Origin of the sequence: Bowmanella yangjiangensis (genome assembly GCF_018531185.1) — a bacterium.
Lineage (GTDB): Bacteria > Pseudomonadota > Gammaproteobacteria > Enterobacterales > Alteromonadaceae > Bowmanella > Bowmanella yangjiangensis.
Map to the genome: position 1 here is coordinate 1 of NZ_JAHDJU010000002.1, position 57,671 is coordinate 57,671.

The following is a 57,671-nucleotide window of genomic DNA, read 5'->3' on the forward strand; positions in this document are numbered from 1 at the left end:
CAAACTCTTCAATTAAATATAAATCATGAATTTCTTGAGCCGACACTCGTTAACGAGTGCCCACACAGATTGTCTCGTTGCTAATTGTTAAAGAACAGTGCCTTATCAGGCGGCTTAAGTGAGGCTTCCTCTCTCAAGCGGGACGCGCATTCTACGCTATCCGTTTTCCGTGTCAAGCAACTTTTTAACTCTTTCGTTGCTTGCCGTTCCTTGAATCCTTCTGCCTTCCTGGCTTGCCGGGCTACCCCGTCGAAGTGGTGCGCATTCTAGAGATTTCAGCGAAGCCGTCAACTGGTTTTTTAAGAAAATTTATCGTTTGACGAGTTATTGAGCATTTAAGGCATTAAACGTCCATTTTTGCTACTATTCTCCTGTTCAAACAGCGGAAAAGAGTGAAATGAGCTTAGGATTTTATAAGAAGGCATATCCCAAACTTGGGCAAAATTGCTACGTTGATGACAGTGCTGTATTAAAAGGTGACATTGAATTAGGCGATGACAGCAGTATTTGGCCATTAGTTGCGGCCCGAGGTGATGTTAATCATATCCGTATTGGTGCTCGCACTAATGTTCAGGATGGTACCGTACTACACGTAACGAGGAAGTCGACGCAGCATCCGGCCGGTTATCCGCTAATAATAGGCGATGATGTCACTGTCGGTCATAAGTGCATGTTGCATGGCTGCACACTGGGAAACCGTATTTTAGTTGGAATGGGTGCAATTATTATGGACGGCGCCATAGTCGGAGATGACATATTTATTGGCGCGGGAAGCTTAGTGCCACCGGGTAAAACCCTGGAATCAGGTTACCTGTATGTCGGCAGCCCAGTGAAACAGGCCCGCAGACTTACCGACAGTGAACTGGCGTTTCTTAAACAGTCCGCCATTAACTATGTAGAATTAAAAGAAGATTATCTGGCTCAGGACTGAGCCAGCATATTCCTTAATGCCTGACGAACCGGCTGGGTGTCGGGCATTACTCCCCGCCATAAATAGAAACTTTGCGCCGCCTGCTCGACCAGCATACCCAGACCATCCAGGGTCATGCTTGCTCCTTGCTGTTGGCACCAAAGATTAAACGCCGAGTCTTCTTTACCGTATACCATGTCATAGCACACCGGCTTATTAACCATATAGGCAGTATCTATATTGGGGGCATCACCGGATAAGCTTGATGATGAGGCATTGATAATAAGATCAAAGGAAGTATCGGGAATATCATTCAGACCACTGCCGGTAACCCTGGCAAACGAAGCGAAGTGTTTAGCCAGGTTTAATGCTTTCTCTGCAGTACGGTTAGCAATATGCAACGAGGTAGGGGTTTGTTCCAGGATAGGTAACACCACGCCTCGGGTTGCGCCACCTGCACCAATGATCAGGATCTTTTTACCTTGCAGTACCAAACCATGAAATAGCAGGTCTTTGACCAATCCGATGCCGTCTGTATTGTCACCAAATAATTTCCCTTCTTTATAAGTAAGGGTATTCACCGCCCCGGCCTGTTCAGCCGCTTCCGACAGTTGGTCAGCCAGCTTATAAGCCTGCTCTTTAAAAGGAACCGTCACATTTGCCCCCTTACCTCCAGAAGTAATGAAGGCCTGGATGGTATCCGCAAAACCATCAAGGGGTGATAAGATCGCCGAATACTCCAATGATTGTCCGGTTTGCTCGGCAAACATCTTATGAATAAAAGGTGACTTGCTATGCGCAATGGGATTACCGAAGACAGCGTATTGATCCATGGTACTTAAGAAAATGACTGATTGGCTGGGGAGCCTAACCCAGAAACAAGCTGACGACAAACCCACCAGCCTCTATCAAATGATTGGAGGGGAACAAGTGACCGCACGCCTGTGCAATTGCTTCTATGACATTATGCAGACGGATCCAAAAGCCGCAGAGTTGTTGGCCATTCACAAAGCGGATCTGACCGAAACCCGCCAGAAATTTTTTGAATTCATGAGTGGTTGGCTAGGCGGACCGCCGCTGTTTGAACAAAAATACGGCCATCCCAGATTAAGAGCCCGGCACCTACACGCTCCGGTGAATGGCCTGATGATCAGCCAATGGTTGTATTGTATTAATCTCGCACTAGAACAATGCGTTGAAGACAAGAGGCTGCGCCAGGTTATCTGGCAAAATCTGGTGCCTTTGGCGCAGCATATGAAAAATCAGGATTAAATCTCGGCCAGCCAGTCCACAGGTTTGAGGTAGTGCTGGTACAACTGCTCTTCCCTGCTTCCAGGTAATGGCGTGTAATCATATTCCCAGCGGGCCAGTGGTGGCATAGACATCAGAATAGACTCTGTGCGGCCGCCGGTTTGCAAGCCAAACAAGGTGCCACGGTCGTACACCAGGTTGAATTCCACATAGCGACCACGACGGTACAACTGGAATTCACGCTCCTGTTCACCAAAAGGCATTTGTTTACGATTTTCAATGATGGGTACATAGGCATCCAGATAGCCATTCCCCACGGCCTGCATAAAGGCAAAGCTCTTTTCAAAGCCCCATTCATTCAAATCATCGAAGAACAAACCACCTACACCACGGGTTTCATTACGATGCTTGAGGAAAAAGTAATCATCGCACCATTGCTTGTACTTAGGGTAAACGTCATCGCCAAAAGGCAGGCACAAGTTACGTGCGACATTGTGCCAATGCTGCACATCTTCTCGGAAAGGATAAAAAGGCGTTAAATCAAAACCGCCACCAAACCACCATACAGGTGCTTCACCGTCTTTCTCTGCCACAAAAAAGCGCACATTGGCATGGGAAGTGGGCACAAAAGGGTTATGCGGATGAATAACCAAAGATACCCCCATAGCCTGGAAACTGCGTCCTGCCAGCTCAGGTCGGGCTGCAGTAGCTGATGGGGGAAGCTGTGTCCCGAAAACATGAGAGAAGTTCACACCACCTTGCTCTATTACTTGCCCTTTACGCATCACCCGGGTGCGGCCGCCGCCACCTTCTTCGCGCTGCCAGTTATCTTCAACAAAATTCCCTTTGCCATCGACCAGCTCAAGTGTCTGGCAAATACTGTTTTGTAAACCCAGTAAAAACTGCTTTACCTGCTCTAAATTTACATTGGACATGATTTGTTCCTAGGCTCTGATAACTTGACCAGTCAGACCGTGGCGGATCTGGGTAGGCTGGGCTTGTTGTCCAACCTGCGCATGAATGATTCTGACTTTTTCACCAAACTCCCGTTCCACCTCTGCCGCCGTTCTGGCGGGCTCATGACCTGCCAAATTTGCGCTGGTTGACACAAGAGGCTTGCCAAGGAAATCACACAAGGCTCGTACCACAGGATGAGCAGTAACCCGCACCGCAATCAACGGAGAACCGCCGGTGATCCAATCTGGTGCTTTATCGGATTTAGGTAGCAACCAAGTGTGCGGTCCTGGCCAGCTGGATACGATCTCTGTGCGACGGTCCATTGGAATGGCTTCGTCCTTGACATAAGGCAATAATTGAGAATAGTTACTGGCAATTAAAATCACGCCTTTTTCGACAGGCCTTTGTTTTAACTCCAGGATTTTCATCACAGCTTGTTCGTTATCCGGGTCGCAACCCAAACCGAAAACCGCTTCGGTTGGATAAGCAAAAATTTCCCCATCATCAAAGGCCGATTTTAATTCTGCATCAAAGTTCAAGACAGGACTTCCCATACTAGGTTTACCAGTTTGCCGGCATATTAATATAAGCTTGCCGAAGTGCAATGCCAGTTAGTCATCCGCTTCCTTATGCTGACAAGCCTTCTGTGGGCAAACCAAGGTATGCCCTTTGCGCATCATAATAGGCCAACCACAAGCAGAGCAGCTTTTCGCCACAGGCGGAAAATTCAGCAGATAGCGACAATCTGGATAACCATCACAGGCAAAAAAACTCTTTCCATACTTATTTGTACGTCTATGCAGTTTCCCGGTTTTACATTGTGGGCAGCTAACCAGGCTTTCCTGCTTTTGCTCGAGTTTTTCAATATGGTGGCATTGTGGAAAGTTGGTGCAACCGATGAACAAACCAAATCGGCCTTTCTTCACCGCCAGAGGAGATTGACATTCAGGGCAATGCGCCCCTTCAATCACTTTTACTTCGTGGCTTTGGTATTCATGCAGCGGTTTACTGAAATGGCAGTGTGGATAACGACTGCAACCGAGGAAAGGTCCACTTTTACCCGAACGAATTTGCAACTTGGCATCACACAAAGGGCAATTGCCATAGGCATGCTCCAGAGCATGTTCGTCGGCGTTAAATAGGGAGTGATCTATCTTTGACATAAACGGATTATGTCATAATCAGAGCTCGCTTAATATCTAAGCGTTGTAGGTAGGCAATAACGCTAGTGCAGAGGCCCTTCAGGCTCCTCGAACAGTAGGTCTTCCATTTGCGCGTAGGCGTTTTCCTTGCCGGGTACATTAAACAGCACCATCAACACTACCCATTTGAGATCTTCCAGGCAAAACTCAGCTGCATCGATCTCCATCACCCGGTCAATCACCATTTCACGGGTACTGGCATCAAGCACTTTGATTTGCTCTAGGAACATCAAAAAGCCTCGACATTCAACGTCCAGTCGCATCTCCTCTTCCTGTGTGAAGATACGAGTAACAGGCATTGCAGACATATGAGCCAGATAGGGATTGGTATCGGACTCTTGCAAAGCTGCCAGCTTCTCCAGCCAGGACAAGGCTTTGTAGATCTCATCATGATGAAAACCGGCACGCACCAGCTCTTCGGTCAACTCGTCTTGGTCGACGCGAATCTCAGTTTCACTATGGATGAAGTTTTCGAACAGATACATGAGGATGTCAAACATACTATTTTCCCCTCAACTTGACGTAACCACCGGGGACGGCAGCTACCAGGCCACGCAGCTCATATTCTAGTAATTGTGCAAGCACTTGTGTCACCGGCAAGCCGCTGCGCTGTGCAATCACATCTATAGATGTGACTTCAAATTCTACACTACCCAACAATATATCCTTTGCCAAGCCATTCTCATTACTTTTTTCCTGTTGAGAACAGGCATAATTTTGCCGTCCTAAAGCAAGATTTTGATATTCTTCGAGAATGTCTTCAACACCTTCCACCAGCTTGGCCCCCTGTTTGATTAAATAATGACACCCCTGAGCAAGAGGATTATAGATGCTGCCCGGAACCGCAAATACATCCCGACCTTGCTCCAATGCACATCTGGCAGTAATCAACGAACCACTGCGAATAGCGGCCTCGACTACCAGGGTTCCCAAACTTAAACCGCTGATTATGCGGTTGCGCCTCGGAAAATGTTCGGCCCTCGCCCCCAATTGCGGCGCAAACTCTGATATCAGGCACCCACCGCCATTGCATATTTGCTCTGACAGACCGACATTTCTGCGCGGATAAGGCTTAGCCAGCCCAGAGCCCAAGACGGCAATAGTTTTACCTTTAGCTTCAAGCGCGCCTTTGTGTGCCCAACCATCAATACCCAAAGCCAATCCGCTGGTAACCACCAGCCCCGCAGCTACCAGTTGGGCAGCAATATCAAATGCAAACTGCTGACCCGTTGGTGTTGGATTACGACTGCCCACTATTGCCAGTTGCGGTTCATCAAGCAGTGAAACATTGCCTTTACAGTAAAGGACTACGGGAGGGCGAAAAAGTTGCTGAAGATGCTTAGGGTACGTATCGCTTCGGTAAGTTAGGATGGAATGTTCAGGCGAGCTTTGCAGCCAGTCAAGCGCATCGTCAATCCAGGCTTTGTCTGGATTTCTGAACGCGGCAACTTGTTTTCCTTTCCAGCCAAGCTGCCGCAACTGTAGGTCTTCAAGCTCAAACAACGCGGATGCGTTGTTTGACGTTAATTGAGTTAGCTGTTCTAGTTCATCAGAACCAAGCCCAGGGACCTGGTCCAATACGAGCCATGCATACAACTCCGCTTCTGTAGACATGCTAATCCTTGCACAGTCATGATGACCTACGGATGAGCGACCAAGGCGCCTCTTTTGATGATGTTAGAGGCTTTGACAATCAACCCGTAGCTTGTATTTTCAAACACCCTGAACACAACCAGCTCCCCTACTTTCAACGGAGGCGCGGTAACAACATTCTCGTTTTCAGCCAGACCAAACAGCCAAGTGTCACTGTCTGCGTAATCCGGAGTATCGCTGGTATCCAATTTCGGGCCGGGAAGATATATCCCCATCACTGAGCCGGCCTGTATGTCGTCTCGCTCACCTAAATCCAGAACGACAATATCAAGTTTACCCATCATATTGTGTTCGCGAAGGTTACCTATAATGTGACCACGCACATCTCCAACCGCCTGCAATTGGAGATCTTGCCCTTGCGGTAATAGCGAGCGGGCACCAATGCGGTCGCCCTGAACCGCCTCAAAATTGGCGTCGTGCAAGTTTACCAGCATCAGACGTTCCTGCTCGGTCGGCAGTAAACTGGCATCAGCTACGTGACGAACCTGCACGCCAATTACGTTGTCATGCATGTCACGAATCATACCTTGTTGACGTAACAACAACATATCTTGCCCAGCATCGCCGAACTCACCGACCACCATGTCACCACTGGCATAGCGAATGCTTCCGTCATAATCACCAAGCAACTTGGGCAGGGCCTGGTATTCTTCTTCTGACATGACTAAGCCGTTTTCAATAAATGGTTGCACCACAGTCCAAGGCAATACCGGGATGGCGGTGGCAGACTTATCAATGCGCTTGCCGCTTGGTGATAACTTAATGGTTGTTTTGGGTTCCTCAGTGCGGTTCATTACCAGCGTTGGCTGGCCATCGGCCCCCCATTCCAGCCTTAGTTCATCACCAGGGTAAATCAGGTGAGGATTCTTAATTTGGCTGTTGTGACGCCAAAGCTCGGGCCACTGCCAGGGCTGGTCCAAATACAGCGAAGAGATATCCCACAAGGTATCCCCTTTCTTCACCACATATATTTCGGGTGCATCTGGCTTAACCGTAATTGCCATGCACCAGGCAGGAAACAAGCACAGCCATACAAACCATCTAGACAACTTAAGTCGCATAACTCCCCCAATGAGCCGACCATCACGCCCCACTGCGACATGCTTACGGACGTTGATTCATACCTAATCAAAACGGAGCGGCTATTATTTTTTACCAGCGATTGGGCTAGAATAACCGTTAAAGCCAAGTATTAAATAGCCATTTATGGCAATTCGTATAAGAATCCATATGCTTGGATCCATTAACTAGTGTAGCTGAAGATATCAATGGCCAAATTAGAAGTTCTACGTTTCCCTGATGAACGTTTGCGCACTGTCGCTAAACCCGTTGCGGAAGTAAATGACGAGATCCGTAAACTCGTTGACGACATGTTTGAAACAATGAAAGCCGAGAATGGCATTGGTTTAGCCGCCACTCAGGTGAATGTTCATATGCGTTTGGTCGTTATGGACGTTTCAGAAGATCAAGACCAGCCATTGGTATTCATCAATCCGGAAATTACCGAAAAGCACGGTACCACCATTAGTGAAGAAGGCTGCTTATCCGTACCTAATAACTACGCGAAAGTCGACCGTGCTGAACGCATCAAAGTGACGGCACTGGATAGAGAAGGTAAAGAGTTCACCCTTGAAGCGGAAGGATTGCTGGCTATTTGTATCCAACATGAACTCGATCATCTTCGTGGCGTACTCTTCGTTGACTACCTATCGCCCCTGAAACGCCAACGAATTCGCAAGAAGCTGGAAAAAGAAGCCCGCCTGTTAGAAAAAGCCTGAGGTTCCGTTGAGCACGTCATTGAAAATCATATTTGCCGGTACGCCTGACTTTGCTGCCCGGCATCTGCAAGCCTTATTGAATTCTTCTCACCAGGTTATCGCCGTCTATACCAAGACAGATCAACCAGCGGGTCGGGGTAAAAAGCTGCAGGCGAGTGCCGTTAAGCAATTAGCCCTGCAACATGAGATCCCGGTATTCCAACCAGAGACCTTAAAAAGTGCCGAAGCACAGCAACAGCTTGCCGAATTAAATGCGGATGTCATGGTAGTGGTCGCTTACGGACTTATTTTACCTCAAGCCGTGCTGGACGCTCCCCGACTGGGTTGCCTGAATGTGCATGGCTCTTTGCTACCCAGATGGCGAGGTGCCGCACCAATTCAACGTTCAATTTGGGCTGGTGACCAACAAACCGGCGTAACCATTATGCAGATGGACAAGGGCCTGGACACTGGCGCCATGCTGCAAAAAGCAGCATTGCCGATTGAGCCTTCTGATACCAGTGCAAGCTTATATGAGAAGCTCGCGGAACTTGGTCCCAAGGCCTTAGTGGAGACTCTGGCGCAGTTGGAGACCCTCACAGCAGAGCCTCAGGATAACAATCTGGCAAACTACGCAGAAAAACTTTCCAAAGAAGAGGCACGATTGAACTGGCAAGCCAATGCTGAACAACTGGAACGCAATATTCGGGCTTTTAACCCCTGGCCTGTTTGTTTCTTCGAATTGGACGGTCAACCGGTTAAGGTGTGGCAAGCCAGCGTAGAACCAAGAGAAGGTGTTCCAGGAGAAATTCTCGAGGTCAGTAAACAAGGCATACTGGTCGCAACAGCAGCACAAAGCTTACGCTTAGAGGTTATCCAATTGGCAGGCAAAAAGGCCATGCCAGTAGCTGACATCCTAAATGCAAGAAAAGATCTGTTTTTACCCGGAAATACACTGAATTGAAAGCCTCAACCCTAAGGGCGGACATCGCTCGCACCCTGTTTCAGGTATTAGAGCAAGGCCATTCGCTTCGAGAATTGATGCCAGCTTTGCAAGCCAAGCACAAAGAGCAAGACCGAGCCTGGTTGCAAGAGATGTTGTATGGCGTACTCCGTCAATTGCCAATACTGCAGTATTGGCTAAGACAACTACTGAATAAACCGCTTAAATCCAATCAGAAGGTTATTGAACACCTGATTTTGCTTGGTTTCTATCAATTGGCCTTCAGCAGAGTATCTCAGCATGCCGCCGTTGCTGAAACCGTGGGGGCTTGCCAGGAGCTCAGGTGTCCAGGGCTTAAAGGCCTGGTGAATGCGTGTCTGCGCAATTTTATTCGCCAGGAGATGCAGGATAAGCAACCAGATGACGCGCAGATTCGTTCAGGATTACCTAAATGGCTATTCAAGAAATTGCAGCAAGCCTATCCCGATAAGTTGGATGACCTTAGTCAGGCAATGAACAGCAGGGCCCCCATCTGGCTAAGAGTAAACCAGGCGCGAGTTAATCAAAGCGAGTTTTGCCAAGCGCTGGATGAACAAGGCATTCAATATAGGGTACCGGATGACAAGCAGCCCGCCCTGATACTCAGCAAAGGCTACGATCTGACGCAGCTACCCGGATACCAACAAGGTTGGTTTGCCGCCCAAGACGGTGCTGCTCAGCAGGCAGCAACATTACTGGCTGTGCAAAGCAAAGACCGGGTATTAGACGCTTGTGCAGCCCCCGGCGGAAAAACCTGTCACCTGCTGGAATTGCAAGCTGACATAGAGTGTCTGGCATTAGACAGCGATGCAACTCGCTTACAGCGGGTAGAAGAGAACCTGCAACGGCTTGGCCATCATGCCCAGGTAATATGTGGCGATGCTGCAGATCCATCCTCTTGGTGGGACGGCAAGCCATTCGATCGTATTTTGTTGGATGCCCCCTGTTCAGCTACCGGGGTTATCCGCCGCCACCCTGATATCAAATGGCTACGCAAAGGTACAGATATCCCTCCCCTGGTCGAATTGCAACGCCGGATATTAGCGGCAGTCTGGTCAATGCTAAAACCTGGCGGCACCCTGCTGTATGCCACCTGTTCAATACTGCCCGATGAGAACCGCGAGCAGGTTAAGCAGTTTCTAGCCAATCATCCTGATGCCGTGCTCTCTCCCCTACATGCACAAGACAGCACTGACAACCCTGGCTGGCAAATCCTGCCCGGAGAAGGGCAAATGGATGGTTTCTACTATGCGAGACTGATAAAGTCTTAACAGAATATGGGCTTACAGATTTTGGCCAGTACGTCGACCAACATTAAGAACCGCAAACTATGAAGATCATCATTGTGGGCGCCGGTCAGGTAGGGGGAACCCTTGCCGAGAACCTGGTGGGTGAAAAAAACGAAATCACCGTCATTGACTCGGATTATGACATTTTACGTAATCTGCAAGATCGACTGGATTTGCAGGTTGTATCCGGGTTTGGCTCCCATCCTGATGTCCTGAAGAAAGCCGGTGCAGAAGATGCCGATATGCTCATCGCCGTGACCAATAGCGATGAAACCAATATGATGGCCTGCCAGGTTGCGCACACACTGTTTAAAACACCTACCAAGATCGCGCGTATCCGTTCAGAGCAGTACTTAGTTTACCAAGAGCAGTTATTTAAACACTCAGATGTACCGGTGAATCATTTGATCGCCCCGGAACAGCTGGTGACCCGCTCGATCAAACGCTTAATCGATTACCCAGGAGCCTTGCAGGTCGTAGAGTTTGCCGAGGGCAAAGTCAGCCTGGTCGCAGTTAAGGCCTATTATGGTGGCCTGCTGGTTGGGCATGCACTTTCTGCTCTAAAAGAGCATATGCCGAATGTGGAAACCCGGGTAGCGGCTATCTATCGTCGCGGTAAACCCATTCGCCCTTTAGGAACCACCGTCATAGAAGCAGATGATGAAGTATTCTTCATCGCAGCTACTAAGCATATTCGCGCGGTAATGAGTGAGTTGCAGAAGCTGGAAGCCAGCTACAAACGCATCATGATTGCCGGAGGTGGCCTGATTGGTGCTGGCTTAGCCAGGCAGTTGGAAGAAAAACATCAGGTTAAACTGATCGAGTTCAATCAGGACAGAGCTAAATACCTCTCTTCCAACCTGAAAAAGACCATAGTGTTTTGCGGCGACGCCTCTGATCAGGAGTTGTTGCTGGAAGAACAGGTTGAGCAGATAGATGTATTTATTGCTGTTACCAATGACGACGAAGCCAACATCATGTCAGCAATGCTGGCCAAGCGCATGGGCGCCCAAAAGGCCATGGTATTAATTCAGCGCAGCGCTTATGTGGATCTTGTACAAGGTGGAGAGATAGACATCGCCATTTCACCACAGCAAGCGACTATTTCGGCCCTGCTGACTCACGTCAGACGCGGCGACGTTGTAAATGTGTATTCACTTAGACGTGGTGCTGCGGAAGCCATCGAGGCCATAGCCCATGGTGATGCCAATACATCCAAAGTGGTGGGCAAAGCCATAAATGACATTAAGCTCCCTCCAGGCACCACCATTGGCGCTATCGTGCGTAAAGACGAAGTGATTATTGCCCATGGGGATACTGTTATCGAGGCTGATGATCACGTCGTATTATTTTTGGTCGACAAGAAATTTATCAGCTACGTGGAAAAACTCTTCCAACCCAGCGCCTTCTTCTTTGGCTAAGGCTGCGGAGCATCAAAGTTTCAGATGCAGAAAAGAAAAAAGCTCTAAACAAACGTTTAGAGCTTTTTTCGAGAATTGGTGCCCAGGAGAGGACTTGAACCTCCACGGCCTTTCGGCCACTAGCACCTGAAGCTAGCGTGTCTACCAATTCCACCACCTGGGCGAGAAGTGCGCGTACTTTATTGAGTCAGACCAATCTTGTCAACACTCAGCGTGAACTTTTTATGTCGTTCGCACATTTTTACGCCACAACGTTTAAGTTCTGACCTGTGATTTCGGAAAATGTGGGGAAACGGTCTGGCGGATCTCATTGCCCCAAACAATGGCTTGGTTAAACAACCCATGCAACATCTTCTGGCTAAGATCTAACTCCCCTGACAACTTGATCAAAGCCAACCAATTGGCACTTTCAAAGGCTCTGGCCAGGCTTAGATAATTCCGCAAGCGCCCTTCTTGCCCACACAAGGCCTGTTTGATCTCTTCATCGATAGGCAGCTTTTGCACCAAATGCTCCATACTCTGATCGAGTAATGCATCCAGCAGCGAAAACAAGCCAACCAGGAAACCTTTAGGCGGATTGTCCTGATCTTTCTTAGCCTGACTCACCAGCTCACAGAACTTAGCCCGCACCAAGGATAGATGTAGCAGTTCCATGGGCTTCTCTTCGCCCATATTGGCCAAGGCCAGAATAGAAATGAACTTCTTAAGCTCGACTTCACCCAGGTAATTCAGAGCATGACGCAGCGATGAAATCTTGTAACGCTTGTTAATAGTAGGATTATTGATAAAACGCAGCAGCATGTAGGATAAACCGACATCCCGCTCGAAAATGCCATTCACGCGCTCAAAATTAAAATCTCGGTTACTGCTCTCTTGCAACAATTCTAAAAGTGCCAGCTTAGATGTCGGTAAATTACGCTGACGTATAACTTCCGGCTTGGCGAAAAAGAACCCCTGGAAGTAATCAAAGCCCAAATCGCGGAAGCGATTAAAGTCTTCATAGGTTTCCACTTTTTCAGCAACTAGCTGCACCTTGGCTTGCTTGAATTTCTCAATATTGCGGGCAATGGTTTCATAGTCACTACGCAGCGTATCTACCTTGATGATATCAACGTACGGCAGGAACATATCCCACTTGGGGTCAAAATTGTGGTCATCCAGAGCCAGCTTGTAGCCCATGTCTTTTATCTGTTTACAGGCTGTCACCATGCTGCTGTCTGTAGGCACGGTCTCAACAATCTCAACCACCACCGATTCGGGGTCCAGCATACTAGGGAAACCATGCAATAAGGTTTCTTTGTGAAAATTAATAAAAGACGTTTTGTGGCAGGCAATATCTTCCAGTCCCAGCGTTAGGTGGCTGCCGGTTAATATTTTGGAAGTGGCTTCATCCGGTCGAATATCCGGAAAGCAATTTTTCCTGCCATCCCTGAATAATAGTTCATAGGCATAGACATTCCGGTCACTGTCCAGAATAGGATGGCGGGCTATATAAGCAAACATAAGTTAACCCCCAGAGGCTCCGTTTCTTGGTTGGTCCATTGAGCCCGTTTGTATGAGAAATGTAAACAAACAGACTCTATCAGATAGCGGTGATAAAACCAGCGTTTCAGTGCTCTGGACAGCATTCTCCATTATTTATATAAATACCTTCAAGCCAGCGTTAGCTCCGCCAAAATGTGGGCGAGAAAAGTACCAGCAAAGAAAACACTTCCAGTCGCCCAAACAACATGGCCAGTACAAGCCACCATTTCCCTGCATCAGTGACATCGGCAAAATTAGCAGCAACCGCCCCCAACCCCGGTCCCAGGTTGTTCAGACAGGCCGCGGTAGCAGAAAACGCGGTAATATTGTCCATGCCGGTAGCGACTAAGGCGATCATAATAATCAAAAACACTAAAGTGTAGGCTGAAAAGAATCCCCACACCGCTTCCACTACCCTGTCAGGCAAGGCACGATCACCCAGCTTAACCGAGTAAATGGCTTTGGGGTGAATAAGCCTGTCTACTTCCCGCTTGCCTTGTAAAAACAGCAACAGCACTCGAACTACTTTCAAACCACCGCCGGTTGAACTGGCACAGCCGCCAATAAAGCTGGCAAAAATAAGCAAAATCGGCAGAAATACCGGCCAATCTGCGAAGCTGTCAGTCGCAAAGCCGGCAGTTGTACTGATTGAAACAGCATGAAATAGGGCTTGGTCCAAAGCGGTTTCCACATCAGCATACCAGCTATGTGCGGTTAGGGTGGCAAAGCAAATCGCCACCAGCACAAACTGAATCAGGAAAAACGCCCGCAACTCCGGGTCGTGCCAATATGCCTTCAGACTGCGATTGCTAAACGCGTTGTAATGCAAGGCAAAATTAAGGGCCGACACCCACAGGAATGCCACACAAACCATGTTGATGGCAGGGCTGTCGAAATGCCCCAGGCTGGCGTCATAATTAGAGAACCCCCCAATGGCAACGGTTGAAAATGCATGGCAGATTGCATCAAACCAGTTCATTCCTGCCGCCCAATAAGCAACCATACAGGCAATAGTTAACCCCAGATAGATGAACCATAGATGCTTAGCGGTATCCGCAATTCTGGGGGTCATTTTTGAGTCTTTAACCGGACCGGGGATCTCAGCGCGATATAGCTGCATGCCCCCTACGCCCAATATCGGCAATATGGCCACCGCCAATACAATGATCCCCATACCACCCAGCCACTGCAGTTGCTGGCGGTAAAACTGCACGGCTTTGGGCAGATAGTCGATCCCCTCTATTACCGTTGCCCCCGTAGTGGTTAACCCTGAGAAGGACTCAAAGAAAGCATCAGTAACCGACATTTGCGGCTGTTCAAGTAATAAGAAAGGCAATGCACCAAAACTGGCCAGTACGGTCCAGAATAATGCAACAATCAGAAATCCCTCTTTGGCTCTCAGTTCATTGCGGTGGGTGCGATTGGGATACCAGGAGAGAATTCCGGTAATCAAACAGAGGAAAAATGCCAGCATAAAGGGCAAACCGCCCCCATCAGCATATATTAAAGAAACGACAGCAGGCGGAATCATGGTAACGCTAAACAAAGCAACCAGCAGGCCGAGTATCCTAATTATTGTACGGTACTGCATATTTTCCTTAGCTAGTTACCTTCACTGAGCGCTGCTCCAAAAATGTCAAAAGCTGCAGATAATCGTCCGCCACATAACAGGCAACCTGGTCCAGACAAGCCGGGCTGACTGAAGACCCTGAATCATGTAAAAACACAATTGCCTTGCCCAGAGCCACAGCAGCGGCAATCTCCCCCGCCTGTGACCTGATTTCAGATTCACTGGTCAGCGCGAAGGCAACCCAGTCGGCACTACCGAGCAAAAACTGATTGATGCTCTGTCGCAAGCGCTCCCCCAATAAGTTATCAAGGGGCGCTGCAGCTGAATCAACCGGCTCTGCATTGCCTTGCAATGCATGAAAAAAATGCAACGGCAACGCCATATCCAAGGCCGTTTCACGGATTTTCCGATGTAGGTGAGAATGGAATCCCACCAAATAAACACGCCGATACATAAGGAGTTTATTGGTTGCATGGTCAATACCCAATTATTGACCGACTGAGATCAAATCAAAAGCCCCAATTTCAGTTCTTGCCTTTGCTTTGAATGAAAAGGTTTCTTACAAGGGGCAACTGGTTTAACGATAAAGACAAACTTACACTACCTAGATCCCTACCCTACGGAGATTTGGATGAAAAAAATAGCAATATGGAGCCTGTTGTCAGCACTGGCCTTGCCAGCGCTGGGTAACCAGGAAGATAAGGTGCAGACTTTCAGCCTCGACAATGGCATGAAATTCCTGGTTCTGGAAGATCACTCAATTCCCAACGCGAACTCCTATTTATTCTGGCGAGTTGGCTCGCGCAACGAGTATCCAGGTATCACCGGCCTCTCACACTTTTTCGAGCATATGATGTTCAATGGTGCCAAGAAGTACGGCCCTAAAGAGTTTGACCGTACTATGGAGGCTGCCGGCGGCAGCAACAATGCCTACACGACGGAAAATCTGACCGTATACACCAACTGGTTTCCGGCAGAACAGCTGGATTTGATTTTTGAACTTGAGGCAGACCGCATCGAACATTTAGCCATCGACCCGCAAATGGTGGAAAGTGAGCGAGGCGTGGTGATTTCAGAGCGTTCCACAGGGCTGGAGAATTCTAACTTCCGGGCAATTTGGGAAGAAGTTAAAGGCAGCGCCTTTCGCGCCCACCCTTATAGCTGGTCGGTAATTGGTCACGAATCTGATATTGAGAATTGGTCCCTGCAAGATCTGGTGCAGTACCACAAAACCTACTACGCACCGAACAATGCCGTCATGGTGGTTGCCGGTGATGTCACTGTCGATGAGGTGAAAAAGCTGGCCAACAAACACTTTGCCGGTATACCAGCCCAAACTCCCCCACGAGAAGTCCATACCGTCGAGCCTGAGCAAAAAGGTGAGCGCCGGGTTTATCTGCACAAAGCGTCGGTGTCCAGCCCCAATTTGATGATGGCATTTCATGTACCGAATTCACGGCATGAAGACTATTACGCACTGTCCGTTCTGGCCGACATTTTGGCAACCGGAAATAGCTCCAGATTGCAGGACAGCCTGGTTTTTTCCCAACAACTTGCGACAGAACTTTTCGCTTACTTCCCTGAATCCATAGACCCCAATCTGTTTTACATCTATGCAGTAGCAAGCCCGGGTACAACCTCAGCTCAATTGGAACAGGGCATCATCGCCCAGTTGCAAAAAATAAAGAAAGAAGGAATTACGGAACAGGAACTGCAGAAAGTTAAGAATCGCCGCCTCGTCGACTTTTACCGAGAAATGGCCACCATCAATGGCAAGGCTAATACCCTGGGAACCTACGAAATGTACTTTGGTGACTATCGCGCGCTATTAGATGCCCCAACAAAGTTGGAAGCCCTAAAGGTCGCCGACATTCAACGTGTCGCCAACCAGTATCTAAAGAAGGCCAATCGTACAGTAGGTATTCTGGACGCTCAGGAGGATAGCCATGAACAAGATTTATAAGGTAATTGGCTGCATCAGCCTGGTGTGTATCAGCCTGGGTAGCTGGGCTGCAGGCTTTAGTTTGCCCAAGTACGAAAAAGTAACACTACAAAACGGCCTGACGTTGTATTTGATGGAACAGCATGAGGTGCCGCTTATCGACTTAGTGGTGACAGTTAAAGCCGGGGCTGTAGATGACAGCAAGGCGGGGCTGGCCAAACTGACCGCCGCCAACCTGATATTAGGAACTCAGCAACTGCCGCGTGCCGAGTTGGAAGCGAAACTGGACTTTATTGGCGCTCAACTTGATGCCGACGCTGAGCTGGAATATTCCAGTGTTTCAGCCTCTCTGGCCAGTAAGGATCTGGACCAGGTACTGCAATGGGTTAAAGACAGCTTGTTAACCCCGGCGTTTGACGACCAGGAGTTTGCCAAACATAAACAACGTTATTTGGCCAATCTGCAACAGAAAACGGAAAGTCCAAAAGCCGTCATTAAGGATTACTTTAACGCTCAGCTATTCAAAGGGCATCCCTATGCGGCAGAGATCGACGGTTCAAATACCTCGGTTGCCGGCATCTCACTTGCCGATGTGAAGGCCTTTCATAAGCGTTGGTACACACCGGACAACACGGCCGTAATAGTGGCGGGCGATTTCGACACCAAGCAACTTAAAAGTAAGTTGAGCAAATTGTTTGCGACCTGGCAGGGAAAAGCCCCCGCGCGGGCAAAACTGACAACACCGGTGCAACCTAAGCAAGCCCAAGTCCTACTGGTGGACAAACCCGATGCGGTGGAAAGCACCTTTATGATTGGTGGCGCAGGTATGGCCATGAGCAATCCAGACTATGTCGCCGTCAGTGTTATCAACACCATTTTAGGTGGGCGTTTTACCTCTTGGCTGAATGACGAATTACGCGTGAACTCTGGGTTGACTTATGGCGCCCGCAGCCGTTTTGAATCTCATCAGCAAGGCGGCAGCTTCTATATTTCAACCTTTACAAAAACCGATACCACCAAGCAAGCCATTGACTTGGCATTACAGACTTACCAGAAATTGTGGAAGCAAGGTATTGATCAATCGACTCTCGACTCGGCCAAAGCTTATGTGAAAGGCCAGTTCCCGCCAAATTACGAGACCTCTGCTCAGCTTGCCTCACTGATGTCGGATATGTTTATCTATGGCTTTGATGAAGATTTTATCAACGGTTTCTCAGAAAGAGTGAATGCCTTAACGGTTGATAAGAGTCAGTCGCTTATAGAGCAATACTTCCCAAGCCAGAATTTACAATTTGTAGTGGTGGGCCAAGCAGAAATCATTAAGGACTGGGTAAAAGGATACGGTCAATTACAGCAGGTCAATATTCAGGACAGCGAATAATGACTAGTGAGTCTCCGTAGCGATACGGAGGCTCAACCCGCTGGCCCCAGAATAATCAGACTGACATCTTATCGCAGCGGGTAATCAGGTAAGCGCAGCGCCTTGCGCCATCCAATATATGCTCCTGACGCTGTACCTTAAACTTATCCCCAATGCAGGCCTGAAATAACGCCAGTTCAGACTGGCAAAACCCGTCACTACATCTCGCGGCGGCACAAATTGGGCAATGATTCTCAACAAACCAATACCCAACACCAGGCTCCTCATGCCAACTGGCCATGTAACCTTCGCGATTACGTATCTGACACAGGCAATCCAACTTTTCCACCAAGTCTGTCAGGCCACTCATCTTGGCCAGATAATCCTGGCGCATCGTGGTTTCCCGACGAGCAATAACCTGCTGCAGGCCACTTTCACCAAACTCGGCTCGCACAGATTCAAGAAGATGCACACTCAGCTGGCTGTGCATATCCGCAAAACGTCGCTGTGCAAGCTTAGTAAGATGCCAATATTGCTTGGGACGACCAATCAGGGCAGGTTGGAAAGAGTGGCTGACCAACTCATCATCTGCAAGCTGCAATAGATGCTGTCGAGCACCCATTGCGGTTATCTGCAGGGCCTCTGCCAACTGCTGTGCGGTCATCTCACCCTGATTCTTCAATAAGTACAGGATTTTGTCAGCACGACTATCCAATCCTCATTCCTCAGCGAAACGCTAAAACAGCGTCAACCAGCTTGTTTATCCCTTGTGCGGCCTCAGCAATATCTTTCGCTAACATATAGGCCGGGGTCGTAACCAGCTTATGCGTCTTATCCACCACGATATCATCAACCTCACAGTCAACATGCTCGGCACCCATAATACGCAAGGCATCGGCAGTCTCTTTATCATTACCTATAGTTAACCTCACCCCTTCGCCGTAAACACGGGCCGCCAGAACCGGCGCTATACACATATAGCCAGTTGGCTTGGCTAATTCAGCAAATTCCCGGCAGGCTCTTAATACGCTGGGTTCCACCTGGCAATTTGCACCAACCAGGGCAAAATTACACAGGTTCTTTGCCGCACCAAAGCCACCAGGTACCAACAAAGCATCATAGTCAACGGCAGCTAATGCAGACACAGGTAGTACATTCCCCCGGGCAATTCTGGCCGCTTCAACTAAAACATTGCGCGGCTCTGTTTCAACCACATCGCCAGTCAGATGATTAACCACATGCAATTGCGATATATCGGGGGCGAAACACTGGTAAGCGACGCCTCGCTGACTTAACGCCAACATGGTCAACACCGATTCATGGATTTCAGCGCCATCAAATACACCACTGCCACTTAAAATCACAGCAACTTTGTTCATTTTCTGCTCCAGAGCGCGAGGAGACTGGCTTATGCAATTTGGTTAAAAAATACATAGCCAATCAATCTAAAAATTAACCAATCAGGGCTTTTCTTCACTCAGGGGTATGGTAGAGTAGCGTTCCGCTGGGGCCAAGTGCAAATTCCTTCCCCGTGCGTTATCCACAAAGGATTATAAGAATAACAACAGGTCTAGATGTCCCCTGTTTTGATACCAAGCCAGTATTTTAAAGACTTTTAAGCATTTGCCTGTAACTGGGTAAAGTTTATTCCTGCGCAATAGAAAACTTCATCAACAAAGTTATCCACAACATACAAAGGTTGTGGATAAAGCAAGGCGTGGCTGAATGTCACCGCTTGTGGCATCCTTACCGGCATTCATACGCCAGAGCGCCAAACCATGTCGACACAACCAGCTTATCCTCTGATATTAGTAGATGGATCTTCTTATCTATTCCGGGCTTTTCACGCCATTAGGGATCTGTCCAATTCTAAAGGCCAACCGACCAATGCTGTATATGGTGTGATCAATATGCTTCGCAGCTTGATCAAGCAATTTCACCCTACTCACATGGCCGTTGTGTTTGATGCGAAAGGTAAGACCTTTCGGGATGATATCTATCCGGAATACAAAGCGCATCGTCCGCCCATGCCGGATGATCTGAGAGTCCAGATTGAGCCGATTCACGAAATCATTAAAGCCATGGGCTTACCTATTATTGTGATCGAAGGTGTTGAAGCAGACGATGTCATCGGCACATTAGCCAGGCAGGCAAGTGAAGCCGGGATCCCAACCCTTATCAGTACCGGGGATAAGGACATGGCCCAGTTGGTTGATGACAACGTCACATTGATCAACACCATGACCAATACCCTGATGGATCCGACCGGCGTGGTGGAGAAATTTGGCGTTCCACCAGAACTGATTATCGATCTGTTGGCACTTAAAGGCGATAAAGTTGACAACATTCCTGGCGTCCCAGGCGTGGGTGACAAGAGTGCTTTAGCTATGCTGCAGGGACTGGGAGGAATAGATGACATCTATTCCAGATTGAATGACATTGCTCAGCTTGAATTTCGCGGCGCCAAGACCATGGCAGCGAAGATGCAAGAATATGAAGCACAGGCCAAACTGTCTTATCAATTAGCCACTATCAAAACCGATGTTGAGCTTCCTTTACGACCAGAAGAACTAGCCCCAGGAGAGGCCGACAAGCGGAAACTGGCAACATTATTCGCAGAACTGGAGTTTAAGCGCTGGTTAGAGGAGCTGGCGCATGAATCACCGGTTGACGCCACTGCAGCTGCATCTCCAATGGCCACTGATATTAGCGCGGACCAATATGAAACAATTCTGGATGAAGCACATTTTTTGCGTTGGCTGGACAAGCTTAAGGCAGCCCCGCTTATCGCCTTAGATACAGAAACAACCAGTCTGGACTATATGGAAGCGGAGTTAGTGGGCTTTTGTTTTGCCGTCGCACCGGGTGAAGCAGCTTACCTGCCGGTCGGACATGATTATGTTGATGCCCCTGAACAGTTGGATAGAAACTGGGTGCTACAGCAATTGAAGCCGTTGTTGGAGAATCCCCAATGCTTGAAAGTCGGACAGCATATAAAGTACGACAAGAATGTATTGGCCAATCATGGCATCAATTTACAAGGCATCGCCTTTGATACCATGCTGGAATCCTATGTAAGTAACAGCGTTGCTGGTCGCCACGATATGGACAGCCTGGCTGAGCGATTCCTGGGACATAAAACAGTCCATTTTGAAGACATTGCCGGTAAAGGCGCCAAGCAACTTACTTTCAACCAAATTCCCCTTGAACAGGCGGCACATTATGCCGCTGAAGATGCAGATATAACATTAAGGCTGCACCAGGCAATTTGGCCTGAGTTGGAACAGGTTTCTGAGCTTAAAAGCATATTAACCGACATCGAAGTTCCCCTCGCCAGCGTGCTGTCCAAAATGGAAGTACAAGGTGTACTGATAGACAGCCAAAAGCTCAAGCATCAAAGCCAGCAACTTGCCAGCCGCATTATTGAGCTGGAAAAGCAAGTACACGAGCTGGCAGGCTGCGAATTTAACCTTGGTTCACCCAAGCAGTTGCAGGAAATATTATTTGAAAAAATGAACCTGCCTGTGATTAAGAAAACCCCCAAAGGAGTGCCTTCTACATCTGAAGATGTATTACAGGTATTAGCTCATCAGTACCCGCTACCCAAGCTGTTGATGGAATACCGGGGGCTGAGCAAGCTGAAAAATACTTACACCGACAAACTACCCAAGATGATCAATCATCGCACCGGGCGCGTACACACCTCTTATCACCAGGCCGTTGCAGCAACGGGTCGACTGTCTTCTACTGACCCTAACCTACAAAATATTCCGATAAGAACAGAAGAAGGGCGCCGGGTAAGGCAAGCTTTTGTGGCATCACCTGGCTACAAGATAGTTGCGGCAGATTACTCTCAAATCGAACTGAGAATCATGGCGCACTTGTCAGCAGACCAAGGACTGCTGACCGCATTCGCTGCTGGAAAGGATATTCACAGAGCGACGGCCTCAGAAGTATTTGGTGTTCCCTTAGAAGAAGTCACAGCTGATCAAAGACGCAGTGCGAAGGCGATCAATTTTGGCCTGATATACGGCATGTCTGCCTTTGGTCTGTCACAGCAATTGGATATCCCCCGCGCCGAAGCCCAAAACTATATGGATCTTTACTTCGAGCGCTACCCAGGTGTTCTGCAATATATGGAGACAACCCGGGAGCATGCCAAAGAACAGGGATATGTCAGTACCGTATTTGGTCGCAGACTTTACCTGCCGGAAATCAAGTCCAGCAATGCCGCTCGACGCAAAGGAGCAGAGCGAGCAGCGATTAACGCCCCCATGCAAGGGACAGCGGCGGATATTATCAAGAAAGCGATGTTGGCCGTTGATAACTGGATTGATCAGCAACCAGATGGTGATGTACGCATGATAATGCAGGTACACGATGAACTGGTATTTGAAATAAAAGAACACAATCTGGAAGAAAACAGGCAAAAAATAATTAAGCTGATGGAACAAGCGGCCAGTCTGAATGTACCACTGGTTGTAGAAGCCGGCCTCGGAGACAACTGGGACGAGGCACACTAGAGAAGTTGCACAAATTTAACTCTATGTAATTTAATTACAAAAATATCTTGCTTTTATCCATAACGTGGTTATTATTCAACCTGTAGGGTACAGAGGTAAGATGTTCTATCTTTCAGACCTTTGCTTTAGGCCCCGGCTCTGCCGGGGCTTTTTTTATGCCCCGACCTATTCATCTAGCCGCGAAAAGCAACATCCAAAACTTTTTTTAAAAAAATCTATTTTCTTGTGAACTTTTCAAAAACTCGGCCGTCTGAATATACGGTTTATGTGTGTCCCTGAGTTTGTGTCTGGCCCCGTCCTGTTGGATGGGGCTTTTTTTTACAGATGGTAAGAGGAGAGTCAGGAAGCAGGCGCTATATTTGAAGTGTCTTGTTTACTAGGTAACCCAAACCATTGGTTAAGTACTTGTTCAACGTTTTCTAATCCCACACCGGTAAGTGATGAGAAGGCATGCACGGTAACGTCACCACAAAAGGCCAAACTAGCCTCTCTTGCCATCAGTAATTGTGCTTTACGCTGACCAGATTTTAACTTGTCGGCTTTGGTCAACAAGGCCAGCACTGGTAACTTGCTGTTTACCGCCCAATGAATCAATTCCTGATCCAAATCTTTGAAGGGATGACGAATATCCATCAGCACAACCAAGCCTTTCAAACTTTTTCGTTGCTGCAAGTACTCGCCTAACGCTCGTTGCCACTTTTTCTTCATTTCCACCGGTACCTGAGCAAAGCCATAGCCAGGCAAATCAATCAGGCGACGATCAGTATCTAATTCAAAAACGTTGATCAACTGTGTTCGACCAGGGGTTTTACTGGTCCTAGCTAAGCCTTTCTGACGCGTAATACGGTTTAACGCACTGGACTTCCCGGCATTCGAGCGGCCAGCGAAGGCAACTTCTACACCTTGATCAGCGCCTAAGTGCCGAATATCCGGAGCACTTAATACAAATTTTGCATGGCTGTAATGACTCACATTGTCTCCCGACAGGCCGATTCGGCCTCAAAAATATGCATTTACATCGGTCAAATACCGACATCACTCAAGTTGCCAGTATATCATTGTCCCCTGCCAAGCAACTAAGAAGTTGCTAAAACCCTACAAATCCTTGGGAATATATTTTTTTGCCGGATTAAATGTGTAAAATACGGCAAGACCAGTAGCCAGCCCATAAAAAGCTCAACGAGAATTACTATGAAAAAGATCTTCCTGATGCTTTGCCTGACCATGACTCTTCCAGCCGTTGCCGCCGGTGACGCAGAAGCAGGCAAGGCGAAGTCAACTAGTTGTGCCGCCTGCCATGGTGCAGATGGCAATAGTTTGGTGGATATGTATCCAAGTATTGCTGGGCAACATTCCAGCTATATCGTCAAGCAACTACAGGAGTTCCGCCTGGGTGCTCAAACTAATGGTGAACAAGGCCGTTATGATCCAGTAATGTCTGGTATGGCTGCCCCACTATCAGATCAAGATATTGAGGATATGGCTGCATACTTCTCATCGCAGAAAGCAAATGCAGGCAGCACACCCGAAGATGTCATTCAAGCAGGTTCTAAGTTGTTCCTGGGTGGCGATATGGAGCGCGGAATTGCTGCTTGTGCGGCTTGCCACGGTCCTCGCGGAGATGGCATGGGCTTAGCCAAGTTCCCTGACATAAGCGGCCAACATGCCACCTATGTGAAAAAACAGTTAGAGGACTTCCGCGCCGGTAAGCGTGTGAATGACCCTAATGGTATGATGCGTGACATAGCCATGCGACTGACGGATGCGGAAATTGAGCTGCTGTCAAAGTATGTAGGCGGCTTGTACTAGTCATAGCGTGCATCGATAAAAAGCCGACCTAATTAGGTCGGTTTTTTCGTTTTAGCGGCTTAGCAGTGTTTATTCTGCTTTACGCTAGTTAATAAATACGCCGAAACTTGTTAAAAAAACCATTGTAAAAAAGTTGTAAAATATTTTTTATCCTGTATTCTTTCGCATCAACAACAGGGACTACAGTGCACCCAGGAAGGGAAAGCCATACGTTGTTCTTAGCGTTTTAACTCGCTCTTGGAAATTATACGGAAAGCCAATAAAGCGTCAGGAAGACCAATAACAAAAAAGCTTCGCGAATAAGAAAAATAAGGGAAGCGTATGATAAGGCTGTCTGCACCGTTCAGGATGAACGATAAAACGGGAGAAGTGTCATCTGGCACTTGGTTATACGAAAGGCGATAGGTAGACTATCGCCTTTTCTTTTTGTGCTTCATTCATTATGCCCTGCCCCCTTTGTTGCCATCAGCTTGTCAGCCATTATCACGCCGATAAAAAAAGAGACTATTGGCAGTGCAATTGTTGTCAGTTGGTGTTTGTCAATGAGGCACAAAGACTTCTCCCTGATGCAGAAAAGGCAATCTACGACCTACACCAAAATAGTCACACAGACGAAGGCTATCTGCGTTTTTTGTCTCGCTTTGCTGAACCTCTGAAACAGCGTTTGAAGCAAGGCGCCAAAGGTCTTGACTACGGCTGTGGTCCTGCCCCTGTGCTTGCCAACATGCTAAGTGAGTCAGGCTTCCCTACTATTGGCTATGACCCTTTTTATCTTCCCGCTGCGCCAACAGGTACCTTTGATTTTATTTGTTGTACGGAAGCTATTGAGCATTTTTATCAACCTGGTGAGGTGCTCAAGCTGTGGTTAACTCTGATGGCCCCTCAAGCCACACTAGGCATAATGACAAAGCGTGTGATCAATAAAGAGCGCTTTGCCAACTGGCACTATAAGAATGATCAAACCCATGTGTGCTTTTTTAGCGAGGCAACCTTTACCTGGATAGCACAGCAATATTCCTTGCGGCTAGAGATTGCCGGACCCGATGTAGTGTTTTTGTACCGAGACAAGGTGTAAAATAGCTGCATTCAATCAAGGTGACTTTTCATGCCTAAGCAGCCATTTACCCACAAAGCCAAAAAACAGCAACCTGAGCAAGACAGGAAGCCTAAACGTCGTACAGGCAAACCGGCCGGCACCCGCAATAATGTAACCCCGAAGAAGGCAGAGCAGCTCGCCAAAGCGCCCCGGGATCCCAGGCTTGGCAGTAAGAAGGCCGTTCCATTGGTGGTCGAAAAGTCTGAGGCCCAGCCTAAAGCCAAGTATTTCTCACCGGCTGCAGAACTTAAGTCAATAGAGCAAGATACCCGCCTGGACGCGCTGATGGACCGCTTAGACGCCGGTGATAAGCTGTCTGCCGAAGAACAACGGTATGTCGACAGTAAGCTTGCACGTCATCAGGAACTTTGCCAACTGATGGGTATTAACCCGGAAGCTGAGCAAGACGATGACGACGACTTACTTGATAAATTTGAAAAAATTAATCTGGATCAGTTTAAGAAATGAGTTTCACGCCTCTGATAACCATCATTCTGGTGGCGGCGGTATTAATTATTGCTGCCCTGGCATTTTATGCCGGGCAACTCTTATTCCAGTTAAAACGTCAGAAACAGCAACAACAGGCCGCAGTTAAACAGCGAGAAGATTACCTCCGCCAAAGTATTCAGACTATAGCGCAAGCCCTCGACCAACAGCAGTGTGGCTTATCGGAAGGCAGTATCAGACTCTGCGTACTGCTGGAAAATTTTGATCAAGCCTCTGATCATGCTGAGCGTTTCCCAGCTTTACATGAGCTCTATGGGCGCATCAAACATATGCCAACCCACAAAGCCTACAGTGAGTTACCTAAGCCAGAAAGGCGCCGTATGCAACTTGAGCGCGAAGAGCATGAAGCTGAACTGGAATCACAAATACTAAAAGAGATTCAAGTTTTAAAGAGCTTCTAATTTCACCCAAATGGGGCGCTTAGCCCCTTTTAGCATCTCATCCCTCAATTCTGCTAATCAGCGCTTATTCCCCTGAATTTTGCCTACTTTCCAAGTCGCTCAAAAGGTATACTTGGCAGCATTTTTTAAAATAAACCAGCAAACACCGGATCTTATGCAAAAGTTCGATATAAAGACTTTCCAGGGACTGATTTTAGCCCTGCAGGATTACTGGGCACGTCAGGGCTGTGTGATTATTCAACCCCTTGATATGGAAGTAGGTGCAGGCACCTTCCACCCAATGACGTTTCTCCGCTCTATCGGCCCCGAGCCAATCAGCAGCGCTTACGTTCAACCTTGCCGCAGACCAACTGATGGCCGCTATGGTGAGAACCCGAACAGACTACAGCACTACTATCAGTTTCAGGTCATGCTGAAGCCCTCACCCGATAATATTCAGGAATTGTATCTGGGTTCATTAATTGAACTAGGTTTTGATCCTCTGGTACATGACATCCGCTTTGTCGAAGACAACTGGGAATCGCCCACATTAGGCGCCTGGGGTTTGGGCTGGGAAGTATGGCTAAACGGCATGGAAGTTACTCAGTTCACCTATTTCCAGCAAGTAGGTGGTTTGGAATGCGCGCCGGTAACAGGTGAAATAACCTATGGCCTGGAAAGACTGGCAATGTACATCCAGGGTGTTGATAGCATTTATGATCTGGTATGGACCGACGGTCCCATGGGTCGGGTAACCTACGGCGATGTATTCCATCAGAATGAAGTGGAGCAATCCACCTACAACTTTGAATATGCTGATGTAGAAGCGCTGTTCCGAACTTTTGACCAGTGTGAAAAGGACAGCCAGTCTCTTATCGAGAAAGGCTTGGCCTTGCCCGCCTACGAGCAGGTGATGAAAGCATCTCATGCATTTAACTTATTAGATGCCCGTCACGCGATTTCTGTAACAGAACGCCAGCGTTATATTCTCAGGGTAAGAACCCTGGCTAAGGCGTGTGCACAAAGCTATTACGATTCAAGGGAAGCCCTCGGTTTCCCAATGTGCAAGCAGAAGGAGAGCAACTGATGCGCCAGGAAAACTTACTGATAGAAATTGGCACAGAAGAGTTGCCCCCTAAAGCGCTAACTAAGCTGGCAGAGTCCTTTGCGCAGGAAATGGATAAGCAGCTTCAACAGGCTGAGTTGTCAAAAGAAGACGTGACTTGGTTTGCTTCCCCAAGACGTTTGGCCGTTTACATTAAAGGCCTTGCTTATCAGCAAGCCGACAAGGTCATAGAGAAACGGGGACCGGCAATCAGTGCTGCTTTTGATGCTGACGGCCAACCTACCCGAGCCGCACTAGGTTGGGCTCAAGGTTTGGGAATAGACATTAAGGATGCTCAACGTTTATCTACGGATAAAGGTGAGTGGCTACTGCATATGGCCAATGTTAAAGGTGAGAGCCTGCCAACGATTCTTGCCGACATGGTAAATCAGGCCCTTAAAGCTTTACCCATCCCTAAACCTATGCGCTGGGGCAACAAGCGCACAGAGTTTATTCGTCCTGTGCATAATGTCTGCATGATGTTTGGCAACGAACTTATCGACGGTGAAGTATTGGGTATTCGCTCATCTACCACCCTGTCCGGTCATAGGTTCCATCACCCTGCTCCACTGACGCTGGATCATGCTGATAATTATTTGGCGTTATTGCGAGGTGCTTATGTTCTGGCAGACTTCCGCGAACGAAAGGAAGTTATCAGGCAAGGGCTAGCCCAGGCAGCGAGCAGCGAAGGCGCCGCCATTGAACCGGAAGAGAGCCTGCTGGAAGAAGTCACTGCGCTGGTAGAATGGCCTGTAGTGCTTACCGCCTCCTTTGAGGAAAGCTTCCTGCAAGTTCCCAAAGAAGCCCTTATTTACACTATGAAGGGCGACCAGAAGTACTTCCCGCTGTTTACTCAAAATGGCGAGCTGCTGCCACGCTTTGCTTTTGTTACCAATATAGAAAGCAAGGATCCTGTGCAGATTGTTAAAGGTAACGAGAAGGTTATTCGCCCTCGCCTGGCCGACGCAGAGTTTTTCTTTACTACAGATAAGAAACAACGTTTGGCAGACCGTCTGGCAAGTCTTGATACCGTACTGTTCCAAAAGCAATTGGGTACCCTGAAGGATAAGTCCGAACGTATTGCCTCTTTAGCAGCCAAAGTGGCCGAGGCACTTGGCGCAAATCAACAGCAGGCTCAGCGCGCCGGTCTATTATCTAAAACTGACTTAATGTCTAACATGGTCATGGAATTTCCAGATGTGCAAGGTGTAATGGGAATGCATTACGCACGTTTGGATGGTGAAGATGAAGAGGTTGCCTTGGCACTGAACGAACAGTACATGCCAAGATTCTCAGGTGACCAGCTTCCTAGCTCTAGCATAAGTTGTGCGGTCGCAATTGCCGACAAACTCGATACCCTGGTTGGTATATTTGGTATTGGGCAGGCACCTAAAGGTGATAAAGATCCCTTTGCGTTGCGAAGAGCAGCAATTGGCCTGTTAAGAATAGTGGTAGAAAAAGCGTTACCTTTAGACCTACAGCCGTTAATAAGTGCATCTGTTTCTTTGTTCGGGGACAAACTCACTAATAGTGACACGGCAGAGCAGGTATTTGACTTCGTACAAGGGCGTTTCCGTGCCTGGTATCAGGAGCAAGGCGTGGATGTGGATGTTATCCAATCGGTATTGGCACGTCGTCCGTCGCGCCCTGCCGATTTTGACGCCCGAATTAAAGCGGTACAGCACTTTAAGACATTAGAGGCTGCCCAGGCGCTTGCAGCGGCCAATAAACGCGTTGCCAATATCCTTGCCAAGGTAGAAGAACCGCTTCAGGACAAAGTCGACGCAGCTTTGTTGAAAGACGCGTCAGAGCAAGCACTGCTTAGCCAACTGGAGTCGGTAAAAGGACAGGTTCAGCAGAGCATGCAGCAGTTGGATTACAAGCAAGCCTTAGTGAGCTTAGCCACACTCAGGGAAAGCATCGATTTATTCTTCGATCAAGTTATGGTCATGGATGAAGACCTCGCAGTCAGGGCTAATCGTCTGGCGCTGCTGAGTGAATTGCGCGCATTGTTCCTGGGTGTCGCAGACATCTCAATTCTAAATTAGTACAGAGCATAGAAAATAGAGGCCCACCATTGGTGGGCTTCTTTATTTGTGAGGTACTAGATAAACGTCCGGCGTATTCGCTTTGCCCCGGATGATTTGTTATAACTATGCGCAATATTAAAGCCGTATATGAATTATTGAGGATCCGCAGAATGGCCATGCCAAGAGCGCTTACCACCGCCCTACTAATTTCGACATTGGCTGCCTGCGCGAGTCGCCCTAGCCTGCCAGAACAAGAGCAAATTCAAGATCTTTATTTGCGAGGTGTGTTTACCTGGTGGGAAGCTGATGAGAACTATAAGATGCAGCGCCTTTCAGAAACCCTATTTAAAGGTGAAGCTGAGTTAATTGCCGATGGGCAACCCTACGATTTTAGAATTGCTGATGCTCAGTGGTCAGAGGGTTTGAACTGCGGCTATCTACAAAAGGACAATGATGAGCAGGTCAAGCTAGGTAAGCCAGTAAAAGCTAGTTGCGATATGACCAATAACAATTTCAAGTTCACGCCAAGCGAAACCGGACGTTATGAATTCTATATCGACTTCTCGCATTCGGCCCATCCGCAAGTGACCATAAATAAGAAATCAAGATAACTAATTGATTTAATTAAAAAAGCCGGCGAAAGCCGGCTTTTTTATTACTACACATCCAGGTTTGCTACCCTTAATGCATTTTCTTCAATAAATGCTCGACGAGGTTCAACTTGGTCCCCCATTAAGCATGTAAAGAGTTGGTCAGCAGCGATGGCGTCCTCAATAGTCACTTGAAGCATGCGGCGGCTTTCAGGATCCATAGTTGTTTCCCAAAGCTGAGTAGGGTTCATCTCACCTAATCCTTTATAGCGCTGAATGTAAATACCGCGCTTAGATTCTGCCAGTAGCCACTCCAATGCCTGTGCGAAACTATCAACTTTCTGTGTTTTTTCGCCCCTGGCAACATAACCACCATCCTCGATGATGCCATTGATAGCTTCATTTAGCTCTCGAATACGTTTGTATTCTGTGGAATCAATGAAGTCATGGTCTAAACGATATTCGTTGTCGATGCCATGCTGGCGCATCACCACTACCACATACCAATTAGAACGCTCGCGGTCTTCTCGTACCTCAAAACGGTACAAAGCTCCGTCACTCTCTGAATCCTCTAGTTCTTTAACCAACTTCTGCCCTACTGCTGCCAGCTTAGTTTGGTCTGACAGATCTTGTAGGTTGAGGATATCGGCATAAACCAAACGCATCAGTAATGCTTTTGGCATGATACGGCTGATTCGATCAATCATGCTCATAGTGGTCTGGAACTGCTTAACCAAAGTCTCCAGTGCAACACCAGAGATAGCAGGTGCATTCTCGTTTACATACAAGGATGCATTATCCAGAGCCATGGTCGTGAGGTAGGCGGTTAAAGCAGGGTCATCTTTAATGTATTGCTCTTGCTTACCTTTCTTCATTTTATAAAGTGGAGGCTGGGCAATATATACATAACCTCGTTCAATAATTTCAGGCATCTGACGATAGAAGAAGGTCAAAAGTAAGGTACGAATGTGCGACCCATCAACGTCAGCATCCGTCATAATAATGATGCTGTGATAACGAAGTTTGTCTGGGTCATACTCATCCCGACCGATACCACAACCCAAGGCTGTGATTAGGGTTGCCACTTCCTGTGAAGAAAGCATCTTGTCAAAACGTGCTTTCTCAACATTAAGAATCTTACCTTTCAAAGGTAAGATAGCTTGGTTCTTACGATTGCGCCCCTGTTTAGCAGACCCACCGGCAGAATCTCCCTCCACTATGTACAACTCAGATAATGCAGGGTCTTTTTCTTGGCAGTCCGCCAATTTGCCGGGCAATCCAGCCAGGTCGAGTGCTCCCTTACGACGGGTCATCTCTCTGGCCTTTCTGGCAGCCTCTCGCGCTCTGGCAGCATCAATAATTTTTCCAGCAATGATCTTGGCGTCAGCAGGGTTCTCCAACAAGAACTCCTGAAGCTTTTCACCCATTGTCGTTTCGACAGCAGGTTTCACTTCTGAAGAAACCAGTTTGTCTTTTGTCTGAGACGAAAATTTCGGATCCGGTACTTTAACGGAAACAACGGCGGTCAAGCCTTCACGGGCATCATCGCCACTAGCGTTGGTCTTGGACTTTTTGTTTAGACCTTCGTTTTCCATATAGTTGTTCAGAGTACGGGTTAACGCTCCTCTGAAGCCGGCTAAGTGCGTACCACCATCTCGTTGAGGAATATTGTTGGTAAAGCAATAAATATTTTCCTGAAACCCATCATTCCACTGCATAGCCACTTCTACGCTAATGCCATCCTCTCGCTCAGTCGAGAAGTAAAATGCTTTCTGATGCACTGGTGTTTTGTTCTGATTCAGAAACTGCACAAATGCATTGATTCCGCCTTCATAACAAAAATGGTCTGATTTTCCGTCACGTTCATCATTAAGATAAATGGAAACACCTGAGTTCAAAAATGACAATTCGCGAAGGCGTTTAGCCAGGATGTCATAGTGAAAAACAGTGTCAGAGAATGTTTGAGGACTTGGCCAGAAACGAATGCTAGTACCTCTCTCCTCTGTTTCACCGACGGGAGCAAGAGGCGCTTGAGGCACACCGTGCTGATATTCTTGCTCGTGAATCTTACCGCCACGGCGAATACGCAGTTGTAATTTTTCTGACAAGGCGTTTACTACTGATACACCTACACCGTGCAAGCCACCAGAAACTTTATAGGAGTTATCATCGAACTTACCGCCTGCATGCAAAACAGTAAGTATTACTTCAGCTGCAGAAACCCCCTCTTCCGGGTGAATTTCTGTAGGTATACCACGACCGTTATCTTTCACCGATACAGAACCATCATTGTGAATGGTAATTCGGATATCAGAACAGTGTCCGGCTAACGCCTCATCAATGGAGTTGTCTACAACTTCAAACACCATATGGTGAAGACCGGTGCCATCATCAGTATCACCGATATACATTCCAGGTCTTTTTCGGACAGCATCCAGGCCCTTTAATACTTTGATACTTGACGAATCATAGTTGTTCTCAGACATTTACCTTCTACTCCTCTTTCACCTGGCCATGTTCCACGTGAAACATTTTTTTATCTTTGTAATCTTCTACAAAACCGACATGTTGCTTCTCAACAGCAGTAACAAATATCTGTGCAGAAGAATTGAGTAACTCACTGATAAAAGCTTCTCGTTTGGCGGAGTCTAACTCAGCGCCAATGTCATCCAATAAGAACACACAGCCCTTTCGTTTCTCTGTCAGTAAATACTGAGACTGCGAAAGAAGAAGCGCAGCCATCAACATTCTCGCCTGACCTCTCGATAGCACCTCTTGCGCTATTATACCGTCAGCTTTAACACGAAGATCCGCTTTGTGTGGTCCTTGGGATGTGAAGCCATATTTTAGGTCCCTAGGCATATTTTGATTCAAAACATCCGCCAGAGACTTAGATCTATCCCACCCGCTATAATACGAAATTTCGAAGGAAAACTCAGGTAGAAAATGGCTCAGATTTGCATATATATAAGGAGCCAGCCTATCCAAGTAACTCTCCCTTAGCTTATCTACCTGTTCCCCACAAACCGCTAGAGATTCATTCCAATAAGCCCCTTCACTGCCTAATACACCTTTCCTAAGTAATGCATTCCTGTGAGCCAAAATCTGCTGATAACGGGCATTCAACGTCAGGAAAGACTGTTCCACGTGGAACAATCCCCAATCTAAAAACCGACGGCGTAAACTTGGAGCACCGTGAATGACTTCAGCACTATTAGGGGTAAATATTTGTACAGGCAACAACTTAACTAAATCAGAAGCGCGGTTTAGCTGTTCACCATTTACCCTAATAATAGACTCGCCGTTTCTCAGTCGCTGATAGCCGATAGCTGCAGACTGGGTCGATTCCTCATCTATCGCCTTACAGAAGACGGTGAAAGAATCGGCATCATGTTGAATAACATGTTGATGTCGAGCACTACGAAAAGAACGGCCAAAACCGAGATAATGGATAGCTTCTAGTAAAGAGGATTTACCGCTACCGTTGATACCGTACATTACATTTAAACCCGCAGCAGGAATAAGCGATACACTCTGCAAATTCCTAAACTGCTGGATTTGGAGACGCTCCAGTATCATTTAGATGCTAAGCCCGCAAGGGCCAAAAAGATGGGCAGGATTACAACCTCATTGGCATAATGACATAGAGTGCCGAATCATCTTTGGCGTCTTCAATTAATGCGCTACTGTTGGAATCAGACATGCTGATACGAACATTTTCAGAACCAAGTGCGTTCAACACATCAATCAGGTAAGCAACGTTAAAACCTATTTCTAAACTGTCACCTTGATACTGAACATCAACAATTTCTTCTGCTTCTTCTTGCTCAGGGTTGTTAGCTGTAATCTTCAGCTCACCTGACGAGAGGTTTAACCGTACACCTCTAAATTTTTCGTTAGAAAGAATAGATGCTCGAGAAAAAGCCTGCTTCAGTATTTCCTTACTGGCTTCGAGAGACTTATCCCCATCCTTAGGCAAGACTCTCCGATAATCTGGGAATCGGCCATCCACTAACTTGCTGGTGAAAATGAAATCAGTAGAGAAGATTCGAATATGGTTGGCACCGATCTGCACCTTCAAGGACTTATCATCATTCTCTATTAGGCGTGATATCTCCATCACCCCCTTTCTGGGAATAATAACCTGACGATCGGGTAACGGTGCTCCCTCGTAAGGCGTCCGGCACAATGCTAATCTGTGACCATCAGTGGCGACAGTGCGGATAATGCCGTCTTCGGTTTCCAGTGACATACCATTTAAGTAATAGCGCACGTCCTGTTGGGCCATTGAGAAATGCGTGCTGTCTATCAACCGCTTTAGCTGAGACTGCGAAATCTCAAACTCCACCTCACCTTGCCAGTCTTCCAGGTTTGGATATTCACTCGCAGGGAGTGTAGACAAGGAATATCTTCCGCGTCCTGATTTCAGTAGGGCTTTGTTTCCCTCCACCAAAAATTCAACGTCGCCAACATCGGAAAATCCCTTAACTATATCTAATAGCTTCTTGGCAGGAACGGTAATTTCACCGTCTTCGAACTGCCCTGCCAGACTTACGTTAGATATTAACTCCACCTCTAAATCCGTGCCTGTTAGCCATAGTGTACCCTCACTAACTTTAATCAGCACATTAGACAGAATAGGCAGCGTGTGTCGACGTTCAACGGCACCAGCAACCAACTGCAGAGGTTGTAAGAAGTTTTCCCTACTTATAGTAAATTTCATGAGCGACTCGTTGTAGTTTTTAGGACGACAGGGTTCGAATCAAATTCTGATAGTCTTCTTTTATATCATGACTCTCTTCACGGAGTTGGCCAATCTTTCGACAGGCATGCAAGACGGTTGTATGGTCTCTCCCACCAAATGCATCACCAATCTCGGGCAAACTGTGATTAGTCAATTCTTTCGCCAATGCCATAGCAACCTGCCTTGGCCTTGCCACACTGCGGCTTCTCCGTTTGGAGAGGATATCGGCCACCTTAATTTTGTAATACTCAGCGACCGTTTTTTGAATGTTATCTATAGTAACGAGTTTTTCTTGTAAGGCTAATAGATCTCGTAACGCTTCACGGACAAAATCAATGGTAATAGGGCGCCCGGTAAAGTTTGCATTAGCGATAACCCTATTCAAGGCACCTTCTAATTCTCGCACATTAGACCGCAATCTCTTTGCGATAAAAAATGCCACTTCATCCGGTAAATGAATCCGATTCTCCACCGCTTTTCTCATAAGAATCGCCACTCGGGTTTCCAGCTCTGGCGGTTCAATCGCGATAGTTAAGCCCCAACCAAAACGAGACTTCAATCGATCTTCTACACCATCGATCTCTTTTGGATATCGATCAGAAGTCAAAATAATCTGCTGGTTACCTTCCAACAGCGCGTTGAAAGTGTGAAAAAACTCTTCCTGAGAGCGGTCCTTCTTTGCAAAGAACTGAATATCGTCGATAAGCAGTGCATCGACAGAACGGTAGTAACGCTTAAATTCTTCGATGGCATTATTCTGCAGAGCCTTAACCATGTCCTGAACAAAACGCTCTGAATGCATGTACACCACTTTAGCGTCTTTATTCTTGGCCATCAGTCCATTACCAACAGCATGTAAGAGGTGAGTCTTACCTAAACCTGTTCCTCCGTAGATAAACAACGGGTTATATGCGCCCCCAGGATTATCTGCTACCTGACTAGCAGCAGCTCTGGCCAGTTGGTTCGACTTACCCTCTACAAAGTTATCAAAGGTATAGGTCAGATTAATATTGCTCTTGTGCTCAACTCTGACTTGCTGTGACACACCTGATACGGGAGAGTGAGTAACAACCTGTGGTGCAGAAAATGTACTGGCGGGTATTACCGCTGGTTGCATGGGCGCAGAGACACTTGGCAAGCTATTGGCTACACCTACATCAAAATGCAGAGCTGGAGGCGTATCTGGAGCACAGATCTCTGCGAACAACTCTGATATACGAGAAATATACTTATCGCGCACCCAATCCAGTACAAATCTATTAGGAGCAAACAACGTCAGCGTAGAGTTGTCATACTGGGCTTGAAGCGGACGAATCCACATGCTGAATTGCTGAGTGGGCAACTCCTGCTGTAACCGCCTGAGACATTCTTCCCATAAAGACATTAATTAGGCACTCCTGCCGGAACCAATGAAGTCACCAGCTAAAAAGACGAAAAGGATGCGTGCGAACAAAGAATGAACACCGAAAAATCTGGGTGTGAGGACCTGTTGTCGCTAAGGCTGTGAATTATTGCGCATATTTATCCACATGTTCAAGTTCGATCTTTCCTGCTTTGCAGGATTAACTTAGATAAACACATATCCACTTGATTAATATCAATTTATTTTGACAACAAAGAATAGTGAAAGAGTGACAATGGCATATACCAAAAAGCAATAAGTGGATAAAAAGCAGCCTTTAATTTAATAAGTTAGAGATCTACTCGCTGTTTTCTGTGGATAAACCCTATTAAATATATAGGTTATTAACATAATAATTTTGCGCAAGGTACATAAAAGCGACAGCGCCCTGCAAATTGCGTTGACATGCTTCATATAGATCTCTAAAATTCGGCGTCCTTTTAAGCACAACCCCGTGCTTGAAGAGTCAACATCAGTTATTGAAGCGGCGGACTAGGTTATGAAAAGAACATTTCAACCAAGTAATTTAAAGCGTAAACGTTCACACGGTTTTCGTGCCCGCATGGCGACAAAAAATGGCCGCAAGGTTCTAGCTAGTCGTCGTGCTAAAGGCCGTGCTCGTTTATCAGCCTAATTGCATTTATCGAAGTGGGTGAAAATAAATTTTCTCGGGAGCTAAGGTTACTTACTCCCACCCATTTCGAGAATGTATTCCAACAAGCAATTCCTGCTGTATCTCCGCAATTAACTGCACTCGCCAGACCCAACGGCTTACATCATCCCCGACTTGGTATTACTCTCGCTAAAAAAAGAGTAAAAAAAGCTCATGACCGGAATCGCCTGAAGCGCGTTATTCGAGAAAGTTTTCGACTAAACCAACATGATCTGCCCAGTGCTGATATAGTGTTAGTCGGCAAATCCGGGTTGGATCAATTGACCAATCAACAGTTGTATGAACTCTTGAGTAGGTTATGGAAAAAGCTCAAACAGCGTTGCAATCAGCCAGTATCTGGCTAATTCGACTTTACCAGAGGTGGATTTCTCCGCTTTTGGGGCCGAGATGCAGATTCAATCCGACCTGCTCAGAATATGCTGTTGGAGCAATAAAAAGCCATGGTGTTGTGATTGGTTGTTGGTTAAGCATCAAACGCATATTAAAATGCCACCCTTTACATCCGGGGGGAGACGATCCCGTCCCGCCGAAAACATAAGATAAAAGTAGTCAGTTATGGAATCCCAAAGAAGCTTTCTTCTCATTGGCCTGGCCTTGGTCAGCTTTTTATTGTGGCAACAATGGCAATTGGATTATGGCCAACCGCCTGTTCAAACAGCCGAAGTTGCAGGCAGTACCGCTAACATAAGTAGTCCTGTGTCGGATGATGTTCCTGTTGCTGATAGCCAGCATCCGGCAGCATTGGCCGAAACCCAGGGTAAATTGATCCACGTGGTAACTGATAGCCTGGATGTGCAAATAAACACTCAGGGTGGTGACATAGTGTCAGCTAAGCTCGCTGACTTCCCTGTCACTCAAGGCTCCACTGAGAGCTTTACGCTACTGACATCAGAGCCAGGCCATCAATATATCGCGCAAAGTGGGCTGATTGGTCCTGATGGCCCAGATTCCTCAGCTCAGGGGCGCCCAGTTTATACGGTTCAGGCCACCGAGTATCATCTGACCGAAGACACTTTAATAGTTCCTCTTACCTATCAAAACGCCAATGGTGTAATGATTACCAAAGCCTTTACCTTCAAGAAAGGCAAGCATGACATTAAGGTCGAATACAGTATTCAGAACAACTCCGCAGCACCTATTCATGTGCAACAATATGCACAATTAAAGCAGTCATTAGCAGGTCCGGAAGGCAGCATGTTTATGCCTACCTACCGTGGCGCCGCCTATTCAACAGCAGAAGAGCGCTACCAGAAGCATGCTTTTGACGATATTGAAGACGAAAAATTAAATGAAAATACCCAAGGCGGCTGGGTTGCCATGCTTCAGCATTACTTTGTTTCAGCCTGGGTCCCACCGCAAGAAGAACAGAATACGCTTTACAGCCGTATTTTGAACAATGAATTCGCCAGCATTGGTTTTAAAGGCAGCCTGAAAACCCTTGCGCCAGGTGAAACGCTTAAGCTAAGCAGCACCTTTTATGCAGGTCCTAAAGATCAGGACGATCTGGTACAACTCGCAAGAGGTTTAGATTTAACTGTAGATTACGGCATTCTATGGTGGCTTTCACAACCCTTGTTCTGGTTACTGCAATTAATCCACGGCTTGGTGGGTAACTGGGGCCTGGCCATAATTATCATCACTATTATTGTTAAAGGCGCCATGTATCCGCTGACTAAAGCTCAGTACGAATCCATGGCTAAACTGCGTGCTTTGCAACCCAAAATGCAGGCACTCAAAGAACGCTATGGCGAAGACCGTCAGAAGATGTCTCAGGCCATGATGGAAATGTACAAGAAGGAAAAAGTGAACCCTATGGGGGGCTGTTTCCCTCTGCTGCTGCAAATGCCTATATTCCTCGCTCTTTACTGGGTATTCCTGGAAAGTGTTGAACTACGCCATGCAGACTTCTTCCTGTGGATTACCGACTTGTCGGTTAAAGACCCTTACTTTGTGCTACCAGTGCTAACCGGTGCCAGTATGTACTTGTTACAGAAACTGCAGCCTATGACCATCCAGGATCCGATGCAGCAGAAAATCATGCAGTGGATGCCAGTCATGATGAGCGTGTTCTTCCTGTGGTTCCCGGCGGGTCTGGTACTGTACTGGTTGATTAGTAACGTAATCACTCTAGTTCAGGCTAAGATGATCTACGCATCCATGGAAAAACGCGGTATCAAATCCCACTAAAAGCAAATTCAGAGGCCCGTTATACGGGCCTTTTCTTTAGCTGTTGGGTAAAATACCCCTATTCATCACCCTAGAGGAACCGACATGCCATCTTTTGACATCGTCTCTGAAATTGATCTGGTTGAAGTGAAAAATGCCGTAGATAACGCCATCCGCGAACTGGATACCCGTTTTGATTTTCGTGGAATAGAAGCTAGTTTTGAACAAAAAGATAATCAGGTTACGCTGATTGCAGAGGCAGAATTCCAGCTTCAACAAATGCAGGAAATTTTGCGCTCTAAATGCGCCAAGCGTGGAGTAAGTACCGCAAGCATTGAGCAAAAAGGTATCGAGCGCAGTGGTAAAACCCATAAGCAAATATTGGTGTTTCGCCAAGGAATTGAACAAGACATGGCGAAAAAGATCAGCAAACTGATCAAGGAAAGCAAGGTGAAGGTGCAAAGCTCTATTCAGGGTGATCAAGTGCGCGTTACCGGCAAGAAAAGAGATGACCTGCAAGAAGCCATTGCATTGGTCAAATCTGCCGACCTTGGGCAGCCCTTCCAGTTCACCAATTTCCGCGATTAAGCGTAATGACCAGACAACCGACCATTGTTGCTCAGGCTACCGCCCCAGGGCGAGGAAGTGTGGGTATCATCCGAGTATCAGGCCAGCAAGCCCAGCAGGTTGCCAAGCGTATACTGGGTAAAGTCCCTGCTCCTCGTGTTGCGGAATACCTGCCTTTTCATGATGAACAAGGAAAGCCTCTCGATCAGGGCATAGCGTTGTTCTTCAAGGCACCTAATTCCTTTACCGGCGAAGATGTACTGGAACTCCAGGGACACGGTGGTCAGGTTGTTATGGACATGTTGATTCGTCACATTCTTGCCGTTGATGGCCTGCGGATAGCGCGTCCAGGCGAATTCAGTGAACGCGCTTTTCTGAATGATAAGATGGACCTGGCTCAGGCCGAGGCCATCGCAGATCTGATTGATGCCAGCTCTGAACAGGCCGCCCGCTCTGCTGTTCGCTCCCTGCAGGGTGAATTTTCTAAACAAGTGCACCACTTGGTTGAACAGGTTATTCATCTACGAATCTATGTTGAAGCGGCTATCGACTTTCCGGATGAAGAAGTCGACTTTCTCTCCGACGGCAAAGTTCAAAATGACCTGCAAGACATCATCCAACAGCTATCAGCAATACGCACACAAGCTCGCCAGGGAAGTATCCTGCGCGAAGGAATGCGCGTCGTTATAGCTGGTCGCCCCAATGCCGGAAAATCCAGCCTGCTGAATGCCTTAGCCGGCCGAGAAGCCGCTATTGTTACCGACATTGCTGGCACCACCCGTGACGTTTTGAAAGAGCACATACATATTGATGGTATGCCCCTGCATATTATCGATACCGCAGGTTTGCGAGATAGCGATGATAAGGTCGAACAAATAGGCATTCAGCGTGCCTGGCAGGAAATTGCCCAAGCTGACAGGGTGTTAATGATGGTCGACAGCTGCGAAACCAGCGAAATCGATCCTAAGGCAATCTGGCCCGAATTTATAGAAAGACTCCCAAGCGGCACAAAAGTCACCTTAATCCGCAATAAGGTCGATTTATCCGGTGAACCTGTTGAAAAAGCAGAGATACAGGGAAACACTTTGATTCGTCTGAGTGCCAGCCAGGCCAAAGGTATAGATCTTTTAGCTCAACATCTAAAAGACTGTATGGGATTTGATGCTAGCACCGAAGGGCAATTTATTGCCAGAAGACGCCATTTGGATGCACTGGAAAAGGCGGCAGAACACTTAGATATAGGCTACGAGCAGCTGGTCAGCAGTATTGCCGGAGAAATACTGGCAGAAGAACTTCGTTTAGTGCAGCAATACCTGAACGAAATCACAGGTGAATTTAGCTCTGACGATCTATTGGGAAGAATATTCAGCTCTTTCTGTATCGGTAAATAACAACTAGTCCATACTATTGACCAACATAATAGGTTTTAACGTGCTGGTTATGCAGATACAAAGTTGTTAATAATCCAACGCGACCTATTTTTGGCAAGGCCAATATTTAATTGCCTTGCCGCTCCTTCTCCATTAGCTCTACAACCGGTTGGAATAACTTTCTATTGTCTTCACTAAGTGCACTAAGTTCTTTGTGCGCTTGATAAATAAGCTCGGCCTGCGCATCAGCTGTTGATTCCGTAATTAACTCATCCATCTGAATATCTTCGATGCGTTCTTCGACGAAATGAAAAACCTGATCCAAACACATGCTCTTTAGCAGCAATAACATATTGGCATTGGTACAGAACAAGTTTGGCTTTCCTTTGCTGTTACTCAAGCTGAGTCTGGCCAGCATAGCAAGCAACCCCAAGCAGGTGCTGTCCATATATTCGGTCTCAGTTAAATCAACAGAAACCCGAGAGCATGCGTGTTGCTGTTCAAATAAATGACGGATAAATCCGTCCATTCCCTCCACCGAGGTATGCCTTAGTTCTCCGACAAACTTAAACACACATAAACCCGCATGATTGGCAAAATAAACCTGTTCGTCTCTCATAATACCTCCGAATCAAGTTTCGCTTAGCGAAGTACGCTCAACACTGTCAAATCATCTGACAAACTGGTCGAATCTGTAATTTTAAACTGTTCAGCCAAGACATTCTGAGTTTTAGGTATAAGCTTCAGACAACCAAGTAATTTACTCATTTTATCTTCCAGATTGCTGTCTTGCATGATGTCGAGTATGCCGTCGGAACAAACAAACAGCCTGAATTCATCAGCCAGATGGCATTGACTCGTTTGATATTGCGTAAAATCAAACAATCCTACCGGCGTGCCTTTAGTCTCTATAAAGCTGGATTGCCCATTTTGAATCAATACCGGCCAGGGAAAGATCCCAGCATTCGCGTAGCTCAATTGATTGGACTGTAAATCAACCACAGCATAAAAAATCGCAATATGCTTACCCAAATCATCGGAGATTAATGCTTGATTCAACATAGACAATACAGAGGCGGGATCGATAAGCGCAGTGTGCTTATTGAAACGATATTGTTCCTGCAGAGTGGTAATAAAGCGCTTTAGGTAAATAGTAATAAAAGCAGACGACACCCCGTGGCCAGCCACATCCGCCAAATAAAACCCGATATAACGGTCATCGATAGAAAAGTAATCGACGAAATCACCACTCATAATTTCTGAAGGCATTAAAAAATGGGAGAACTTCAATGAAGTTAAAGAAAGTTCCTTTTCCGGTAGTAGCTTGAACTGGACCTGTTTGCCCGCCTTTTCTCCATCTTCCAAAAGTTTCAGGGATTGTTGTAAACGGGTGTTGGCTTTTTCGAGCTCCTGGGTACGATCCTGCACTTTTTGTTCTAAATGTTGATTTAACTGCGTGACTTTTTCGATGTACATATAAGTACGAAGAGAAGCAATTACCGCTGTAAAAAGCTTCTGAACGGTTAGCTCAGTCTTACCTTTGTAATCGTTAATATCATACTGGAGGATAATTTCCTGCTCTGGTGCGTGGCCAGGTTGCCCGGTGCGCAAAATAATGCGCACTTCATCATTCCCAAGCTCCCCCCTTATAAACTTAACTAACTGTAAGCCTGCATCATCAGACTCCATCACTACATCCAGCAACACCAGTGCAATATCCTGCTCATCGGCTAGCACCTTACGTGCCTCTGCCGCGCTTTTAGCACTTAACAACAACAGTGGCCGCCGCTCAAAGACTAAGTCACGCAATACCAAACGCGTCAGTATGTGTACTTCTTCATCATCATCAACAATCAGCACCTTCCAGGGTTGATTGCTATCGCGACAATTTTGTAACTCCTCATCTTCGTTGCTGAACAGCAACGCTTCCTCAATATAAGTGGCTTGGCTCATTGGCAACTCTGATCTCACAAAGCACTTGTCTGTTAAAACTACGCTGATCATTTCACTATAGCTATAAACATAGTCAACGGCCGTCAGGCATAAAAGCAATCAAGGCTAATTTGTCGACAACTTGATATAATGCCGGCATTCCGGTTATCAGCACATTTTGTAATGCAAAAAATAGAAATACTGGTCGGTTCAATGTTGGGTGCAACTGAGTATGTTGCCGATGCACTAGTCGAAAAATTGCAGGAAATGGAAATTCCCAACCAACTGCATCTAAAGCCAGATCTGGCTGATTTAGACAATTCAGCCCTATGGCTTGTCTGCACATCAACCCATGGTGCGGGTGAATTACCAGACAATATAAAACCTTTTTCCAAACAGCTTGAAGAACAGCAATTACCTCAGCTTACCTATCTTTTGGTCGGACTGGGGGACAGTAGCTACGATACTTTCTGTGAAGGCGCCAAGCAGATGCAGACACTGTTAAATAACGCAGGTGCCACGCTACTGGCTGAGCCCATACTGATTGATGTGTTACAACACCCCGTTCCTGAAGATGAAGTTGTAGCCTGGTTTGAATCCGACTTAGTTCGCGACGCAATAAAATCCCGGTTGCAGAGGTAACAATTGAATCAGTCCGAATTGATTGCGCTGAATGGGGCTCTGAGCAATGAAGCCAGAGTACTTTATTGCTTGGGCTTGCGACCAGACGCTGATAATACAACTGGCTTAACCAAGCCCCTGAACTACCGTAAGCTACTAGCTCTGCTTAACAGTAAACAGCCGTTGCTGAGTCTAGGCAGACATATCAATCAGTTATTACGAGAACTTGCTGACGCTGGTTTAGTAGACAGCCGCGATGAATGTATTAGCAGTCGCAGCTTAAATGGCCAGCAATTATTACTTCCTTTGGTTGTAGCATCACAGACCCAATACCAAACCTTACATCTGCATTGGCAGTGTATGTCTGTTGACTGGCGCCCAAACCAGAGATTATTTGATGAATTAAGTCAGTTGGTAGGTTTGTTGGATAACCAATATTCTGATGAAGACGTCGGCGAGTTCATCGCATATTGGTTAAGTCGTCCGGAAATTAGCCTGACCCAATTTCAGTGGACGCAGCGATTCGTTCTACAATTGAAAAAGTCTCGTCTGACACCGGGTAGCAGACATAAAATCGGGCAACAATTTGTTTCTGCTACACCCGGAGTAGCAGCAGATGAAAACGCCAAGAAACTGGTGGAGAAATACAGTGCAAAGCCTAAAGGATAAAATCGAACAACTCGGCCGGACCTTGGGGAAGACCAAACCGGTAGAGCAGGTAAAAGACTATGCGCAGCTTCGCAAAGAGTACGAACAACAAGCTAACAACGAAGTACGTCAGCAGCAACTAGATGCCAAGCGGAAGCGCATAGAGCAAATTCACGGCCGTTCTGACTTAAATCCGAAGTGGACATTTGACAACCTCATTCAGGACAGTCCGGACGTCACAGAAGCGGTGAGCATTGCACAGTCTTTTATAGCCGCCCATAGTGACCCCAGCTGGCGAGCCAGTGGCTCACATATGATGGTGTTCTATGGTGACTATGGTCGAGGAAAATCGCATATTGCCGGCGCAATAGCGCATGAGCTTATAGATCGCTATGAAATATCCGTTTTGTATCGTCAACTTACCAGCTTGCTGGAAATGCGGTACTTTTCCTATGATTATTCAGCCAAGGATGACATAGGACAGAAGTTTCGTGAGATCACCCAGGAGCTTATGTCTGTGGATCTATTGATCCTAGACGAAGTCTGCGTAAACGAAACCGTACTAAAGAAGAGCACACAAAGCTGGTTAGGCACCTTACTGCGCCAGCGTCATAGCCAGAATAAAAACTGTATTCTAATAACTAATCATGATCTCACTGGGCTGGAACAGGCTCTGGGGCCTTATTGCTTTGAATCAATCAAGGAATACGACACCTATAAAGTTCGATTCAGTGGTCCCAGCCGACGTAAAACGGTCACAGACGATTTTGCATCTCCCAGTAAAAAAACCACCTCAGGTTATGTTCCTAACCAAGTTAGATAACTATTTCTGCTGACGGCAAAAAATATCGCCGTCAGCGCCGCCACCATTTTCAGATCATTATCCCCAGATCTCGCCGCACCTTCCTGATCGCTGATCTCCCTTATCGCCACTCAGATCTTAGGATCTTACTCAGGATCAACTCATAGTTTATTCACAGCGAAGCCACAGGAATAAAGGAATTGTGGATAAGATCCATAGGTTTGCTGTGATCAACCTTTGATCAATGCAAGAATAACTTAGACAAGAAAATCGACTGTGGATAAGATCGCGTTTTGATCCCAGCTTATACCCAATAGATCAACGATTACTCACACCTAAGATCGTTACCTATGTTATTGATTGATAATAATTAAAATGGCTTATCCAGAGGATCATGGCTGCTTAAATATAATAAATATAAATAAAGAGATCAGAATAGATCCTTTCTTTTCTTATCCGGATCGGTGGATCGCATAGATCGCCTGCTCGAATTTTAATCGTTCCGTTTAGCCCGGAAAATCTATAGAATATGCGCCCCAATTTTTGGCAGGTCAGAGTGAAAGATGTTTTACACAGAAAAGTTTGATGTGATTGTCATTGGCGGCGGTCATGCAGGCACAGAAGCGGCATTAGCATCATCCAGAATGGGTATGAAAACCCTGTTGCTGACACATAACATCGATACACTCGGGCAAATGTCCTGTAATCCTGCTATTGGTGGAATAGGTAAAGGCCATCTGGTCAAAGAGATAGATGCCCTAGGGGGGGCTATGGCGCTTGCCGCGGATCTGGGTGGGATCCAATTCAGAACTCTGAATTCAAGCAAGGGCCCTGCAGTGCGCGCGACCCGCGCACAAGCTGACCGTAGCCTGTACAAGGCAGCCATTCGCAACATTCTTGAACAGCAGCCTAACCTGACCTTGTTTCAACAATCTTGCGAAGATCTAATCGTTGAAAACGATCGGGTGACCGGTGTGGTTACCCAGATGGGATTAAAATTTCAGGCAAGTGCTGTTGTTCTTACTGTTGGCACATTCTTAGGTGGTATTATCCACATTGGTCTGCAGAATTATCAGGGAGGCAGAGCTGGGGATCCGCCATCCAATGCTCTGGCGCAAAGATTGCGAGCACTGCCATTCAGAGTCGGGCGACTGAAAACCGGTACACCGGCGCGTTTAGACGCTAGAACACTGGATTTTTCAGCAATGCAGGAACAACCTGGAGATGATCCTTTACCGGTATTTTCTTATTTGGGTAAGATCCAGGATCACCCCAGACAGATCCCTTGTTATATCACCCATACTAATGAGAAAACGCACGAAATTATCCGCAATAATCTGCATCAATCACCGATGTATGCTGGGGTTATTGAAGGAATTGGGCCAAGATATTGCCCTTCTATTGAAGATAAGATCGTACGTTTCGCGGATAAAACCTCACATCAGATCTTTGTTGAACCTGAGGGGTTAAATAGCATTGAAATATACCCGAATGGGATTTCCACTAGTTTGCCTTTTGATGTTCAGTGGCAATTAGTGCGCTCCATCAAGGGATTTGAGAATGCTCATATTGTTCGCCCAGGTTACGCCATCGAGTATGACTTTTTTGATCCCAGGGATCTCAAGCAATCTTTGGAAACTAAGTACATTAATGGGTTGTTCTTTGCCGGACAAATTAACGGTACCACTGGCTATGAAGAAGCCGGCGCCCAGGGGCTCATCGCAGGTATGAATGCTGCACTACAGGTTCAAGGTAAAGCCAGCTGGACACCTCGTCGTGATGAGGCTTATGTTGGTGTGTTGATCGACGATCTGGCAACTATGGGCACGCAGGAACCTTATCGTATGTTTACCAGTCGCGCAGAATATCGTTTGCTACTGCGCGAAGATAACGCAGATTTGCGCTTAACCGCTAAAGGTCGCGAATTAGGGCTGGTGGATGATATTCGCTGGTCTGCTTTTAACGCTAAACTGGAAGCCATTGAGGTTGAAAGACAGCGCTTGCGTAGTCAATGGATCCATCCTGGACATGCAGCAGTTCCTGAGTTGAATCTGAAGTTGAAAAATCCGATTTCTCGCGAGCATTCACTAGAAGAGTTGGTTCGTCGACCTGAAGTTACTTATGCCGACTTGATGCAAATCAGCGATCTTGGCCCTGGCCTGAATGATCCTCAAGCTGCTGAGCAAGTTGAGATTCAGATCAAGTACGCCGGTTACATCGAGCGGCAGAAAGATGAAATCGAGCGGACCCAACGCAATGAGAATACCTTACTGCCTATTGATCTGGATTATGCCGGCATTTCTGGTTTGTCCAACGAAGTGGTGGCCAAGCTCAAATCGGCTCGCCCTGAAACTGTTGGTAAAGCATCCAGGATCTCCGGGATCACACCTGCTGCTATCTCATTGCTGCTTGTACACCTCAAAAAGCAGGGTTTGCTAAAAAAATTGGATAAAGAATCAGTTTGATGATGAAAATTGATAGTGAATTGCTGGCCAGTTTGAATACCTATCTGGTCAAAATGGACTTGTCTGTAGAGCAATCAAAGACTGAGAAGCTTGTGGGTTTTGTACAGTTGATGGATAAGTGGAACAAAGCCTACAACCTCACCTCAGTACGCGACCCTAAGGAAATGCTGATTAAGCATATTCTTGACTCCGTGGTTGTTGCGCCGCAAATCACTGGTAAGCACTATATCGACGTAGGAACTGGGCCTGGTTTACCTGGGATTCCTCTGGCCATCATGCTGCCTGATACCCAGTTTGTGCTGTTAGACAGTCTGGGCAAACGGATACGTTTTATTAAACAAGTTGTTCATGAGCTTGGTTTAACCAATGTTCAGGCGGTGCAGAGTCGTGTGGAAGAGTTTCATCAGCATGTACCTTATGATGGCGTTCTAAGCCGTGCGTTTGCATCCATAAAAGATATGTTGCACTGGTGCCAGCATCTGGTAGATTCTCAAGGGACTTTTTTAGCCCTCAAGGGCCAATTTCCAGCCGAAGAATTGGACGAAATTCCCGCGAACTTCAAGGTCTGCGAGGTCGTCAAGCTGGAAGTACCGGGTCTGGATGCGCAACGCCATCTGGTCAAGATCCAGAAAATCTAACTGAACGTGGGGAAGACTGTCTTGGGTAAGGTTATTGCCATTGCAAATCAAAAGGGCGGTGTAGGCAAAACGACCACTGCGGTGAATGTTGCCGCATCCATGGCGGCAACCCGGCGCAAGGTTTTACTGATTGATCTTGATCCGCAGGGAAATGCGACTATGGGCAGTGGCGTCGATAAGTTTGATGTAGACGCGACTTGCTATGAGTTGTTAATTGAAGAAAAACCAATTGACGACGTCATTATCAAAGAAACGTCCGGTAAATATCACCTGATCGCTGCCAATGGTGATGTCACTGCGGCTGAAATCAAGCTGATGGAGCAATTTGCCCGCGAAGTCAGATTGCGCAATGCCCTCAAGCCGGTTCGCGACTATTACGATTATATTTTCATCGATTGCCCCCCTTCGCTTAACCAACTTACGGTCAATGCCATGGCGGCGGCAGATTCGGTTTTAGTGCCTATGCAGTGCGAATATTATGCGTTGGAGGGGCTGACAGCGCTGATGGATACTATTCGTAAATTGGCCTCTGTGGTTAACCCCGAGCTTAAAATCGAGGGGGTGCTGCGCACTATGTATGATCCTCGTAACCGTCTGGCTAATGATGTATCCGAGCAGCTAAAACGCCACTTTGGCGAACAGGTTTACCGTACGGTTATTCCCCGCAATGTGCGTTTGGCTGAGGCGCCTAGTTTTGGAACGCCAGCCATGTATTATGAAAAATCTTCTGCTGGTGCTAAGGCCTATCTGGCATTGGCTGGCGAAATTTTACGGCGACGTGACAGAGAATCCACTGTAGCCAAAGCGGGTTAATCCGTTAGAATTCGCCGACACAGTAAAACAAGAACTTTTGAGGATCCCATGTCGAGCAAGAAACGAGGACTAGGCCGAGGCCTTGATGCGTTACTGGCTACCAGTAACCAGCATGTCAAACAGGAACAGGACCTGGAACAGCTCGAAAAAAGTGGTGAATTGCAAAAGTTACCTGTTGAGTTTTTGCAACCCGGCAAATACCAGCCTCGCAAAGACATGTCGCCAGAAGCGCTAGAAGATCTGGCGTCTTCCATCCGTTCTCAGGGCATTATCCAGCCCATCGTTGTTCGAAAAGTGGCAGAACAAAAGTACGAAATTATCGCGGGTGAACGTCGCTGGCGAGCTTCGCAAATGGCACAACTGGCCGAAATTCCCTGTTTGATCAAAGATGTACCTGATGAAGCTGCGGTGGCTATTGCGTTGATTGAAAATATTCAGCGTGAAGACCTCAATGCCATGGAGGAAGCGCAAGCTCTGCAACGTTTGCTCAACGAATTTGAACTGACTCACCAGGAAGTGGCAGATGCTGTAGGTAAATCCCGCGCCAGCGTGACCAATCTGCTGCGCTTAAACAACCTCAATGATGACGTTAAATTGTTGCTTGAGTACGGCGATATTGAAATGGGTCATGCCCGTGCATTACTCGGTCTGGAAGGAGACCTTCAGGTAGAAGCCGCACGTGCAGTCGTGGCTAAAGGCATGACTGTTCGTGATGCCGAGAAGCTGGTGCGTAAGCTGCTTGAACCTGCCCCGGCAAAGCCTGAAAAGAAAGCCGACCCCGATATTAAGCGACTAGAAACGCAACTTGCCGAGAATCTTGGTGCCGCCGTTTCTATCAACCATAACAGCAAAGGTAAAGGTAAGCTGGTCATCAGCTATACCAGCCTGGATGAGTTGGACGGCATTCTTTCTAAGATTCACTAGCTGCCATTCTACAAGACGCTTTATTCTTCGATCTTATAAGACCAAGGCATAATCCGGTAATTGTTGAATATTTACGGCGAAACAGTATAATTTTGGCGCTTTTGAATTGAGTTTGAATTGAGCGGGGAACGCGGTGGCGGATTTGGCCAGGACCGGCAAGTTGCTGGCCAGAAGAGTACTAATCGCCCAGAGCCTGACTGGCTTGGTTTTGTCCCTTGCTGCTTGGTGGTTGTGGGGGGCTGACAGCGGGTTGTCCGCAATTGCAGGCGTGTTTACCTGCATCATTCCCAATAGCGTATTTGCCCACCTTGCCTTTAGATATGCTGGAGCCAGTAAGAATGATCTTGTGGTTCGCAGTTTCAGTCAGGGCTCTAAATTCAAACTGATATTGACGATTTTTATCTTTGTGGCGGTATTTCAGTGGCCTGATGTTCAGGCTCCAGTGCTGTTTGCCAGTTTCGCCGCCACAATGCTGACTCAATGGCTCGTGTTAATAAAAATAAAGCCTTGAGATGAAAGATTTTTTAAAAAACTTGTTGGGATAACTAATGGCATCAGAAATCTCTACCAAAGATTACATCACGCACCATTTGACCAATGCCACAATGTGTAATACCGATTCTGGTATTGCATTTAATAAAGCCTGTGCTGACGCCGGCTTTTGGCAGTGGAATGTGGATACTCTCGGTTGGTCTATTGCAATGGGCCTGCTGTTTTTGTTTGTTTTCCGTAGCGTAGCTAAAAAAGCCACCTCCGGCGTGCCTGGCAAAATGCAGGCTTTCGTAGAAATGGTAGTCGATTTCGTTGATGACAACGTTAAAAGTACCTTTCACGGTAAGAGTGCGCTAATCGCCCCTCTGGCCCTGACCATTTTTGTGTGGGTTCTGTTGATGAACCTGCTGGATTTGATGCCGGTTGATGTACTGCCATCTATTGCAGGCATGATTGGTCAATACGGTTTTGGTATGGATCCTCATGATGTATACATGAAAGCCGTACCTACTACTGACCTGAACATGACCTTTGCCCTGGCATTAGGCGTGTTTGCCCTGATCCTGTTTTATTCTATCAAGGTCAAAGGTATTGGTGGTTTTGCCAAAGAGCTGAGTATGCAGCCTTTCGGTCACCCTGTATTTATTCCTGTGAACCTGATTCTTGAAGTTGTTACCTTGCTGGCGCGTCCGTTGTCTCTGGCACTGCGTTTGTTTGGTAACCTGTATGCCAGTGAGCTGATCTTTATTCTGATCGCCACTATCGGTTTCTTCCAATTGCCCCTGCATTTCGTTTGGGCGGTATTCCATATTCTGGTGTTGCCACTGCAGGCCTTCATTTTCATGATGCTGACCATCGTGTATTTGAGCCTAGCGTGTGAAGATCACTAAAACGTATTAGAGATTTTTTTCTAATTTAACCTTAAACCTTTAACTTTTTACTTAACTAAAAATCGGAGATATACATGTTATACATCGCTGTTGCTCTACTTATCGGTATGGGTGCTCTGGGTACTGCTATCGGCTTCGGTCTGCTGGGTGGCAAGTTCCTGGAATCTGCAGCTCGTCAGCCTGAGCTGGCTCCTCAACTGCAAGTTAAAATGTTCATCGTAGCGGGTCTGATCGACGCCATCGCGATGATCGGTGTTGGTATCGCTCTATACCTGTTGTTCGCTGTTGGTGCCTAAGTTTTATCCACTTTAACGCGAACAACTAATGAGGAGGAGCGGTCGTGAATATTAACGCCACTCTAATAGGCCAACTTATCGCTTTCACCGTTTTCGTACTGTTCTGTATGAAATACGTGTGGCCGCCAATTATGGCTGCCATTGAGGAGCGCCAGAAGAAGATTGCCGATGGGCTAGCTGCTTCTGATCGGGCCGAAAAAGACTTGCAAATTGCTCAGGAAAAAGCCACTGAGCAGTTGAAAGAAGCCAAGCAACAAGCGGCTGATATCATCGAGCAGGCCAAAAAGCGTGCGGCGCAGATTGTCGATCAAGAGACAGAACGTGCCCACCAGGAGCGTGACAAAATCATCGCTTCCGGCCATACCGAAATTGAAGCCGAGCGTAACCGTGCCAAAGAAGAACTGCGTCAGCAGGTTGCTACTCTGGCCGTTGCTGGTGCAGAGAAAATTTTAGCGCGTCAAATCGATGCAGCGGCACAAAGTGACATAGTTGAAAAACTGGTCGCTGAACTATAAGGGGTAATGAGCTCATGTCTGAATTGACAACCATTGCTCGCCCTTATGCCAAAGCTGCTTTCGATTATGCGATCGAGAGCCAGGCAGTAGACAAGTGGCAGCAGATGCTGACCTTTGCAGCTGCCGTGGCGGACAACGAGGCCATGCAAAATCTTTTCAGTAGTGCTGCCGCGGCAGAAAGACTGTCTGAAGTATTTATCAAGGTCTGTGGTGACGAACTCGATCTGCACGGCCAGAACCTGATTAAGGTGATGGCTGAAAACAGACGCTTGAACACGCTTCCTGAAGTATTGGGTTTGTTTAATCAGCTCAAGGCTGACTACGACAAAGAAATTGACGTTGACGTCACTTCTGCTGTCGAGCTTAACGCTAAGCAACAAGCCGATCTCAGCGCGTCTCTTGAAAAACGTCTCGCACGAAAAGTTAAGCTGAATTGTAACGTGGACCCTGCGTTGGTTGCCGGTGTGGTCATTAAAGCCGGTGACACTGTTATTGATGGTTCCGTCCGAAGCAAATTGAACCGTCTCGCAGACGCGTTGCAAGCATAACGGGGAAAGAGTATGCAACTGAATTCCACTGAAATTGCAGAACTGATCAAAAAGCGAATTGAGCAGTTTGAAGTAGTAAGTGAAGCACGTAATGAAGGAACTATCGTTGGTGTAACCGACGGTATTATCCGTATTCATGGCCTTGCTGATGTAATGCAAGGTGAAATGATCGAGCTTCCTGGCAATCGCTATGCTATCGCATTGAACCTGGAGCGCGACTCCGTAGGTGCGGTAGTAATGGGCCCTTACGCTGACCTGCAGGAAGGCGTAAAAGTTAAATCTACCGGTCGTATTTTAGAAGTACCTGTTGGCCGTGCCCTGTTGGGTCGCGTAGTTAACACGCTAGGTGCTCCTATCGACGGTAAAGGTGCCATCGAAGCTGACGGTTTTGAACCTGTTGAAAAAATCGCACCTGGCGTAATCGAGCGTCAGTCGGTTGATCAACCTGTTCAGATTGGTTACAAGTCTATCGATGCCATGATCCCTGTTGGTCGTGGTCAGCGTGAGCTGATTATCGGTGACCGTCAGACTGGTAAGACTGCATTAGCCGTTGATGCCATCATCAACCAGAAAGGTACCGGCATTAAGTGTATCTACGTAGCGGTTGGCCAGAAGGCTTCTACCATTGCTAACGTAGTACGTAAGCTGGAAGAGCATGGTGCGATGGCTCACACTATTGTGGTTGCTGCCTCTGCATCTGAATCTGCTGCCCTGCAGTACCTGGCACCATTTGCCGGTTGTACTATGGGTGAGTATTTCCGTGACCGTGGTGAAGATGCACTGATTATTTACGATGACCTGTCTAAGCAGGCCGTTGCCTATCGTCAGATCTCTTTGCTGCTGCGTCGTCCGCCTGGCCGTGAAGCTTATCCTGGTGACGTATTCTATCTGCACTCCCGTTTGTTGGAGCGTGCAGCGCGCGTTAACGCCGTGTACGTAGAAAACTACACCAAAGGTGAAGTGAAAGGTAAGACTGGTTCTTTGACTGCTCTGCCAATCATTGAAACTCAGGCTGGTGACGTTTCTGCGTTCGTACCGACCAACGTAATCTCGATTACCGATGGTCAGATCTTCCTGGAAACCAACCTGTTTAACGCTGGTATTCGTCCTGCTGTTAACGCCGGTATCTCGGTTTCCCGTGTAGGTGGTGCAGCACAGACCAAGATCATCAAGAAACTGGGTGGTGGTATCCGTTTGGCCCTGGCCCAGTATCGTGAACTGGCGGCCTTCTCTCAGTTCGCTTCTGACCTGGATGACGCTACGCGCGCCCAGTTGGAGCACGGTGAGCGTGTAACCGAGCTGATGAAGCAGAAGCAATACAGCCCGCTGAATGTAGCAAGAATGGCTGTGTCTCTGTTTGCCGTTGAAAAAGGCTTCCTGAAAGATGTTGAGCTGAAAAAGGTCCTGGACTTTGAATCTGCTCTGCACGCTTATATGGACAGCGAATACGCCGAGCTCATGAACACTATCAATAGCACGGGTAACTACAACGACGAGATCGAAGCAACCTTGAAAGAAGCCCTGGGCAAATTCAAGGAAACGCAGACTTGGTAATAACTGGATGCGCTTAGGCGCATCCATCGTTGAGTAATCGGGAGAGTGTCATGGCCGGTGGTAAAGAGATAAAAGGTAAGATCGGGAGTATCAAGAATACTCAGAAGATCACCAGCGCTATGGAAATGGTTGCCGCCTCCAAGATGAAGAAGGCGCAAGACCGTATGGCTTCCAGCCGTCCATACGCTGACAACATGCGAAGCGTGATTGGTCACCTTGCCAACGCCAACCTTGAATACCGTCATCCCTATTTGGAAGAGCGTGATGTCAAGGCCGTAGGTTACATCGTTATCTCTACCGACCGTGGTTTGTGTGGTGGCTTGAACACCAACGAATTCAAGGCGGTAGTGAAAGATGCCAAAGAGTGGCAGCAGAAAGGTGCACAAGTGCATTTTGCTGCGCTGGGCTCTAAGGCCTGCAGCTTTTTCAACCGTTTTGGCGGTAAGGTATTGGCAGCGGAATCGGGAATCGGTGATGCGCCAAGTGTTAAAGACGTGATTGGCCTGGTTAGGGTCATGCTCAGCGCCTTTGACAATGGCGAGATCGATCGTCTGTATCTGGTATATAACAACTTTGTAAATACCATGACTCAGGCCCCAGTGATCAGTCAATTGCTACCTTTGCCCAAGTCTGACGACAAAGCATACAAGCACCGTTGGGATTACCTGTACGAGCCAGATCCAAAACCAATTTTGGATATGTTGTTGGTTCGTTATGTGGAATCTCAGGTATATCAGGGTGTAGTTGAAAACGCCGCCTCTGAGCAGGCAGCGCGAATGGTTGCTATGAAAGCCGCAACAGATAACGCGGGCAACCTGATTGATGAACTACAACTGATCTACAACAAGGCCCGTCAGGCGGCGATTACGCAGGAAATCAGCGAAATCGTCGGCGGCGCCGCGGCTGTGTAGGCAAAGGTTTAAAAATCAAGAGGACAAATTATGAGTCAAGGTAAGGTCGTCCAGATAATCGGTGCCGTTGTGGATATTGAATTTCCACAGTCCGCGGTTCCAAAGGTTTACGACGCACTGAAAGTTACCTCTGGTGACTTGAACGGGTTGACGCTGGAAGTTCAGCAACAGCTCGGTGGCGGCGTGGTCCGTACTATCGCTTTGGGTACCACTGACGGTTTACGTCGTGGCCTGCAAGTAGAAAATACTGGTGCACCCATTTCCGTTCCTGTAGGTAAAGCTACTCTGGGCCGGATCATGGACGTACTGGGTAACCCCATCGATGAGGCAGGTCCTATCGGTGAGGATGAGAAATGGTCTATCCACCGTGAAGCCCCAAGCTATGAAGATCAATCCAGCGCGGTTGAACTTCTGGAAACCGGCATCAAGGTAATCGACCTGGTATGCCCATTCGCCAAGGGTGGTAAAGTTGGTCTGTTCGGTGGTGCCGGTGTAGGTAAAACCGTAAACATGATGGAACTGATCCGTAACATCGCAATCGAGCACAGTGGTTACTCTGTATTCGCCGGTGTTGGTGAGCGTACCCGTGAAGGTAACGACTTCTACCACGAGATGAATGACTCCAACGTATTGGACAAAGTATCTCTGGTATACGGTCAGATGAACGAGCCACCGGGTAACCGTTTGCGCGTAGCATTGACCGGTCTGACCATGGCGGAAAAATTCCGTGATGAAGGTCGTGATGTACTGTTCTTCGTAGATAACATCTACCGTTACACCCTGGCCGGTACCGAAGTATCAGCTCTTCTGGGTCGTATGCCTTCTGCTGTAGGTTACCAGCCTACCCTGGCAGAAGAGATGGGTGTACTGCAGGAGCGTATTACTTCAACTAAGACTGGCTCTATCACGTCTATCCAGGCCGTATACGTACCTGCGGATGACTTGACTGACCCGTCTCCAGCTACCACCTTCGCTCACTTGGATGCGACAGTGGTACTGAGCCGTGATATCGCTGCTCTGGGTATCTACCCTGCTGTAGATCCACTGGATTCCACTTCTCGTCAGTTGGATCCGCTGGTTATCGGTCAGGATCACTATGATACTGCTCGTGGCGTACAGTCTGTACTGCAGCGTTATAAAGAGCTGAAAGACATCATCGCCATCCTGGGTATGGACGAATTGTCTGAAGAAGATAAGCAAGTGGTCAGCCGCGCACGTAAGATTCAGCGCTTCCTGTCCCAGCCGTTCTTCGTTGCTGAAGTATTTACCGGCTCTCCTGGTAAGTATGTAGCGCTGAAAGACACCATCAGCGGCTTTAAGGGCATTTTGGAAGGTGAGTACGATCACCTGCCAGAGCAAGCCTTTTACATGGTGGGTTCCATTGAGGAAGCCATCGAGAAAGCCAAAGGCATGTAAGGGCGTACCGCCGACGTGGTCGGCGGTGCATTAGTTTTCCGTAAGGAGGTGAAATGGCTGCAATGACTGTACATCTCGAAGTGGTGAGCGCCGAAGACAAGATCTTCTCCGGACGCGTTGAAACCATTCAGGTGACGGGCAGCGAAGGTGAACTGGGTATCCACCCTGGTCACGCTCCGCTACTGACTACCCTTAGGCCTGGAATGGTGCGTTTGGTTAAGCAACATGGTCATGAAGAGCTGATCTATATCGCCGGTGGCGTATTAGAAGTTCAGCCTGGTAATGTTACCGTGTTGGCCGACGTTGCTGTTCGTGCTGCTGACCTGGACGAACAGGCTGCCTTGGATGCCAAGCGCCGTGCTGAAGAGCATATCGCCAATCCAAGCAATGATCTTAATTACGCAGAAGCGGCAGCAGAGCTGGCAGAAGCCATTGCTCAGTTGCGTTTAATTAAGAACATGCGCAAATAAGTTTCCGTCAGGAAGCCGATTAAAAGCCCGTCTTATGACGGGTTTTTTATTTTCCAAGAAAGGCTGACACAGCACCTTTCCACCCTGATACACAAAGTCCCCCTGCTTCTTTCACCATTGATTAAGCTATGTGTTCTGCTTTCGAGCTGGAACCTTGCAGAACACCATATAGACTACTGCCTCCCTCCCAATTGATGGACAGGTAGTATTGTTCGTTTTCGAACAAGCCTGTTTGCTTTCGAGCAAAATTGCTCAAAGCTAACACTCTAGAATGAATCTAACTATTTGTATTTATTGAATTATTTAAGTTGGCATAAGATTTTCATTATGGTTCACAGACAAGTGTGAATCGGAGCGTCATTGTGCAAATCAATCTGGAAAAAAAGTCATCCAAACGGAACTGGTACCTGGTTGCAGGGACCAGTGCTTTGCTTTCTTTGGCCATATACAGTGTAAATAGCGATAGCATCCCCAGCGTAGCGGCGAATGAAGTCCAACTTCTCTCAGTTCAGCAGGGACATTTGAATCTCTTCAGTCAGGCCTTTGGCGAGTTCTTCTCCGCGGAAGAACGATTACTGACCGCCCAGTCCATGGGTAAGGTTGCGGCCATTTATCAAAGACCAGGTGCCAGCGTAAAAGCCGATACCCCTATTCTGTTATTGGCGAATCCGGAACTTGAGCAAGAAGTCAGCCACCAGCAGGGGGAACTATTAAGGCAGCAGGCCGCCCTGGCGTCTTTCTCCCTGGAACAAAATAACGCCAGGCTGGATTTTGAAGGCCAGGTAGCCGACATTGCCTCAGCCTTGGAAGAGGCTGAGCTGGAGTTATCTGTGCTGGTTGAACTTGAGGAGCGCGGTGTGTCGGCCAGGTTGGATATCAAACGCGCTGAATTAGATGTAAAGCTTCAGAGACGTCGCCTGGATTTCGAAAAGCAGAAATTAGCGCAGTTTTTGGAT

At 47.3% G+C, this 57,671-nt stretch carries 59 protein-coding genes and 1 tRNA gene (1 of these 60 running past the window's edge); 39 read left to right on the forward strand and 21 right to left on the reverse strand.

Going from position 1 to position 57,671, the window contains the following annotated elements; translation table 11 throughout:
- Positions 1–397: 397 nt before the first annotated feature.
- A complete protein-coding gene (locus KJY73_RS09510; protein ID WP_206595829.1) occupies positions 398–931 on the forward strand; it encodes a gamma carbonic anhydrase family protein in 534 nt (177 codons plus the stop codon).
- On the opposite strand, the gene aroE is transcribed toward KJY73_RS09510, so the two are convergent.
- The gene (gene aroE, locus KJY73_RS09515; RefSeq protein WP_214343358.1) at positions 922–1,743 is read right to left on the reverse strand and encodes a shikimate dehydrogenase; all 822 of its coding nucleotides are present in this window, start codon (positions 1,741–1,743) and stop codon (positions 922–924) included. The genes KJY73_RS09510 and aroE overlap by 10 nt on opposite strands.
- Positions 1,744–1,756: 13 nt before the next feature.
- Here aroE and KJY73_RS09520 point away from each other — a divergent pair, with 13 nt between their 5' ends.
- On the forward strand, positions 1,757–2,182 hold the full coding sequence (locus KJY73_RS09520) for a group II truncated hemoglobin (RefSeq protein WP_214343360.1): 426 nt from the start codon (positions 1,757–1,759) through the stop codon (positions 2,180–2,182).
- On the opposite strand, the gene hemF is transcribed toward KJY73_RS09520, so the two are convergent.
- The 6 genes from hemF to KJY73_RS09550 form a co-directional block, all read right to left on the reverse strand.
- Entirely contained in the window at positions 2,179–3,096 is a 918-nt protein-coding gene (gene hemF, locus KJY73_RS09525; protein ID WP_206595826.1) for an oxygen-dependent coproporphyrinogen oxidase, read from the reverse strand. The genes KJY73_RS09520 and hemF overlap by 4 nt on opposite strands.
- Positions 3,097–3,105: 9 nt before the next feature.
- Complete coding sequence (locus KJY73_RS09530) at positions 3,106–3,672, reverse strand: Sua5/YciO/YrdC/YwlC family protein (protein WP_214343362.1); 567 nt, start codon at positions 3,670–3,672, stop codon at positions 3,106–3,108.
- A gap of 57 nt (positions 3,673–3,729) precedes the next feature.
- Positions 3,730–4,281 (reverse strand): DNA topoisomerase family protein, encoded by a 552-nt coding sequence (locus KJY73_RS09535; RefSeq protein WP_214343363.1) that lies wholly within the window; start codon positions 4,279–4,281, stop codon positions 3,730–3,732.
- Positions 4,282–4,343: 62 nt separating this feature from the next.
- Entirely contained in the window at positions 4,344–4,820 is a 477-nt protein-coding gene (locus KJY73_RS09540) for a DUF494 family protein (protein ID WP_214343364.1), read from the reverse strand.
- Between the two features lies 1 nt (position 4,821).
- Positions 4,822–5,934: a DNA-processing protein DprA gene (gene dprA / locus KJY73_RS09545; protein ID WP_214343365.1), complete on the reverse strand. Its 1,113-nt coding sequence runs from the start codon at positions 5,932–5,934 to the stop codon at positions 4,822–4,824.
- A gap of 26 nt (positions 5,935–5,960) precedes the next feature.
- Entirely contained in the window at positions 5,961–7,034 is a 1,074-nt protein-coding gene (locus KJY73_RS09550) for a LysM peptidoglycan-binding domain-containing protein (protein ID WP_214343366.1), read from the reverse strand.
- 207 nt (positions 7,035–7,241) lie between these two features.
- On the opposite strand from KJY73_RS09550, the gene def reads away from it, so the two are divergent.
- From def to trkA, 4 genes are read left to right on the forward strand one after another with little or no spacing between them, the layout of a single operon-like run.
- On the forward strand, positions 7,242–7,751 hold the full coding sequence (gene def / locus KJY73_RS09555) for a peptide deformylase (RefSeq protein WP_206595820.1): 510 nt from the start codon (positions 7,242–7,244) through the stop codon (positions 7,749–7,751).
- 7 nt (positions 7,752–7,758) lie between these two features.
- The gene (fmt, locus tag KJY73_RS09560; RefSeq protein ID WP_214343367.1) at positions 7,759–8,694 is read left to right on the forward strand and encodes a methionyl-tRNA formyltransferase; all 936 of its coding nucleotides are present in this window, start codon (positions 7,759–7,761) and stop codon (positions 8,692–8,694) included.
- Positions 8,691–9,983: a 16S rRNA (cytosine(967)-C(5))-methyltransferase RsmB gene (gene rsmB, locus KJY73_RS09565; protein WP_214343368.1), complete on the forward strand. Its 1,293-nt coding sequence runs from the start codon at positions 8,691–8,693 to the stop codon at positions 9,981–9,983. Before fmt ends, rsmB begins: the two co-directional genes overlap by 4 nt.
- A gap of 59 nt (positions 9,984–10,042) precedes the next feature.
- Entirely contained in the window at positions 10,043–11,422 is a 1,380-nt protein-coding gene (trkA, locus tag KJY73_RS09570; RefSeq protein ID WP_206595817.1) for a Trk system potassium transporter TrkA, read from the forward strand.
- A gap of 76 nt (positions 11,423–11,498) precedes the next feature.
- Here trkA and KJY73_RS09575 read toward each other — a convergent pair.
- From KJY73_RS09575 to KJY73_RS09590, 4 genes are all read right to left on the reverse strand, one after another.
- Positions 11,499–11,585: transfer RNA gene (locus KJY73_RS09575), tRNA-Leu, on the reverse strand.
- Between the two features lie 92 nt (positions 11,586–11,677).
- The gene (locus KJY73_RS09580) at positions 11,678–12,925 is read right to left on the reverse strand and encodes an EAL and HDOD domain-containing protein (protein ID WP_214343370.1); all 1,248 of its coding nucleotides are present in this window, start codon (positions 12,923–12,925) and stop codon (positions 11,678–11,680) included.
- A 160-nt stretch (positions 12,926–13,085) separates the two neighbouring features.
- Positions 13,086–14,537 carry a TrkH family potassium uptake protein gene (locus tag KJY73_RS09585; protein ID WP_206595815.1) on the reverse strand — a complete coding sequence of 484 codons (1,452 nt, stop codon included), beginning with the start codon at positions 14,535–14,537 and terminating at the stop codon, positions 13,086–13,088.
- Between the two features lie 7 nt (positions 14,538–14,544).
- A complete protein-coding gene (locus KJY73_RS09590; protein WP_214343372.1) occupies positions 14,545–14,970 on the reverse strand; it encodes a hypothetical protein in 426 nt (141 codons plus the stop codon).
- A 177-nt stretch (positions 14,971–15,147) separates the two neighbouring features.
- Here KJY73_RS09590 and KJY73_RS09595 point away from each other — a divergent pair, with 177 nt between their 5' ends.
- Positions 15,148–16,479, forward strand: a complete 1,332-nt coding sequence (locus KJY73_RS09595; RefSeq protein WP_214343374.1) for a M16 family metallopeptidase — start codon at positions 15,148–15,150, stop codon at positions 16,477–16,479.
- A complete protein-coding gene (locus tag KJY73_RS09600) occupies positions 16,463–17,839 on the forward strand; it encodes a M16 family metallopeptidase (RefSeq protein ID WP_214343376.1) in 1,377 nt (458 codons plus the stop codon). The genes KJY73_RS09595 and KJY73_RS09600 overlap by 17 nt, the downstream gene beginning before the upstream one ends.
- A gap of 55 nt (positions 17,840–17,894) precedes the next feature.
- Here KJY73_RS09600 and KJY73_RS09605 read toward each other — a convergent pair whose 3' ends face one another.
- From KJY73_RS09605 to KJY73_RS09615, 3 genes are all read right to left on the reverse strand, one after another.
- Positions 17,895–18,533, reverse strand: a complete 639-nt coding sequence (locus KJY73_RS09605; RefSeq protein WP_214343378.1) for a helix-turn-helix transcriptional regulator — start codon at positions 18,531–18,533, stop codon at positions 17,895–17,897.
- A 10-nt stretch (positions 18,534–18,543) separates the two neighbouring features.
- A complete protein-coding gene (gene elbB / locus KJY73_RS09610) occupies positions 18,544–19,197 on the reverse strand; it encodes an isoprenoid biosynthesis glyoxalase ElbB (protein WP_206595810.1) in 654 nt (217 codons plus the stop codon).
- A 236-nt stretch (positions 19,198–19,433) separates the two neighbouring features.
- A complete protein-coding gene (locus KJY73_RS09615; RefSeq protein ID WP_214343380.1) occupies positions 19,434–19,574 on the reverse strand; it encodes a hypothetical protein in 141 nt (46 codons plus the stop codon).
- A 22-nt stretch (positions 19,575–19,596) separates the two neighbouring features.
- Here KJY73_RS09615 and polA point away from each other — a divergent pair, with 22 nt between their 5' ends.
- Positions 19,597–22,341 (forward strand): DNA polymerase I, encoded by a 2,745-nt coding sequence (gene polA, locus KJY73_RS09620; RefSeq protein WP_214343382.1) that lies wholly within the window; start codon positions 19,597–19,599, stop codon positions 22,339–22,341.
- Between the two features lie 339 nt (positions 22,342–22,680).
- Here the strand turns inward: polA and yihA are convergent, their stop codons facing one another.
- Positions 22,681–23,313, reverse strand: coding sequence for a ribosome biogenesis GTP-binding protein YihA/YsxC (gene yihA / locus KJY73_RS09625; RefSeq protein WP_214343384.1), 633 nt, complete (start codon positions 23,311–23,313; stop codon positions 22,681–22,683).
- A 219-nt stretch (positions 23,314–23,532) separates the two neighbouring features.
- Between yihA and KJY73_RS09630 the strand changes: the two genes are divergently transcribed.
- The 7 genes from KJY73_RS09630 to KJY73_RS09660 all read left to right on the forward strand — a co-directional run bounded on the left by KJY73_RS09630 (position 23,533) and on the right by KJY73_RS09660 (position 29,879).
- Positions 23,533–24,150 carry a c-type cytochrome gene (locus tag KJY73_RS09630; protein ID WP_214343387.1) on the forward strand — a complete coding sequence of 206 codons (618 nt, stop codon included), beginning with the start codon at positions 23,533–23,535 and terminating at the stop codon, positions 24,148–24,150.
- A 442-nt stretch (positions 24,151–24,592) separates the two neighbouring features.
- Positions 24,593–25,225: a class I SAM-dependent methyltransferase gene (locus KJY73_RS09635; protein ID WP_206595806.1), complete on the forward strand. Its 633-nt coding sequence runs from the start codon at positions 24,593–24,595 to the stop codon at positions 25,223–25,225.
- A 30-nt stretch (positions 25,226–25,255) separates the two neighbouring features.
- Positions 25,256–25,714, forward strand: coding sequence for a Der GTPase-activating protein YihI (gene yihI, locus KJY73_RS09640; protein WP_214343389.1), 459 nt, complete (start codon positions 25,256–25,258; stop codon positions 25,712–25,714).
- Positions 25,711–26,154 carry a DUF2489 domain-containing protein gene (locus tag KJY73_RS09645; protein WP_214343390.1) on the forward strand — a complete coding sequence of 148 codons (444 nt, stop codon included), beginning with the start codon at positions 25,711–25,713 and terminating at the stop codon, positions 26,152–26,154. The genes yihI and KJY73_RS09645 overlap by 4 nt, the downstream gene beginning before the upstream one ends.
- A 154-nt stretch (positions 26,155–26,308) precedes the next feature.
- Entirely contained in the window at positions 26,309–27,220 is a 912-nt protein-coding gene (gene glyQ, locus KJY73_RS09650; protein ID WP_214343392.1) for a glycine--tRNA ligase subunit alpha, read from the forward strand.
- Positions 27,220–29,286: a glycine--tRNA ligase subunit beta gene (gene glyS / locus KJY73_RS09655; RefSeq protein ID WP_214343394.1), complete on the forward strand. Its 2,067-nt coding sequence runs from the start codon at positions 27,220–27,222 to the stop codon at positions 29,284–29,286. Before glyQ ends, glyS begins: the two co-directional genes overlap by 1 nt.
- A 107-nt stretch (positions 29,287–29,393) precedes the next feature.
- Positions 29,394–29,879, forward strand: coding sequence for a hypothetical protein (locus KJY73_RS09660; protein WP_232848562.1), 486 nt, complete (start codon positions 29,394–29,396; stop codon positions 29,877–29,879).
- 47 nt (positions 29,880–29,926) lie between these two features.
- Here KJY73_RS09660 and gyrB read toward each other — a convergent pair whose 3' ends face one another.
- From gyrB to dnaA, 4 genes are read right to left on the reverse strand one after another with little or no spacing between them, the layout of a single operon-like run.
- A complete protein-coding gene (gene gyrB / locus KJY73_RS09665) occupies positions 29,927–32,344 on the reverse strand; it encodes a DNA topoisomerase (ATP-hydrolyzing) subunit B (protein ID WP_206595800.1) in 2,418 nt (805 codons plus the stop codon).
- Between the two features lie 7 nt (positions 32,345–32,351).
- Complete coding sequence (recF, locus tag KJY73_RS09670; RefSeq protein WP_214343396.1) at positions 32,352–33,437, reverse strand: DNA replication/repair protein RecF; 1,086 nt, start codon at positions 33,435–33,437, stop codon at positions 32,352–32,354.
- Positions 33,438–33,477: 40 nt separating this feature from the next.
- A complete protein-coding gene (gene dnaN, locus KJY73_RS09675) occupies positions 33,478–34,581 on the reverse strand; it encodes a DNA polymerase III subunit beta (protein WP_214343398.1) in 1,104 nt (367 codons plus the stop codon).
- Between the two features lie 19 nt (positions 34,582–34,600).
- The gene (gene dnaA, locus KJY73_RS09680; RefSeq protein WP_214343400.1) at positions 34,601–35,986 is read right to left on the reverse strand and encodes a chromosomal replication initiator protein DnaA; all 1,386 of its coding nucleotides are present in this window, start codon (positions 35,984–35,986) and stop codon (positions 34,601–34,603) included.
- 517 nt (positions 35,987–36,503) lie between these two features.
- On the opposite strand from dnaA, the gene rpmH reads away from it, so the two are divergent.
- The 6 genes from rpmH (at position 36,504) to mnmE (ending at position 40,801) form a co-directional block, all read left to right on the forward strand.
- Positions 36,504–36,638: a 50S ribosomal protein L34 gene (gene rpmH, locus KJY73_RS09685; RefSeq protein WP_082633349.1), complete on the forward strand. Its 135-nt coding sequence runs from the start codon at positions 36,504–36,506 to the stop codon at positions 36,636–36,638.
- A 14-nt stretch (positions 36,639–36,652) separates the two neighbouring features.
- Entirely contained in the window at positions 36,653–37,021 is a 369-nt protein-coding gene (gene rnpA, locus KJY73_RS09690) for a ribonuclease P protein component (protein ID WP_206595796.1), read from the forward strand.
- Entirely contained in the window at positions 36,976–37,215 is a 240-nt protein-coding gene (yidD, locus tag KJY73_RS09695) for a membrane protein insertion efficiency factor YidD (RefSeq protein WP_206595795.1), read from the forward strand. Before rnpA ends, yidD begins: the two co-directional genes overlap by 46 nt.
- A gap of 17 nt (positions 37,216–37,232) precedes the next feature.
- Entirely contained in the window at positions 37,233–38,864 is a 1,632-nt protein-coding gene (gene yidC / locus KJY73_RS09700; RefSeq protein ID WP_214343402.1) for a membrane protein insertase YidC, read from the forward strand.
- Positions 38,865–38,948: 84 nt separating this feature from the next.
- Positions 38,949–39,431: a YajQ family cyclic di-GMP-binding protein gene (locus KJY73_RS09705; protein ID WP_214343404.1), complete on the forward strand. Its 483-nt coding sequence runs from the start codon at positions 38,949–38,951 to the stop codon at positions 39,429–39,431.
- Positions 39,432–39,436: 5 nt separating this feature from the next.
- Positions 39,437–40,801, forward strand: a complete 1,365-nt coding sequence (gene mnmE, locus KJY73_RS09710; protein WP_214343408.1) for a tRNA uridine-5-carboxymethylaminomethyl(34) synthesis GTPase MnmE — start codon at positions 39,437–39,439, stop codon at positions 40,799–40,801.
- 106 nt (positions 40,802–40,907) lie between these two features.
- On the opposite strand, the gene KJY73_RS09715 is transcribed toward mnmE, so the two are convergent.
- The gene (locus tag KJY73_RS09715; RefSeq protein ID WP_214343409.1) at positions 40,908–41,399 is read right to left on the reverse strand and encodes an STAS domain-containing protein; all 492 of its coding nucleotides are present in this window, start codon (positions 41,397–41,399) and stop codon (positions 40,908–40,910) included.
- A gap of 23 nt (positions 41,400–41,422) precedes the next feature.
- Positions 41,423–42,733 (reverse strand): PP2C family protein-serine/threonine phosphatase, encoded by a 1,311-nt coding sequence (locus KJY73_RS09720; RefSeq protein WP_214343410.1) that lies wholly within the window; start codon positions 42,731–42,733, stop codon positions 41,423–41,425.
- Between the two features lie 162 nt (positions 42,734–42,895).
- On the opposite strand from KJY73_RS09720, the gene mioC reads away from it, so the two are divergent.
- The 17 genes from mioC to KJY73_RS22010 form a co-directional block, all read left to right on the forward strand.
- A complete protein-coding gene (gene mioC / locus KJY73_RS09725; protein ID WP_214343412.1) occupies positions 42,896–43,354 on the forward strand; it encodes an FMN-binding protein MioC in 459 nt (152 codons plus the stop codon).
- Positions 43,355–43,357: 3 nt separating this feature from the next.
- Entirely contained in the window at positions 43,358–44,002 is a 645-nt protein-coding gene (locus tag KJY73_RS09730) for a DnaT-like ssDNA-binding domain-containing protein (RefSeq protein ID WP_206595788.1), read from the forward strand.
- Positions 43,983–44,804 (forward strand): ATP-binding protein, encoded by an 822-nt coding sequence (locus KJY73_RS09735; protein ID WP_214343413.1) that lies wholly within the window; start codon positions 43,983–43,985, stop codon positions 44,802–44,804. Before KJY73_RS09730 ends, KJY73_RS09735 begins: the two co-directional genes overlap by 20 nt.
- A 542-nt stretch (positions 44,805–45,346) precedes the next feature.
- Positions 45,347–47,248: a tRNA uridine-5-carboxymethylaminomethyl(34) synthesis enzyme MnmG gene (gene mnmG, locus KJY73_RS09740; protein ID WP_214343414.1), complete on the forward strand. Its 1,902-nt coding sequence runs from the start codon at positions 45,347–45,349 to the stop codon at positions 47,246–47,248.
- Entirely contained in the window at positions 47,248–47,886 is a 639-nt protein-coding gene (gene rsmG / locus KJY73_RS09745; protein WP_408611367.1) for a 16S rRNA (guanine(527)-N(7))-methyltransferase RsmG, read from the forward strand. The genes mnmG and rsmG overlap by 1 nt, the downstream gene beginning before the upstream one ends.
- A gap of 21 nt (positions 47,887–47,907) precedes the next feature.
- Positions 47,908–48,699: a ParA family protein gene (locus KJY73_RS09750; protein ID WP_214343415.1), complete on the forward strand. Its 792-nt coding sequence runs from the start codon at positions 47,908–47,910 to the stop codon at positions 48,697–48,699.
- A gap of 48 nt (positions 48,700–48,747) precedes the next feature.
- Positions 48,748–49,623: a ParB/RepB/Spo0J family partition protein gene (locus KJY73_RS09755; protein WP_206595784.1), complete on the forward strand. Its 876-nt coding sequence runs from the start codon at positions 48,748–48,750 to the stop codon at positions 49,621–49,623.
- A gap of 133 nt (positions 49,624–49,756) precedes the next feature.
- Positions 49,757–50,134 carry an ATP synthase subunit I gene (locus KJY73_RS22045; RefSeq protein ID WP_408611368.1) on the forward strand — a complete coding sequence of 126 codons (378 nt, stop codon included), beginning with the start codon at positions 49,757–49,759 and terminating at the stop codon, positions 50,132–50,134.
- 37 nt (positions 50,135–50,171) lie between these two features.
- A complete protein-coding gene (gene atpB, locus KJY73_RS09765; RefSeq protein ID WP_206595782.1) occupies positions 50,172–51,005 on the forward strand; it encodes a F0F1 ATP synthase subunit A in 834 nt (277 codons plus the stop codon).
- 74 nt (positions 51,006–51,079) lie between these two features.
- Positions 51,080–51,301, forward strand: a complete 222-nt coding sequence (atpE, locus tag KJY73_RS09770; protein ID WP_026376053.1) for a F0F1 ATP synthase subunit C — start codon at positions 51,080–51,082, stop codon at positions 51,299–51,301.
- A gap of 44 nt (positions 51,302–51,345) precedes the next feature.
- Positions 51,346–51,816, forward strand: a complete 471-nt coding sequence (gene atpF / locus KJY73_RS09775; RefSeq protein ID WP_206595781.1) for a F0F1 ATP synthase subunit B — start codon at positions 51,346–51,348, stop codon at positions 51,814–51,816.
- 14 nt (positions 51,817–51,830) lie between these two features.
- Complete coding sequence (gene atpH / locus KJY73_RS09780) at positions 51,831–52,364, forward strand: F0F1 ATP synthase subunit delta (RefSeq protein WP_214343417.1); 534 nt, start codon at positions 51,831–51,833, stop codon at positions 52,362–52,364.
- 12 nt (positions 52,365–52,376) lie between these two features.
- Positions 52,377–53,918, forward strand: coding sequence for a F0F1 ATP synthase subunit alpha (gene atpA / locus KJY73_RS09785; protein WP_214343418.1), 1,542 nt, complete (start codon positions 52,377–52,379; stop codon positions 53,916–53,918).
- 50 nt (positions 53,919–53,968) lie between these two features.
- Positions 53,969–54,829: a F0F1 ATP synthase subunit gamma gene (gene atpG / locus KJY73_RS09790; RefSeq protein ID WP_214343419.1), complete on the forward strand. Its 861-nt coding sequence runs from the start codon at positions 53,969–53,971 to the stop codon at positions 54,827–54,829.
- A 30-nt stretch (positions 54,830–54,859) separates the two neighbouring features.
- On the forward strand, positions 54,860–56,245 hold the full coding sequence (atpD, locus tag KJY73_RS09795; RefSeq protein WP_214343421.1) for a F0F1 ATP synthase subunit beta: 1,386 nt from the start codon (positions 54,860–54,862) through the stop codon (positions 56,243–56,245).
- Positions 56,246–56,298: 53 nt separating this feature from the next.
- Complete coding sequence (locus KJY73_RS09800) at positions 56,299–56,715, forward strand: F0F1 ATP synthase subunit epsilon (RefSeq protein WP_214343429.1); 417 nt, start codon at positions 56,299–56,301, stop codon at positions 56,713–56,715.
- Between the two features lie 362 nt (positions 56,716–57,077).
- Positions 57,078–57,671 carry the start of an efflux RND transporter periplasmic adaptor subunit gene (locus tag KJY73_RS22010; RefSeq protein WP_214343431.1) on the forward strand. 651 nt of this gene lie beyond the right edge of the window, so 594 of the gene's 1,245 nt are visible here — the first part of the coding sequence; the start codon lies at positions 57,078–57,080; the stop codon falls past the right edge of the window.

Coding starts and splice junctions, on each gene's coding strand:
- KJY73_RS09590 (WP_214343372.1), bottom strand. CDS start 14,970: ATGTATCGGCGTGTTTATTTGGTGGGATTCCATTCTCACCTACATCGG.
- atpD (WP_214343421.1), top strand. CDS start 54,860: ATGAGTCAAGGTAAGGTCGTCCAGATAATCGGTGCCGTTGTGGATATT.
- KJY73_RS09530 (WP_214343362.1), bottom strand. CDS start 3,672: ATGGGAAGTCCTGTCTTGAACTTTGATGCAGAATTAAAATCGGCCTTT.
- glyQ (WP_214343392.1), top strand. CDS start 26,309: ATGCAAAAGTTCGATATAAAGACTTTCCAGGGACTGATTTTAGCCCTG.
- gyrB (WP_206595800.1), bottom strand. CDS start 32,344: ATGTCTGAGAACAACTATGATTCGTCAAGTATCAAAGTATTAAAGGGC.
- KJY73_RS09540 (WP_214343364.1), bottom strand. CDS start 4,820: ATGTTTGACATCCTCATGTATCTGTTCGAAAACTTCATCCATAGTGAA.
- KJY73_RS09755 (WP_206595784.1), top strand. CDS start 48,748: ATGTCGAGCAAGAAACGAGGACTAGGCCGAGGCCTTGATGCGTTACTG.
- KJY73_RS09645 (WP_214343390.1), top strand. CDS start 25,711: ATGAGTTTCACGCCTCTGATAACCATCATTCTGGTGGCGGCGGTATTA.
- KJY73_RS09520 (WP_214343360.1), top strand. CDS start 1,757: ATGACTGATTGGCTGGGGAGCCTAACCCAGAAACAAGCTGACGACAAA.
- rsmG (WP_408611367.1), top strand. CDS start 47,248: ATGATGAAAATTGATAGTGAATTGCTGGCCAGTTTGAATACCTATCTG.
- KJY73_RS09715 (WP_214343409.1), bottom strand. CDS start 41,399: ATGAGAGACGAACAGGTTTATTTTGCCAATCATGCGGGTTTATGTGTG.
- rpmH (WP_082633349.1), top strand. CDS start 36,504: ATGAAAAGAACATTTCAACCAAGTAATTTAAAGCGTAAACGTTCACAC.
- hemF (WP_206595826.1), bottom strand. CDS start 3,096: ATGTCCAATGTAAATTTAGAGCAGGTAAAGCAGTTTTTACTGGGTTTA.
- dnaA (WP_214343400.1), bottom strand. CDS start 35,986: ATGTCTTTATGGGAAGAATGTCTCAGGCGGTTACAGCAGGAGTTGCCC.
- atpE (WP_026376053.1), top strand. CDS start 51,080: ATGTTATACATCGCTGTTGCTCTACTTATCGGTATGGGTGCTCTGGGT.
- yidC (WP_214343402.1), top strand. CDS start 37,233: ATGGAATCCCAAAGAAGCTTTCTTCTCATTGGCCTGGCCTTGGTCAGC.
- glyS (WP_214343394.1), top strand. CDS start 27,220: ATGCGCCAGGAAAACTTACTGATAGAAATTGGCACAGAAGAGTTGCCC.
- def (WP_206595820.1), top strand. CDS start 7,242: ATGGCCAAATTAGAAGTTCTACGTTTCCCTGATGAACGTTTGCGCACT.
- KJY73_RS09550 (WP_214343366.1), bottom strand. CDS start 7,034: ATGCGACTTAAGTTGTCTAGATGGTTTGTATGGCTGTGCTTGTTTCCT.
- dprA (WP_214343365.1), bottom strand. CDS start 5,934: ATGTCTACAGAAGCGGAGTTGTATGCATGGCTCGTATTGGACCAGGTC.
- KJY73_RS09595 (WP_214343374.1), top strand. CDS start 15,148: ATGAAAAAAATAGCAATATGGAGCCTGTTGTCAGCACTGGCCTTGCCA.
- KJY73_RS09630 (WP_214343387.1), top strand. CDS start 23,533: ATGAAAAAGATCTTCCTGATGCTTTGCCTGACCATGACTCTTCCAGCC.
- atpB (WP_206595782.1), top strand. CDS start 50,172: ATGGCATCAGAAATCTCTACCAAAGATTACATCACGCACCATTTGACC.
- atpA (WP_214343418.1), top strand. CDS start 52,377: ATGCAACTGAATTCCACTGAAATTGCAGAACTGATCAAAAAGCGAATT.
- dnaN (WP_214343398.1), bottom strand. CDS start 34,581: ATGAAATTTACTATAAGTAGGGAAAACTTCTTACAACCTCTGCAGTTG.
- KJY73_RS09510 (WP_206595829.1), top strand. CDS start 398: ATGAGCTTAGGATTTTATAAGAAGGCATATCCCAAACTTGGGCAAAAT.
- KJY73_RS09800 (WP_214343429.1), top strand. CDS start 56,299: ATGGCTGCAATGACTGTACATCTCGAAGTGGTGAGCGCCGAAGACAAG.
- polA (WP_214343382.1), top strand. CDS start 19,597: ATGTCGACACAACCAGCTTATCCTCTGATATTAGTAGATGGATCTTCT.
- elbB (WP_206595810.1), bottom strand. CDS start 19,197: ATGAACAAAGTTGCTGTGATTTTAAGTGGCAGTGGTGTATTTGATGGC.
- recF (WP_214343396.1), bottom strand. CDS start 33,437: ATGATACTGGAGCGTCTCCAAATCCAGCAGTTTAGGAATTTGCAGAGT.
- mnmE (WP_214343408.1), top strand. CDS start 39,437: ATGACCAGACAACCGACCATTGTTGCTCAGGCTACCGCCCCAGGGCGA.
- trkA (WP_206595817.1), top strand. CDS start 10,043: ATGAAGATCATCATTGTGGGCGCCGGTCAGGTAGGGGGAACCCTTGCC.
- KJY73_RS09600 (WP_214343376.1), top strand. CDS start 16,463: ATGAACAAGATTTATAAGGTAATTGGCTGCATCAGCCTGGTGTGTATC.
- KJY73_RS09720 (WP_214343410.1), bottom strand. CDS start 42,733: ATGAGCCAAGCCACTTATATTGAGGAAGCGTTGCTGTTCAGCAACGAA.
- KJY73_RS09660 (WP_232848562.1), top strand. CDS start 29,394: ATGCGCAATATTAAAGCCGTATATGAATTATTGAGGATCCGCAGAATG.
- KJY73_RS09580 (WP_214343370.1), bottom strand. CDS start 12,925: ATGTTTGCTTATATAGCCCGCCATCCTATTCTGGACAGTGACCGGAAT.
- KJY73_RS09535 (WP_214343363.1), bottom strand. CDS start 4,281: ATGTCAAAGATAGATCACTCCCTATTTAACGCCGACGAACATGCTCTG.
- KJY73_RS09705 (WP_214343404.1), top strand. CDS start 38,949: ATGCCATCTTTTGACATCGTCTCTGAAATTGATCTGGTTGAAGTGAAA.
- KJY73_RS09615 (WP_214343380.1), bottom strand. CDS start 19,574: ATGCCGGTAAGGATGCCACAAGCGGTGACATTCAGCCACGCCTTGCTT.
- yihI (WP_214343389.1), top strand. CDS start 25,256: ATGCCTAAGCAGCCATTTACCCACAAAGCCAAAAAACAGCAACCTGAG.
- KJY73_RS09585 (WP_206595815.1), bottom strand. CDS start 14,537: ATGCAGTACCGTACAATAATTAGGATACTCGGCCTGCTGGTTGCTTTG.
- atpG (WP_214343419.1), top strand. CDS start 53,969: ATGGCCGGTGGTAAAGAGATAAAAGGTAAGATCGGGAGTATCAAGAAT.
- KJY73_RS09635 (WP_206595806.1), top strand. CDS start 24,593: ATGCCCTGCCCCCTTTGTTGCCATCAGCTTGTCAGCCATTATCACGCC.
- atpH (WP_214343417.1), top strand. CDS start 51,831: ATGTCTGAATTGACAACCATTGCTCGCCCTTATGCCAAAGCTGCTTTC.
- aroE (WP_214343358.1), bottom strand. CDS start 1,743: ATGGATCAATACGCTGTCTTCGGTAATCCCATTGCGCATAGCAAGTCA.
- mioC (WP_214343412.1), top strand. CDS start 42,896: ATGCAAAAAATAGAAATACTGGTCGGTTCAATGTTGGGTGCAACTGAG.
- yidD (WP_206595795.1), top strand. CDS start 36,976: ATGGAAAAAGCTCAAACAGCGTTGCAATCAGCCAGTATCTGGCTAATT.
- mnmG (WP_214343414.1), top strand. CDS start 45,347: ATGTTTTACACAGAAAAGTTTGATGTGATTGTCATTGGCGGCGGTCAT.